Raw genomic sequence first — 55,292 nt, forward strand, 5'->3', positions numbered from 1 at the left:
ATTGTTCGACAGGCACACACGGCCGTCATCGAGGAAGCGCGTGAACGATGCCCAGCGCTTGAGCATGTAGTTCAGCGCCTTGGCCAGGTCACTCCCCTTCGATAGCTTGGCGAGTTGGGCTTCCATATAAGGTTTGAGATCGTCTATCAGCGGTTTGCTCAGCTCTTGGCGGACCGCTTTGCGCTCCTCTGGTGGCTTCCCATTGATGCCGCGCTCGATCTCGAACAGAGCATCGATGCGCTTGACCATCTCCAAGCCGATGGGAGAGATGACGACAGGCTTCTTGCCCTCGGCTTTGCGGCGCGCGGCGGCTTCGTAATCGGCAACAGCAAAGAATGGTCGGCGGGCGTGGACCCAACAGGCAGCTTCATAGATCGGGCCGGGCTGCCTCGCCGGCAGATAGAGCTTATTGTAACCGGCATAAGCGTCGGCCTGGAATAATCCGGTCCAGGTCTTCAAGTGCAGAAGGGGATGCTCTTCTGTTCGGTCCCTTGAGTAATAAAACATCGCTGCGGGTGGAGACGTCCCTCCGAACGGTTTATCGTCCCGCACATAGCCCCATATCCGGCCTGTGATCGTGTGTCCTCTGGCTTGAACAGGGATAGTCGTATCGTCGCCGTGAAGTCGCTCAGCTGCAAAGACATGGCGCTCAAGCGCACTGATCAATGGCTTTAGGGTCGCGCAGCATGCACCAACAGCGTCGGCGGCCGTTGAGATCGAGATATCAACGCCTTCGTTCCGGTACTGGTCGAGCTGCCGATTGAGTGGCTTATGCTGACCAAACTTCTCGACGAGGATCATGGCCAGCAGGCTGGGGCTGGCCCAGGCGCGCGGAATGGCGTGGAACGGCGCCGGCGCCTGGCTGATCTTCTCGCAGTCCCGACAGCTGAACTTCTCGCGCACGTATTGCAGGACGCGGAACTGACGGGGAATGACATCGAGGCTCTCGGTGATATCCTCGCCAAGCTTACGCAGGCGATCCCCACCGCAGCAGCCGCAAACCACAGGCGACGGTACCAGAACACGCTCGCGCGGCAGATGGTCGGGGAATGGCTTCTTGACCGGCTTCTTGCGCTCGAAGCCGGCAACGTTTGTCGTCTTGGCGGCCAGGGCCTGGGAGATCAATTCGTCCTCGGTAGCGGTGGCTTCGATCTCTTCGAACTCGAACTCTTTCTGGTCGAGGAGCCGGGACTGGCGCTCGGAACGCCAGCCGCGCAGTTCGTTCTGCAGTTTGAAGATGACCAGATTCTGGTGCGTAATGGTCGCCAGATCGTCAGCGTTTTGAGCCTTGGCCACGGCCAGTTCGGCGTTCTTGACGTCCAATGCCGCCCGCGCGTCCGCCAGCTGCGCCTGAAGTGCGGCAATGGATTCTGGGGCATGATCCGACGCGGTTTCCATACCGCATGGAATCATAAAACCCTTATTCTGTATAGGCTTTTTTGCAGATGGAGAGCCGTTTCTCGAGACCTTTAGCCCGCCGTCTCAGGCCGCCAGGTAATCTGCGGATTGCGCCAATCAATGCCTTCCAGCAGATAGCCGAGCTGACCGGCCGAGATGCTCACCGACCCGTCCCGAACGGCGGGCCAGATGAACTTGCCGCGTTCCAAACGCTTATAAAACAGACACGCGCCGACGCCGTCGTGCCAGATGATCTTGATCCGGTCACTGGCCCGGCCGCGGAAGACAAACAGGTGTCCGCGAAACGGATCCTGCTTGAGGACTTCCTGGACCATGAGCGCCAGGCGATTGAAGCCACAGCGCATATCGGTGTGCCCGGTAGCCAGCCATACGCGGACGTCGGAACGGATCGGTATCATCGAAGGGCCCTCAACGCCGCCGCCACTAGTTCGGCGGACGCACCGGAAGAAATGCGCACGCGCGCTCCGCAGGGCATATCCACCGAGATGTCAGCATCCGTACTTGCGGGAACCTCCTCGCTGACAGGTGACGATGACGTCACGATGGCTTCAACGAAGCCGACAGAGCCTGGCGCCTCCATCAGCTCCTTGCGCCAAGTGTAGATGCGGCTCGTTGAAACATCATATCGGCGGGCAACCTCTGACACGACAGCCCCGGGCCGAAACGCCTCGGCTAGGATCTCTGCCCGCAACCCGTCGGGCCAGGATCGGCGCCGCTCAGGCCCCGTCAGTATCATTGTTCGTGTCATTTAACCGCTCGGAGTGCTCTTCAGACCGCTCCTAAGAGCGCGCTTAGCTGCACTCTGTCAGATCAAGCCCAATCAAAACAAGGCGGTCCTCGGCGTAGGGTTACCAATGTACCAACGGACGTGCGTTTCAGTTTTGCCGCCTTGTCGCAACGCGGCGGCGCGACGGGATCGCATACCGATGGCTGGGGCATCAGCTTTTACGAACAAAAAGGCTGCCGCAGCCTCCATGATCCGAACCCCAGCGCGCACTCCGAGCTGGCGAAATTTATCCGCTCTTACCCGATCAAGAGCCTTATGGTCATAGCCCATGTGCGCAAGGCCAATCGCGGTCGGGTGGCGCTGGAAAACACCCATCCGTTTGGCCGCGAACTGTGGGGCAGCGCCTGGAGCTTTGCGCACAACGGCCAGCTCAAGGGCATAAAAACCCGCAAACTGACCCATTACGCGCCCATCGGCACCACCGACAGCGAACACGCCTTTTGCTGGCTGCTCGACCGCCTGCGCACCCTCTATCCGCAGCGGCCCTCCGATCACAAGCTCAGCCTGGCCATATCTGAACTGTTCGGGGATCTGCGCGAACTGGGCGTTTTCAATGCCCTGCTGAGCGACGGACGTTCACTCTATGCCAGTTGCTCGACCAAGCTGTGCTATGTCGAACGCCGCGCGCCCTTTGGCCAAGCCAGCCTGATCGACGAAGATCTTGAGGTCGACTTTGCTCAGGAAACGACGCCGAACGACCGCGTCATTATCCTGGCGTCAACGCCGCTGACCCGCAATGAGATCTGGACACATGTGGCGCCCAAGACCACTCTAGTCGCCCGCAGAGGCGCAATTGTGAAGTCTTTTGCCTAGCCGGGCTTTATACTTCCGGAGGCCCCTAAGGAAAAAACAAAAAAAGACCCTGACGCTTTGCGGCGTCAGGGTTTCTTTATTGTTTTTTCGTGGCGCACTCGGAGCGATTCGAACGCCCGACCCTCAGATTCGTAGTCTGATGCTCTATCCAGCTGAGCTACGAGTGCTTACCACATAAGTTCACCGCGTCGGCCCAACCTAGTGTCGGCAGTGCCTTGCAGCGAGGGGCGGACATTTAGTTGACCTGTTTCGATAAGGCAAGGCTTGATTGGCACTTTTCCACCGATTTGATGTTTTTTTGTTGATCATCCTGTCGCAACCTCGCCAAACCCCTATATAAAACCGGCCATTGCTGCCCTTCAGGAGTACCCGCCGTGATCCATACCCCCATGAAATCCCTGATTTTCACGGGGCTGGCTGTCCTTTTCACCTCCACCACGGCTTGCGCCACCCTTCCCACGCATGAAACCCCTCGCGTTCAGCCGATCGTCGTGGCCGCCGAACCGGAAGCGGCCCAGGCCGGCATGGATATCCTCAAACGTGGCGGCACCGCCGCTGACGCCGCCGTGGCGGTCCAGACCGTGCTGGGTCTTATGGAGCCGCAAAGCTCCGGCCTCGGCGGCGGCGCCTTCATGCTCTATTACGATGCCAAAACCGGCGAGATCACCGATTATAATGGCCGCGAGACCGCGCCGGCCGCCGCCACACCGGATCTCTTTATGGGCGCCGATGGCAAGCCGATAAGCTTTAGGGATGCGGTGCTTTCCGGCCGCGCCACCGGCGTGCCCGGCGCCATGCACCTGCTCGATCGCGCACAAAAAGACCATGGCAACCAGAGTTGGGACAGCCTTTTCAGCGCCGCCACCCAACTGGCCGATGATGGCTTCCGCGTGACGCCGCGCCTCGGCAACTATCTGCAAAACGTCGACTTCCCGCAAAAACACACGGCTGACTTCATCGCCTATCTCGGGGATGGTCAGGGCGGCTACCGCAAGACCGGCGATATCCTCAAGAATCCGGCCTATGCCGGCAGCTTGCGCGCTTTGGCGGCCCAGCGTGGCGACACCTTCCGCAAAGGGCCGATCGCCGAGGCCATCGTCGCCAAGACCCACGAAGCACCGCTGGCCGGTGGCATGACCTTGGCCGACCTGAGCGGCTATCAGGTCAAGGCCAGCACCACCGCGACTTACGCCACGGTTGGCGGCTATGCCGGCAAGCCGGTCTGCATCACCTACCGCATCTATATCGTCTGTTCGAACAACACGCCTTCGGGCGGCATCGCGCTGTTGCAGGGTCTGAAGATCGCCGAATCGCAGCCACTGGACCAGTGGGGCGTGCACGATCCGCGCGCCTGGCAGGTGCTGATCGAGACCGAGCGCCTGATGTACGCCGACCGCGACCAGTATGAGGCCGATACGCCCCTCTTCAACCGTCAGCAGGACGCCTATCTCGACCCTGCCTATCTGAAAGCCCGCTCGGGCCTTATCAAGATCGGCACCGCTAACGCAGCACCCAAGGCCGGCGTGCTGCCGATGCAGGTAGCGCCGGACAGGACGCTGGAGCCTGCCGGCACCAGTCATTTCGTCATCCGCGATTCGTACGGCAATGTGCTGACCATGACGACGACGGTGGAGAGCTATTTCGGCACCGGCCGCATGGTGGGCGGCTTCTTCCTCAACAATCAACTCACCGACTTCTCGTTTAGCCCGCAGACGGACGATGGCCTGCCGGTGGCCAACAGCGTGGCCGGGGGCAAGCACCCGCGCTCGTCCATGAGCCCGGTGATCGTGTTTGATCAAACCGGCAAGACGGTGATCGCGGCGGTCGGCTCGCCGGGCGGCTCGGCTATCCTGTCCTATAATCTCAAGGTGCTGATCGCCGTGCTCGATTGGAAGCTCTCGATGCAGGACGCCATCAACCTGCCCAATGTGGTGTCGCGCGGCAACAGCATCCGTGTCGAGCGTGCCCGCATGGAGCCTGCGGTCTGGGACGGCTTGACAGCGATGGGCTATACACTCACCGCCACCAATGGCGAAGAATCAGGCCTGAACGGTATCCTGCGCCAGCCGGACGGCACCTTTGACGGCGGCAGCGATCCACGCCGCGAAGGAGTTGTTATAAAGAGCCCTCAAGCAGCGAAGCGGTAGGGCAAAGAAAATGAATATCGTCATCCTGACCGGCGCCGGCATTTCAGCGGAATCGGGCGTGCCAACCTTCCGTGCTTCTGATGGGCTATGGTGCGGCCATCGCGTCGAAGCCGTGGCGACACCAGAGGGGTTCGAGGCCGATCCGGCCCTGGTGCAGGATTTCTATAACCAGCGCCGCCGCCAACTGGCAGAGGTTAGGCCCAATGCCGCCCATCATGCGCTGGCGCGGCTGGCCGCGGAATGGACGAAGGGCGACGTCTTGCTGGTGACGCAGAATGTCGATGACCTGCACGACCGCGCCTATGCCGAACACGGGCTGGATGGCGCGAACCTTATCCATATGCACGGTGAACTGCTCAAGGCCCGCCACGTAGATACCGGCGCGGTGCAGGACTGGCATACCGACATCCCGGTCGAATCGGCGTTGCGTCCACATATCGTCTGGTTCGGTGAAATGCCGCTGGCCATGCCGCGGATCGATCGCGCGCTTGCTGCCTGCGATCTGTTTCTCTCCATCGGCACGTCCGGCAATGTTTATCCGGCAGCCGGCTTCGTATCGGCCGCGCGCCAGGCCGGCGCCCATACGGTCGAGCTTAATCTCGAACCGTCACTGGGCCACAGCCTGTTTCAGGAAAAGATACTGGGCCCAGCCACGCAGGTGGTGCCAGATTATATAGGGCGGCTTCTGTCGCAATAATGGCGACAAACTTGACTTTCCTAGCGGCAGATATAGATTATCGCCAAGGAGACTCGTCATGATTTCTGACCGTATCAATGCTCGTCTGTCGGCCCCTTTGGCGAAATTTGTCGCGCGCATGGTCGGCGAAGACGGCCTCTACGAAACGCCCAGCGAATATATCCGCGATCTTATTCGCCGAGACATGGAAAAGCGGAACGACATCGAGATGCAGGCCAATCAGCTCGGTGAAGCCGTCTTGCAAGGCTATCGTGACATCAGTGCTGGCCGATATATCGACTCTATGGGTGACTTCAAAAGTGATATGGCGCTGTTTGAAAAGCGCGAAGCCGAAGGCTGGAAGTAGTGTCAGCCAAATATCGCCTGTCACGTCGTGCCTTGGCGGACCCGCGTCACATCTTCAACCATTCGACGGAAAGATGGGGAGAGGCACGCGCCAATCTCTATATTCAAGCTTTATACGAGACGTTTGGAAAAATCGCTGCCGCGCCTGACCTGGGTGTAAAACGGCAAAAACGCGCCTGGCCCTTCTTGATGATCGAGGCACAACAGCACTTTATCATTTATGACGTCACGCCGGATGCCGTACTCATCCTGACGATCCAGCATCAAAGACGTGACATTGAGCGCCTGATCCAAGCCATGCGTCCGGATTTACTGCAAGACATAGCTAAACTCAGCTCACACTAAGCGAGCGGCACCCCAGACTTTCAAAGCGCATCAAGAGGTCGGCCAGGGCCGTGATCGGCGCGGTGCCGAAATCGACCGACACCCCCGCCTCATCGACCCGCAGCGAATGGATGCAGGCGGAGAAGCGTGTATCGGGATCGAAGGTCGTCTCTTCCGGATCGAACCAGGTCTCGAACCACTCGCTGAAATCATCGCCTGACACGGCCTTATCGCCGGCCTTGATGGTGATATCGTCCCAAACCAGCCGGCTGATGACCATATCCATATCACCGAGCGTGACCTCAATCGTATCGAAGGTCACTTCTTCCTCGGATTGCAGTTCGAGCATCTCGCCGTCTGTGGCGTAATCAGCGCAATAATAGTTGCGATAAAAGCCACCCTCTTCCGGCACTTCCAGCTTAAGCTCGATCGCGCCTTTTTCGGACAAGGTCCGCTGCTTGTCGACAAAGGTGGCGAACTGTTCGAGATAACTATCCCGCGCCAGTTCCAGTAAATCCTCGAATTCCAAACTCTACTCCGTCAGATTTTTACGGTTTTAGGGGCAGGCGCACCTCGAAGGTCGTGCCTTCGGCGCCGCTGCTGACCAGCCGGACATCACCGCCATGCAGTTGCGCCAGTTCGCGCGCGATGGCAAGCCCAAGGCCCGAACCGCCGGGCGTGGTGCTGGAGGTAAAGGGCTGAAACAGCTTGTCGCGCAGCTTCTCCGGAATGCCGGGGCCATTGTCGTTAACGATCAAAAGCACCTCTTCCGAGGTCTTCACCGCCGTCAGGGTCAGGCGCCCGCGTGCCTTGCGGTTCGGCTGAAGCTCAATAGCCTGACGGGCGTTGCGCATCAGATTGACCAGCAGACGGTGCAGTTGTTCCGGATCGGCTTCGAGATTGAAGCCCTTGGCCACCTTCGAGATGAAGCGCACTGCTTCCGGCCCCTGCGTCGCCAGCCCAAGGCCGGCGTCTTCCGCGGCCGCCTCAGCCAGCGCTTTCAGCTTGACGATCTGGATCTGCGGCGTCTGCTCATCGGACTTGCCGTAGGTCAGCACGTTTTGCGCCAGCGCCACAGCGCGATCGAGCGCGCGCTCCAGACGCGGCAAGGCCTTGGCCACGATCGGGTCGGCCGAATTGGCCAGCCGGTCCGAGGCCATCTGCGCCGAGGTCAGCATGTTGCGCAGGTCGTGATTGATCTTGGACACCGCCTGGCCGAGCGCCGCCAGCCGTGCCCGCGAGCGCAGAGCCTGACGCACCTCTTCCTGCATCGAGGCCAGTTCGGCTTCAATATGGCCGATCTCGTTGAGCTGGCCGGAGGGCCGGGTGACCGTCACGTCTTCCGGATTGGTCTTGAAGCGCTGGATCGCCTGGGTCAGATTCTGGATAGGGCGGACGATAAAGACGGACAGGGCGACGAAGACCAGAAAGCCGGCGAGAAAGGAAATACTGAGTGACACACGCAGCATGCTGAGCAGGCTGGCCTTGAGATAGGCTTTAAGCGGATCGGCCTTGACCACGATCTCGATCACCTCGCCAGACCGCACGCGCGGCTTGGCGACAATGTGCAGCAGCCGATCGGGCTGGCCCATGAAGGTCTCCCACGGCGCCCACAGATAGGTAATGTCGTGCCATATGTTGGTGTGGGTCTGGCGCAGATCCATCACCTTTTCCGGCACCACCACATTCTGATCGAACAGCACATAATCGCGCACGCCCTCATTCTGGATGGCGAGATAGAGCACGCCGGCGCTCTTGCGCAGCTGCGACGACACCGGCCTGGACACAGCGTTCTTTTCCGAGGTGTCGACCGCCTGCGAGGTCAGTTCGGCCTGACGCACCCGATCGGTAAGCCAGCGCTCCTGATCGGAGGCGAGCGAGGGAATCAGAATCACGATTTCAACGATCATCACGAAGACGAAGGTCAGGATCAGCAATTGTCCGGACAGGCTGAGCAGGAAGTTGCGCGCCAGATTAAAGGCCATCATGCCGTATTTCAGCGAAAAAGCGGCCACTATAGAGAGGGCGTGCGCCAACCGTTCGGCATAGAAGCCCTCACGGCGTATCACCTTGAGAGTCTTTGCCCGCCTGTCGGATGCGTCTGATTTGCCCTGATCGAACACGTAAACCTTTGGCTTCACTACTGCTTCGTTGTATATATAGCAGAATTACGTCGCAACCGCTTCATTTTAGCCAAAGCGCCCTAAATATTATTGACAAGCGTCTCTGGCCGGACTATCCACGCGCCTCTTTACGCAATTCCGGCCCTCGAAGGGGCCCGCTACACCAATCGGAGCCCCCTATGGGAACGAAACGTACCTATCAGCCGAGCCGCCTTGTGCGCAAGCGCCGCCACGGCTACCGCACCCGCATGGCCACCAAGAACGGCCAAAAGATCGTTGCGCGCCGCCGCGCCAAGGGTCGCAAGCGCCTGACGGCCTAATCGCGTCAACGCACTGCTGAATTTTAAGAAGAGTCCTTAAGTTGCTTAAGGACTCTTCTTGTATTTCCGGCATAGGGCACCACATCAGCATCCAATGATTCCCCGCCTCAAAATCCGCGCAGAGTTTCTGGCCGCCGCCAAGGCCGCCTATCAGGCCCGCCCCGGCGTGGTCGTGCAGGCAAAGACGCGCGAGGACGATGCGATCAAGGTCGGCTTTACCGCCACCAAAAAGATCGGCAATGCCGTTGTGCGCAACCGGGCCAAGCGCCGCCTGCGCGAAGCCGCCGAGGTCATGATTCCCCAATTTGGCCGCCCCGGCCACGATTATGTGCTGATCGCCCGCGCCGATACGGTTTCGCGCGATTGGAATGCTTTACTTGACGATGTCAAAGCCGCCCTGATAAGGCTCGCTGCGAAGTCAGTGGCGCGCCCCAAGGCCCCCATAACCACAGACGTCATAAAGTCCGAAGATACTCCTCAGGAAACAAAGACCGTTCGATGAATAAAGATACCGACAACCGGAATATGATCTATTTCCTGATCGTCAGCATGGCTTTGCTGGCCTTCTATCAGTTCTTCGTCTTTGGCCCGCAACAGAAGAAGCGCGAGGCTGCACAAGTGGCCGCTGCCGCCGCCTCTTCCAGCGCCGCTATCGCCGCCGGTCTGCCGGTCGGGGGCGTCGTCGCGGTGCCGCTGACCCGCGAACAGGCCCTGACCCAGACGCCGCGCGTCGCTATCGATACGCCGTCGCTCAAGGGCAGCCTGTCCTTGAAAGGCGCCTTGATCGACGATCTCTATATGATCAAGTATGATCGCACCGTCGAAAAGAAGAACGATCCGGTCGAACTGCTGACCCCCGCCAACAGCAAGAGTGCTTATTACGTGGTGTCGGGCTATAATTTCCAGAACATCCCCAACGCGCCGACGATCGATACGGTGTGGACGGTGGCTTCCGGCACGACCTTGAGCGTCGGCAAGCCGGTCGTGCTGACCTATAACAACGGTGCCGGCCTGACATTCACGCGCACCCTGAGCATCGACGCCAACTACATGATCACCGAAGACAATGCGGTGGCCAACGCGACGCCGCAGGCCATCGCCTTCGCCCCCTATTCGATGGTCGTGCGCAACGGCATGCCCGAACACGCCGGCAAGGAAGCCGTGGTCCATGAAGGCGCCATCGCCACCTCCTCCAAGACCCTGGCCAGCCCGAAGATGGGCGACTACCGCACCGACTCCTTGAAGTACAAGGATATGGCCAAGCCGAAAGACGGCAAGAAGCTGGAGAAGAAGGATTCCATCGGTGGCTGGTACGGTATAACCGACAAGTACTGGATGGCGGCCGTTATCCCCAATCAGTCGCAAGCCGTGCAGTATACCGCACGCGCTGATCTGCTCGATGGCGTGCCTGTTTTCCGCAGCGGTTATGTCGATAACGCCGTCACCCTGGCGCCCGGCCAGACCTGGAAAGCGCAATCGCATGTCTTCGCCGGCGCCAAGCAGAACACCCAGCTCCAGGTCTACGAAGACACCCTGCATATCCCGCGTTTCCACTGGGCGGTTGACTGGGGTATGCTCAGCGTCCTGACCTACCCGATGTACTGGCTGCTCGACAAGCTCTACGCTCTGGTCGGTAACTTCGGTCTCGCCATCCTGTCGCTCACCGTCATCGTCAAGCTGGTCTTCTATCCGCTGGCTCACAAGTCCTATGAGTCGATGACCAAGATGAAGCAGGTGCAGGAGCGCCTGAAGCCGAAGCTCGACGCCATCAAGAAGCGTCACGAAGGCGATCCGCAAAAGACGCAGGAAGCGACCATGGCCCTCTATCAGGAGGAAAAGGTCAATCCGATGGCGGGGCTCGGCGGCTGTCTGCCCATGCTCCTGCAACTGCCGGTCTTCTGGGCGCTCTATAAGGTGCTGATGCTCGCCATCGAAATGCGCCACGCCCCCTTCTTCGGCTGGATTCAGGATCTGTCGGCACGCGACAGCACCACCCTCTTCAATCTGTTCGGTGCCCTGCCTTTCAATCCGGCCACCGTGCCCCTGATTGGCACCGTGCTCGATGGACCGCTGCATATCGGTATCATCGCCATCCTCTACGGCGCCTCGATGTGGCTCAGCCAGCAAATGACGCCGATGACCGGCGTTGACCCGATGCAAAAGAAGATGATGAGCTTTATGCCCATCATGCTGACCTTCTTCATGACGCAGGTTGCTGTCGGCCTGATAATCTACTGGATCTGGTCGAACATCCTGACCATCCTGCAACAATACTCCATCATGCACCGCCTCAAGGTCGAAAACCCGATCGATACCGGCATCAAGAAGGTGCGCGACATGATGGATAAGGGAAAGAAGGCGGCGTGACCGACTCTGTAAAGACCGAAGCCGAACTGCAGGCCGAAGCGATCGAAACCGCGCGGGTGCTGTTTGCCCGCCCGGTGTCCTTCGTTATGGGCGCGGTGTCGGTCGATCAGTTGCCGTCTGACGAATTGCCGGAAGTGGCCTTCGCCGGCCGCTCCAATGTCGGCAAGTCGTCGCTGATCAACGCGCTGGTGAGCCATAAGCACCTGGCGCGCGCCTCCAATGAGCCCGGCCGTACCCGCGAGCTGAACTTTTTCCGCCTCAACGACGCCATGCACATGGTCGATCTGCCCGGCTATGGCTGGGCGCGCGCGTCCAAGGTGGCGGTCAAAAAGTTCCAGAATCTGGGCCGCGATTACCTGCGCGGCCGGCCTAACCTCAAGCGCGCCTATCTGCTGATCGATGCGCGCCACGGCCTGAAAGACGTCGATAACGAGCCAATGGACGCGCTCGACAAAGCCGCCGTCAGCTACCAGATCGTGTTGACCAAGGCCGATAAGATCAAGCCGGCCGAACTGGCGAAAGTGATCGCCGCCACGCAGGCCGGCATCAAGAAGCGCCCCGCCGCCCACCCGATCGTGCTGGCCACCTCGTCCGAGGTCGGCTTCGGCATCCCGGAATTACGCCTTGAAATCATGCAGACCTGCGGGATCACGCTGTAAGCCAAGCCCATCTCATGATATCGTACTCAGGTTATTATGAGGTGCGCTCATGGGTTTGGAAGCTGAAAGCGAACTGCGGGTCGGGAGCGACCACGCCCACGTCAAGGCGCTGCTCGAAAGCCGGGACCTGATCTTCCGCGGCGCCTTCCGCAAGACCCTGACCTTCGCCGACCTGAAAGACCCGCGCGTCGTCGATGACGCATTGTTATTCGAGCACGAAGACCTGTCCTATGCCCTCGCCCTGCCCGCCGGACAGGCGGCGAGATGGCTGAAAAAGCTCACCACAGCACCACCGACCCTGGCCGCCAAGTTCGGCATCGACAGCGATCACAGGGCGTTTGTCACAGGCCATGTCGATGACGCGGCGCTCAATGAAGCCTTGCTGGATGCCGTCACCACCGATCCCTTGCAGGCCGCCGTTTCCGTCATCATCGCCCGCGCGCCCGATGAACTGAGCGCTGCCCTGGCCGAGGTGACACAACGCCTGCCGCACGCACCGATCTGGGTCGTCTACCCCAAAGGCCCGAAATCGCCCCTGCCCGATTCCGCCGTCCGCACCCACATGCACGCGCTGAACCTTATCGACACCAAGAGCAGCGCCGTCTCGGATAGCCTGACCGCCACGCGCTTTTCCTTGCGTAAAGCGCGTTAAGCCGAAAAAATTCATGACAGCGACACACATATCCGCTAATGCGCAGAGGCTGTCTTTTGTCGCATTTCGAGCGAGAAAAGTGGCAGCCACTTTTCTCTGAAATGCTTAACTGATGATCATTCAAACTGAAATCGACTCCTCCGAAGAACGCGGCTGGGCCACGGCGAAACAACTCGCTGAAGCCCTGCCCTATATCCAGATCTACGACCGTGAGATCGTGACGATCAAGTACGGCGGCCATGCCATGGGCGAGGCCGAAACGGCGCGGATCTTCGCTTCGGATATCGTGCTGCTCAAACTGCTCGGCATCCATCCGGTGGTGGTGCATGGCGGCGGTCCGCAGATCTCGGCCATGCTCGGCCGCGCCGGAGTCAAATCGACCTTCATCGATGGCCTGCGCGTCACCGACGACGCCACCATGGAGATCGCCGAAATGGTGCTCTCCGGCGCCGTCAACAAGGAGATCGCCAACTGGATCACCCAGGCCGGTCGTGAGGCCGATGTGCGTGGCGTCGGACTGTCTGGTAAGGACGCCGGCCTGATCACGGTCGAAAAGGCCACCCGCATCAAGCGCGATCCGGATTCGATGATCGAACAGGTCGTCGATCTCGGCTTCGTGGGTGAGCCCAAGAATGTCGATGACAAGCTGCTGCGCACCCTGATCGACGATCCGAACCACGACTATGTGCCGGTCATCGCCCCGATCGGTGTGTCGGATGACGGCCATACCTTCAATATCAACGCCGATACCGTGGCGGGCGCCGTCGCCGGCAAGCTCAGCGCCAAGCGCATGTTGCTGCTGACCGATATCGCCGGCGTCATGGACGAGAACAAGAACCTGATCCGCCAGATGACCATTTCGGAAGCCAAGGGGCTGATCGAATCGGGCGTTGCCGTTGGCGGCATGATCCCCAAGCTGGAAACCGCCATCATGGCAGTAGAAGCCGGCGTCGAGGCCGTGGTTATTCTCGATGGCCGCCGTCCTCACGCCATGCTGGTCGAACTCTTCACCGAACACGGCGCCGGCACGCTTATTCAGGCCGATCCGATCTGAATAAGCGAAATCTATCGCTGATTTGGACTACCTTTTTATACCTCCCCGCTTGCCGGGGAGGGGGACCGCACGAAGCCGCAAAGCGGCGAGATGTGGTGGTGGGGTGTCTTGCTTTCCTGCTGCCGTAACCATCCCCTCACCCGGCCTTTCAGGCCACCCTCTCCCCTTATTGAAAGGGAGAGGGGGAAAGACGAAGCCTTGTGATTGCAGCCCTCGCCCACATCGACACCTGGATCTTCGATCTCGACCAGACGCTCTATCCGCATGAGGCGAACATCATGTCGCAGGTGGAAGAGAAGATGGCCGCCTACATGATCCGCGAAACCGGCCTGCCGCCCCTCGAAGCTGCCCGCCTGCGCGACCAGTATCTCCATGAACACGGCACCACCCTGGCGGGGCTCGTCGCCTATCACAATATCGATCCCTATAGCTTCCTCAACGAGGTGCATGACGTGTCGCTCGATACGCTGGCGCCCGATGAAGACCTCAACCGCCTGATCCACGACCTGCCCGGCCGCAAGCTGGTCTTCACCAATGGCGATGAACGCCACGCCATCCGCCTGCTGGCCCATATGGACATGGCGGACCTCTTCCACGGCGTCTTCCATCTCGAACACGCCAACTGGATTCCCAAGCCCGCCCTGGCCACCTTCGAGAAGATGATGGCGGTCCATGCGGTACACCCCGAAACCGCCGCCTTCTTCGAAGACAGCTCGAAAAACCTCAAGCCGGCGCAGGCCCTGGGCATGAAGACCATCCTTGTCGGCCCCACCGCCCTGACCAACGGTGACAGTCACGTCGATTTCCGCAGCCCGTCGCTGAAAGCCTTCCTCTCCGCCCTCACATAAAAGTTTCCCCAGGCGTCAGATACAGGCTTGACGACGGCCTATTTTTGAACGATGTTCATATTGAACGTAGTTCAAAAATGGAGAGACACATGACCAAGGCCCTTTTCCTTACCGCGTCCCTGCTGACAGCCGCCGCCGCCAACGGCGTTCATGCGCAGGACAGCCTCGCCAACGCCTCGCAGGCATCCGGCGAGTCGCTTGTATCCACCGCACGCCTGTCCGAAGCCGGCGTCAAGGTCGTGGCCGGCGCGGTCGCCCTGCCCTTCGTGGCCGCCGGTGCCGTCATCGAAGGTTCCGGCAGGGTGGTGCGCGATTCCGCAGGCGCCGTGTGGGACGAAGCCAATGGCCCGCTGGAGATTTCACCGGAAACCGTGGTGGCCCAGCCCGCGCCGCAGGTGCCTTATGATGCCGGCCGCCGCCGCGACAATACGGGGCAATGATGCGCCACCTTGCACTCGTGAACCTCGCGGCCTGCCTGATGGCGACGCCGGTCATGGCAGCACCGCAAGCGACCGATATCCCCAAGCCCGTGGCGGATTCCGGCCAAAGCGGCCGGGCACCCAAGGCGCACTATACGCCAGTGGAAGCCGCCAGTTTCGCCAAACAGATCGAGCGCGATCTGGCCAGCCGTCAGGCCCGTGTCGCGCTCGTCTTCCGCGCCGGCAAACCGCGTGATCATTTGCCCGACAATGTGCCCTATACCCATGGCGCCTTCTGGATCTATGGTGACATCAAGGGGCCGGATGGCAAGATCTACAAGGGCTACAGCTCGTACAACCTGTATCAGGGTGACGGCGTTTCAGCCCCGCTTGACCAGTCCTATCTGGCGCAGGATTTCCCGCTCGATTTCATCAGCGCCAATCAGGTCGATGATGTCGGCGTCATCATCCCGTCGCCGGAGATGCAGCGTCGTCTGCTGGCCCTGATCGCCTCGCCGACCTATGAGCGCCTGCATGTGCCCAGCTATTCGCTGGTGTCCAATCCGTTTTCCTCTGAGCACCAGAACTGCACCGAATTCCTGCTCGATGTCATCGCTTCGGCAGCTTGGGAAACCAACGACTACACGCAGATCAAGGCCGATCTTGGCGCCCATTTCAAACCCACGATTATTCGCGCCAACATCTTCGCGCGCACCTTCGGCCCCATGATCAACCCGCGTCTGCGCCTGGATGACCAGCCGGGCCGCATCGAAACCGTTACCTATGAAAGTATCCGCGCCTTCATGAGCGACAATCACCTGTTACAGACCGCCTATGTGATCCCGCGCCAGAATTAGCCCACGACATTTAGTCAATATTCAGACTGCAACTTTATACCTATTTCATCACATTGCAGCGAGTATGAAAATGGATGATCAGACCATAAAGCGATTGCTGACTTTAGCTTTCAAATGCAGCCCCGGCGACCTGTCTATTCTTGAAATAGCGCTGCAAAACCTTGATGGCCAGCGTCTGGTTACAAGCTTGGGTAGCCCAAATTTTTATTTCTGGTCCGCATGTGTCGAGAACGGTTTCATGGAACGTCTTGAAGACCTCATTTTACCCTTGGCGCAAGGAGAGATGCCTAGTCCTGCTTTCGCTATAACTCCTTCTGGTTTTGAGAGCATGGAAGAACTCTACGCCCTTATACGTCACCATTACGATCCACGCGATTATCATATGTCAAAGATATACAATGAGCTTGCATATCCTTTCGTAGAAAACTTTTACAAGGCCGTTGATGACGGAAACGGGCGTAATGAGGATGTTGAGACTCTGATCGCGCTTCTGCTCTACAGACTGATAAGCCGACGCTATCCAGCAAATTTGCACGATGATAAACTCATGTTTATTGCAGGACAAACACGGCAAATATTAAAAAACGGCGGGTCGCAGTGACTTCTATTTGACATTCCCGCGCACAACATTATTTGCAAACCCTTAGTCACTTGTATGGGAAACAAACCATGTCCGATCTCGCCGCCTTCAAAGATGATATCGAAGCCGCCTGGGAGGTTCGCGACACGCTCAATCCCGCCTATCACGGCCCCTACCGTGAAGCCGTCATGGGCGCCATCGAACTGATCGACAGCGGTCGTTTTCGCGTTGCCGAAAAGAAGGACGGTCAGTGGATCACGCACGACTGGCTGAAAAAAGCCGTCCTGCTGTCCTTCCGCCTCAATGGCAACGAACTGATGCATACCGGCCGCGGCCTGTTCGAGCAGGCACCGATCGGTCCTTTCTGGGACAAGGTGCCGAACAAGTTCGCCAAGTGGGGTGAAAAGGAATACACCGAAGCCGGCTTCCGCTCGGTGCCGGGCGCCATCGTCCGCGCCGGCGCCTTTATCGGCAAGAACGTCGTGCTGATGCCGTCCTTCGTCAATATCGGCGCCTATGTCGATGAAGGCACCATGGTTGACGCCTGGGCCACGGTCGGTTCCTGTGCGCAAATCGGCAAGAACGTGCACCTCTCAGGCGGCGTCGGCATCGGCGGCGTACTGGAACCCCTGCAGGCCAGCCCCACCATTATCGAGGACAACTGCTTCATCGGCGCGCGCTCGGAAGTGGTCGAGGGCTGCATCATCCGCGAGGGCTCGGTGCTCGGCATGGGCGTCTATATCGGCAAGTCCACCCGCATCGTCGATCGCGCCACCGGCGAGGTCTTCTACGGCGAAGTGCCGCCCTATTCGGTGGTCGTGGCCGGCTCGATGCCCTCAGCCAATGCGGCCCCCAACGCGCCCCACCTCTATTGCGCCGTCATCGTCAAGCGCGTCGATGCCCAGACGCGCTCCAAAACCGGTATCAATGAGCTTTTGAGAGACTAAGCTGTGGAAATTCCACGAGGAGCCTTGACCGAAGCGAAATAATCGGTCAAAGGCTCCTCTCCCGATTACGGTCCCTTCGTCTATCGGTTAGGACGTCAGGTTTTCATCCTGAAAAGAGCGGTTCGACTCCGCTAGGGACTGCCATCGGATCTCCCCTCACACAATCTGTTCTGCCGTCTTGCAGCGCGTGTCGAGCGATGCGCTTACGACCGCTAGGCCGAGTGCTCCCAGCACCAGCAGGCTTCCGCCCCATGGCACAGCCTTCAGGCCGAGGCTGGACGCCATGCCAATCTGCCCTATTAAAATGGATAGTTCGAATAGACCTGCTGCACTTTTTGGTCCTGAGCAATACTGATCGGAGTAACCAACTGACGCTTCATGATCAGATCAAGACAATCCGCCCCCAGCAATCCCTTCGTCCGGCATTGCGGATCGGACAAGGCCCGTCTCTTCAACAATTTTTTTGCCGGCCCCGTCAGCATGATCAACTCATCGACTCGTTGTCTTTTGCCGAGCTTAATCTTAGCGGCACTAAAGGCGTACTCAACGAGTTCGCTACAATAGATGGCGGAATTATCAAACGAAAAATAGGGATCATAGGGCCTGCCGTAGAGCCCGCGGGAAGCTGAAAAGACTTTGTCTGTCTGAGACTTCTGCAGTTTGGGCAATCGATAAACAGCGTAGCGGCCGAACCGCCCTCGCTTAATCCAGCTTTTTAGCGGCGTTTCTTTGACGGGGCCTACGGCTTCAATAACCATTGTGCCGTCGCCTGTCCGTTTGATAATCCCCATATGCGTATAGAGGCTAAGACTGGCCACGCCGATGGCTGTCGATTGACGGCTGCGGGAAGTCTGGAAGATCAGGTCACCGTCCTGTAACACCGGTGCAAAAGATAACCAGCGCCACATACACACCATCGCCAATAAAACGACGATGCAAGGCAGTATACGCTTGGCCAATCTATACTTCATAAAGCCCCCTGCACACAGGCTAGCACACTCCGGACAAAAGAAAACGCCTCTCCATGTTCGAAGAGGCGCTACTTAGCATTGTCGAGTTATGGTCCTAGGGGCTTGCCCCTAGTTGACCGTGGGCTTGCCGATCGCCAGTTCCTCGCCATCGAAGCCGACATGGATGACGTCGCCATCCGTGACCGTGCCGCTAAGGATCTGGCGGGCGATGCCGTCGACCAGCAGCTTCTGGATCACCCGCTTCAGGGGCCGCGCGCCATAGGCCGGATCATAGCCCTTGTCGGCCAGATAGGTCAGCGCCGCCTCATCGATGCTGAGCGTCATGTCGCGGTCCTTCATCAGCTTTTCCAGTCCCTTGAGCTGGATGCGGACGATGTCGTGCATGTGCACCTTGTCGAGGCGATGGAACAGGATCGTCTCGTCGATACGGTTGAGGAATTCCGGCCGGAAATGCCGGCGCACCACCTCCATCACCAGCGGCCGCACGGTCTCGACCGGCGTGGCATCATCGATATTGACCAGGATATCCGAGCCGAGATTCGACGTCATGACGATCAGGGTGTTGCGGAAATCGACCACACGCCCCTGCCCATCGGTCAGGCGGCCGTCATCCAGCACCTGCAACAGGATGTTGAACACGTCCGGATGCGCCTTCTCGACCTCATCGAACAGCACGACCTGATAGGGCCGGCGCCGCACAGCTTCGGTCAGAGCCCCGCCTTCGTCATAACCGACATAGCCCGGAGGCGCGCCGATCATGCGCGAAACGGAATGCTTCTCCATATATTCCGACATGTCGAGACGTGTAATCGCCGTCTCGTCATCGAACAGGAACTCCGCCAAGGCCTTGTTCAGCTCGGTCTTGCCAACGCCCGTAGGCCCCAGGAACAGGAACGAACCGATCGGACGGTTGGGATCTTTCAGACCCGCCCGCGCACGGCGCACGGCATCGGCCACGGCGGTCAGGGCTTCATCCTGACCCACCACACGTCCGCGCAGCACGTCTTCCATGCGCAACAGCTTGTCTCGCTCACCTTCCAGCATCTTGTCGACCGGAATACCTGTCCAGCGCGACACGACCTGCGCGATCTGGGCCGAATCGACCACTTCCGGCGTCAGCGGCGATTGCTCGCCCTGCGGCGCGTTTTCAGCGCGTTCCAGCGCCTTTTCGAGCGCCGGAATGATGCCGTACATGATCTCGGACGCCTTTTGCAGATCGCCGGCGCGCTGAGCATTGGCCAGGTCGATGCGGGCACGCTCCAGCGCTTCGCGGGAACGCGCGGCCGAGCCGACCTTGTCCTTTTCGGCCTTCCAGCGCGTGGTTAGGCTGAGCGACTTTTCTTCCAGATCTTCCAGTTCCTCGGACAGCTTTTCCAGGCGAGTCTTCGAGCCGGCATCGGTTTCCTTTTGCAGGGCTTCGCGCTCGATCTTCAACTGCACAATGCGGCGATCGAGTTCATCGAGTTCTTCCGGCTTGGAATCGACCGCCATGCGCACGCGTGACGCGGCCTCATCGATCAGATCAATGGCTTTATCCGGCAGGAAGCGGTCGGCGATATAGCGGTTGGAAAGCGTGGCGGCCGACACGATGGCGCTGTCCGAAATACGGACGCCATGGTGAACCTCGTACTTTTCCTTGAGGCCACGCAGGATCGAGATGGTATCCTCCACGGTCGGTTCGGTCACGAACACCGGCTGGAAACGCCGCGCCAGAGCCGCGTCCTTTTCAACGTGCTTGCGGTATTCATCGAGCGTGGTGGCGCCGACGCAGTGCAGTTCGCCACGCGCCAGAGCCGGCTTGAGCAGGTTAGACGCATCCATGGCGCCATCGCCCTTGCCGGCGCCGACAAGCGTGTGCATCTCATCGATGAACAGCACGATCTGGCCCTCGGCCTGCGTCACCTCGTTGAGCACGCCTTTGAGGCGTTCCTCGAACTCGCCACGATATTTCGCGCCGGCGATCAGTGACCCCATGTCGAGCGAATAGAGCTTCTTGTCCTTCAGGCTTTCCGGCACATCGCCATTGATGATGCGCTGCGCCAGACCTTCGACGATGGCGGTCTTACCGACGCCGGGTTCACCGATCAGGACGGGATTGTTCTTGGTGCGGCGCGCCAGAACCTGAATGGTGCGGCGAATTTCTTCGTCACGGCCAATGACCGGATCGATCTTGCCATCGAGCGCGGCCTGGGTCAGGTCGCGGGCATATTTCTTGAGCGCGTCAAAGCCGTTTTCGGCGGAGGCGCTATCGGCGGGCTTGCCTTTGCGGAAGGCGGCTTGCGCGGCCTTCAGCTTGCCGAGCGAAATACCGGCGGCTTTCAGGGCTTCGGCGCCTTCCTTGTTATCGACGGCGGCGATCAGCAGACGGTCGGCGGTGACGAAGCTGTCGCCCGCCTTGTTGGCATCGTTCTCGGCGTCGTTGAAAAGCTTGTTGGTTTCGTTGGCCATATAGAGTTGCGCGCCGCCAGTCACGGCGGGCAGCTTGCCAAGCGCCAGATCGACGGAGGCGGCGAAAGCATCGGCGCGGCCACCAGCCAGCGAGATCAGTTGGCTGGAAAGCGACTCCTTGTCCTCTGTCAGCGCCTTGAGCACATGGATCGGGCTGAAATACTGGTGATTGCGCGCCTGCGCGATACCTTGGGCGCTTTGGATAAGCTTTTGAGTCTTTTCGGAATATTTTTCGATATTCATGGTGTAGGGTTCCCCATTTCGGCGGATTGAATGTCCGGCCGCCCCTCACGAGGCAACGGCCTGATAGCACCGATATGGTGTGACCTTTGCATCACACAAGGGGGCGACTTCGAGAATAAAAGGAACTGGAAAAGGGGCTGGCGCGTCTGCGTCGAATTGCCTATAAAAGCCGTCATGAACGCCAAAATCTTCTATCCCGCCGCGGCCCTGATCGCCCTCCTGCTGATTGGCCTGAGCTTTGTCTGGCCACAGGGTCAAGGCGCACGCTCGCCGGCGCCCTTTGGCCATGCCGTTGAAAAGCCCGACTATTTCCGCATGGTGAAGGAACGCGACGCGCGCCAGAAGAAAAAGGCGGAAGATGAGGCCAGACGTCAGGCGGAAGCCGACGATGCCAGCGCCGCGGCGGCCGAAGCCTCCGCCTCCGCCGCCCCTTGAAACCCAAGGCTCTGATCTTTGGCTACGGTTTTATCGGCGACGCCTTCGCCAGATCCGCCCGCCATGCCGGTTATGCTATCTCCGCCACCGCGCGCACGGCTGAAAAGCGCGAAGATCTTGCCGCTTTGGGCGTTATCCCCGTCGATCCCGCCGATGCAGAACACCTGCAGAGGGCTTTTGCCGGGGCTGACGCCGTCCTGATCACGCCTGCGCCCGGCGATGACGGTTGCCCGGCCTTTGCCGCGCTCAAACCTTCTGCCGGTCAGCCAAAATGGATCGGCTATCTTTCCACCACCGGCGTCTATGGCGATCGCGGCGGTGGTTGGGTGTTCGAGGATTCAGCGCTTACCCCCACATCGGCCGAAGGTCGCCGGCGCGGGCTGGCCGAAAGCCAGTGGCTAAACGTCGGCGCGCAGGTCTTTCGTCTGCCGGGACTTTACGGCCCCGGCCGCAATGTGATCGAGCGCCTGATGGACGGCACGGCACGACGTATCCACAAGCCCGACCACGTCTTTTCCCGCCTCCATCATGATGATTGCGCTTCGGCCCTGCTGGCCAGTCTGGCGCGTCCGCGTGCCGGTGGCGTCTATAATCTCTGCGATGATGAGCCTGCGCCGGCCGATACGGTTCTGGCCTGGGCGGCAGAGCTTTGCGGCCTGCCATTGCCACCGGAAATCACCTTCGATGATCCCGGCCTTAGTCCGAACATGAAGCGGTTTTATCAGGACAATAAGCGCGTCTCCAATGCGCGTGCCAAGGCGGAACTTGGCTGGCAATTGCGTTACCCGACCTACCGCGAGGGCCTTGCGGATATCTATCGGTCTCTGCAACGTGACACAACACTGTAGTCTTTAGCGACTCGACGGAAGCGCACCATGACAGCCGCCAAAACCTTCCTGATCACCGGCGCGTCTTCCGGTATCGGCGCGCAGTTCGCAAAATCCTATGCGGCGCGCGGTCATCATCTTATCCTGGTCGCCCGCCGTCTTGAGCGACTGCAAGCCCTGGCCGCCGAGATCACCGCACAACAGGGCGTTACCGTGACCTGCCTCGATGCCGACCTGAGTGATCGCTCCCAGACCAACGCCCTGTTGGATCGCCTCAAGGCCCTCAATCTGCAGCCCGATGGCCTGATCAACAATGCCGGCTATTCGCTGGCCCACACCTTCGCCGCCACCACGGCGCAACAGCAGGTCGACTTCATCGAGGTTTGCGTCACCGCCCCGACGATTCTGGCGCACGGCCTGCTGCCGCACATGCTGGCGCAAGGTGCCGGCCGCATCATCAATGTGTCGTCCATGGTCGCCTTTTCACCCGGCGCCACCGGCCACACCCTCTATCCCGCTGCGAAAGCCTACATGCTGAAATTCTCGCGCTCGCTGGCCGCGGAGGCCGCCGCGAAAGGCGTGCATGTCACCGCCCTTTGCCCGGGCTCGACCGAATCCGAATTCCAGCATTCCAACGGCATGGACGCGGTGCTGAAAACCAACCCCGCACGCTTCGTCCAGACCGCCGAAGCCGTGGTCGAGGCCGCCATCCGCGCCAACGAAGCGGGCCGCGAGGTCATCGTCACCGGTCTGATCAACAAGATCGCCGTCGCCGCCATGACCCTGCTGCCCGACGGCCTGATCACCCCGCTGATCCGTTGGGGCGCCCAAAAGTACCAGATCAAAGAGTAAGATATGCCACAAAGCGCACCGGCCACAGAATCCGAAACCTACGACCTGATCATTATCGGCTCCGGCGCCGGTGGTGGCACCCTGGCCTATGCCCTGGCCAATACCGGCAAGAAAATCCTGATTCTGGAGCGCGGCCAGGAGCTGCCGGTCGAGCCGCAGAACTGGGATCCCAAGGCGGTCTTCATCGATCAGCGTTACCGCACCAAGGAGCAATGGCTCGACAAGAAGAACAAGCCGTTCACGCCCAACACCAACTATTGGGTCGGCGGCAACACCACCTTTTACGGCGCCGCCCTGATGCGCATGAAAAAGCGCGATTTCGAGGCCGTGCCGCATTCGGATGGCCTGTCGCCGGCCTGGCCGCTTTCCTACACCGACTATGCGCCGTGGTACGAAAAAGCCGAAAAGCTATGGCGCGTCCATGGTCAGCGCGGCATCGACATCAACGATCAGCCTGATGATCCGCCCTACCCCTATCCCGCCATCATGGATGATCCCGGTGTCGCCAAACTCAAAAAACATTTCGAGGGCATAGGCTGGCATCCGTCGCCCCTACCCCTCGGTATCGACCGCGACGAGGCGCATCCGCAAACCTCGCACTGTGTCCGCTGCACGACCTGCGGTGGCTACCCCTGTATGCTCAAGGCCAAATCCGACGCGCGCTCGATCATGCTCGATCCGATTCGCCATCTGCCAAACGTCACGATCCTTACCGGGCATAAGGTCACGCGCATTGAGACCGATGGCGCCGGCAAGACGGTCACCGGCGTCGTCACCCAGACCGACACCGGCACGCAAACCTTCCGCGGCAACCTCTACGCGCTGGCGGCGGGCGCGGCCAACAGCGCCGCCATCCTGCTGCAATCGCGCAGCGCCAACCATCCGGACGGACTGGCCAACCGCTCTGGCCTCGTCGGGCGCAACTATATGTTCCACACCACATCGGCGGTGATTTCGGTACTGGCCGACACGTTCGATTCCACCTTCCCGAAAACCTTTGCGGTCAATGACTTCTATTTCGGCGAGCCCGATTTCCCCTACCCCATGGGCCAGATCCAGTTGCTCGAATATATGTCGGGCCAGACCCTGGAAGGCCAGATCGCCGACATCATTCCGCCGGCGCTGCTGCCCAACTTCCTGATGGACGATATCGCCAAGCACATGGTGGCCTTCCTGGCCATGAGCGAGGACCTGCCGCGCGAAGAAAACCGCGTCACGGTCAGCGAAAGCGGCCAGATCAAACTGACCTACACGCCTAACAATCTGGCGGCCAATCTGCGCCTGACCCGCAAGCTCGAACACGGGCTCAAGGGCTTTTCGCTGCGCCAGCACACCCTATTCGAGCCGCATTTCGAAATCGATCAGTTGCTGCCGCTCTACGGCACGGCGCACCAGTGCGGCACCATCCGCTTTGGCCGCGATCCGGCCGCCAGCGTCCTCGATACCGACTGCAAGGCGCATGATCTCGACAATCTCTATGTCGTCGATTCATCGTTCTTCGTGTCGAGTTCGGCGGTCAACCCGACCCTGACCATCGTGGCCAACGCGCTTAGGGTCGGGGAGCATTTAGCCGGCAGGCTTCAGGGATGACACGGCGCAGCCCCCGTCTGCCCGCTTCGCCGATGCGACAAGCGCGGCGACACCCCACCACCAGCCGATGACATAGCTTAATCCGTATCCCGCCAAGGGGACCGGGAATTTGCCCGACAAGCAGGCGAGCAGCGACACCAGCCCATAGAGGCTGAGCGCCACGGCCGAGGTCCGCGCCTCACTGACGGGCCATAGCGCCAAGGGGCTTAGCACCGCCATGACGATGGCAGCCACCATAAGGACGGCTATCGCCGGCTGGTGCGCCCAAACCATGGACGTGATGCCTTCGACGTGGCCGATAGCCTGCAAGGGATCGGCCCGTGATAAACAGATGATCGCCGCCGCCAGACACCAAAGAGCGGCCGCCCATCCCTTCACGCCAAATTTCGATACACACAGAACAACAAAGGCCACACCAAAAGCCGCCAGTTGCGATGCATCCGGCTGGATAGCCAACAGGATGGACAATAAGGCCAAACCGATGAATGCGATAAGATGGCTATCCCTGCGGGTTGTGGCGATCACCACAGGCAGGATCAAGGCGGCGGCATTAAGCTGGATCGGCCCTATGCCAAGCCAGCGATGGACGCCGGCCTGGCCCGCACTGGCAAAACACGCCATGAGCAAAACAAGAGATATGGGGAGGATAACAAGCGAGGCTGGCTTGCCCCAGAGGGAAAATCTGCCCCAGCGCACCATCCCTAAGCCCGTCATTCCGGCGACAAACCAGGCCAGCAGATTGCGCAGCCACAAAGACGGAGGAAGATCGGATTGCGACATGCCCCAGGCGCCCGCCGCAACCGCCAGAAAGGCGGCGGTAGCAAAGACCAGCAGGACACGTCTACCTGCCTCAGTGGCTGACAGAGTCGTCATGTCACACGTAACTCAGCCACCATATTGACCAGCAGGTCGAGGTCCTCCGACCGTGACAGGCGGTGATCGCCGTCCTTGATCAGGTGCATATGGGCATCCGGCGTGGTGAAGGCTTCCAGCAGCCGCACGCCGTGCCGCCATGGCACCACATTATCCTTCATGCCGTGCAGGATACGCACCGGGCCGTCGAACGGTATCGGCCCGCCCAGCACCTCATGTTGCGCCGCCTCATCAAAAAACGCCTGCGACAACGGCACCGGACGGTCATAGCCCGGCATCATCCAGACGCCCGACACCTCAAGTTGGCGACGGTCTTCGGGTAAGAGGCCCGGCAGCATCAGCGCGGTGACGAAGTCGGCCGCCGGCGCCAGAAAACCGGCCGCCTTGAGGCGCTGCGGCCGCGCCTTGCTCAGCAGCGACAACATGTGCCCGCCCATCGACGAACCGACGCCCACAAGGGGGCCTTGCGTCAGATGATCGACCACCGCCAGCACATTATCAAACCACCTGCCGACCCGCGCCTCATTGAAAGCGCCGCCGGTCTCGCCATGGGCGAAATAGTCAAAACAGAGGAAATCCCAGCCGCGCGTTTGCGCTTCGTGGGTCAGGCGGGTGATCTTGGCGCCGGTCATATCCGATAGGAAACCACCCAGCCACAGCACGGTCGGGCCATCGCCGCGCACATGACGATACGCGATGCGGTCGCCACCGGGCACATCGAGAAAAGACGCAGTCTCTTGATTTGGCACAGTTTCCATGGTCATTGCACCATGCTACCTTTCCTAACTCCTTCGTACAAGTCAACATGTCGCCTTCCCCCTTCACCGCGTGCGTTTTGCAGGTCGTCCCCGAACTCGATACCGGCGGCGTCGAGCAAACCGTGGTCGATGTCAGCGAAGCGATCATCTCAGCCGGCGGGCGCTCGATCGTGGCGACCAAGGGCGGACGGCTGGAAAAGCGGCTGGAACGCGGCGGCGCTCAGGTCATCCACCTGCCGGTCCACAGCAAAAGTCCGCTGGTACAATGGCAAAACTATCAGTCCTTACGCAAGATCATCCGAACCGAGCACGTCAATATCGTCCATGTCCGTTCGCGCGCCCCCGCCATGGCCGCGATCGGCGCCGCCAGGGCCGAGGGCATCCGCAGCGTGGCCACCTACCACGGCATCTATAACGCGAAATCGGCCCTCAAGCGCTGGTACAACAGCCAGATGACGCGCGCCGACATGACCATCGCCAATTCCGACTTTACACGCGCCCATATCCTGCAAACCTATCCGGACGTGCCGACGGAGCGCATCATCAGCATCCCGCGCGGGGTCGATCTCAAGCGTTTCGATCCCGAAGCCTTCGATGTGCGCAAGATCATGGAACTGGAAGAGGCTTGGGGGCTGCCGGAAAAAGACGCGCGCATCCGCTTCCTGCTGGCGGCCCGCCTGACGCGCTGGAAAGGACAAGCCTTCATCATCGAGGCCGCGCATCTGTTGAAAACGCAAGGCACGGATAAATTCGTGATCCTGCTGGCCGGTGACGATCAGGGCCGCAGCGATTACACCCAAGGCCTGCAAGCCAGCATCGAGGCGTATGGCCTTGGCGATCACGTCCGGCTGGTGGGACACTGCGCCGACATGCCTTCAGCCTACAGCGCCTGCCATTTCGCGCTGGCGCCCTCGCTCGATCCGGAAGCCTTCGGCCGCACGGCGGTGGAGCCCCAGGCCATGCAGCGCCCGCCTTTAGCCGCCGCCCATGGTGCTACGGTCGAGACCGTTCTGCCCGGCGATACCGGCTGGCTGGTGACGCCCGGGAGTGCGCAAAAATGGGCCGATGCGCTGAAAGAGGCCATCGATATGCCGGAGAATGCGCGCTTCGCCATGGGCCAGCGCGGGCGCGAACATGTGAAGGCCTTGTTCGGTTTGCCGCTGATGTGCGAACGCACTCTTGATGTTTATCGCGCGCTGCTTATCTTAAGCGCACGGCAAATTCGCGGTTAAAAGCGCCATAGCTTTGTAAATTCCTGAAATTTTAACCGATGTGGCCTATTGGGGATTGCTAGTTAACGCCCCTTTCGGCATAATCCGCGCACTTTTAACAGACTCAAGGAGAACGACCTATTCGTCGCCCAATCCAAACCCCGCCTCCCAAAGACGGCCCCCGCATCAATCAGGACATCAAAGTCCCTCGCGTCCTGTTAATCGACGCCGCCGGCGAAAAACAAGGCATCATGCCGACTTCGTCCGCCCTGGAAGCCGCTGAAGAAGCTGGATTGGACCTCGTCGAAGTCTCTCCTACCGCTGACCCGCCTGTTTGCAAGATCCTCGATTACGGCAAGTACCGTTTCCAGGAGCAAAAGAAAAAGGCCGAGGCGCGCAAGAAGCAGAAGGTCGTTGAAATCAAGGAAATCAAGCTTCGCCCCAATATCGATATCCACGATTACGAGGTGAAGGCCAAGGCCATGACGCGCTTCTTTGAAGAAGGCGACAAGGTCAAGGTGACGCTCCGCTTCCGCGGCCGCGAAATGGCCCACCCCGAACTGGGCATGAAACTGCTCAACAAGGTGAAAGCCGATTTCGAGCCCACCACCAAGGTCGAATACGAACCGAGGATGGAAGGCAAGCAGATGATCATGATTTTGGCGCCCAAATAGGTCGCCAGCCTCACAAGAAGCCCCGCCCGCGCGGGGCTTTTTTGTTATTCAACGCACCGAAAGCTCGTCATGTCCCGTTTTCTTCACTTCGACCGTTCACTGGTCACCCCCGAACAGGAGCGCCCCGCGCCGGAACGGGTGATCGACGGCGACCCGGTTTTCACCACCTGGCTGCTGGAAACAACGCCGGACGAGAAAACCTATGCCGGTTACTGGGGCGCCACGCCCGGCACCTGGCGGGTCAGCTACGACGAGTGGGAATATTGCACGATCCTCGAAGGTCATGCGGTCGTCACGGAAAACGGCCAGGCGCCGGTCACACTGACAGCCGGTGACCACATCCTCTTCCGTGCCGGCTATCAGGGGCAGTGGCAGGTGATCGCGCCTGTGCTGAAAACCTTCGTGATCATTCTGCCGTAACGGCACGGCGCTTCATCAAGGCCGATGGCGAAAAGCCGGTAATCAGGGCCACGCCCGCAATGATCAGCGCACCACCGACAAGGCTGACCAGGCCGACATGCTCATGCAGGACCAGACTGCCCCACAGGGTGCCGAAGATCGGGACAAGAAACGTGACGGTCGTGGCCGAGGCCGCTCCCACCTCGTCGATCAGCTTGAAATAAAGAATATAGGCGATCCCGCTGCAGACGATGCCGAGCATGGCCACGCAGATCATCACCCACACATCCGGCATGGCGGCGGCGGGAAAAAACGGCGCGGCGGGCAATACCATAAGCGTGGCGGCCCACATGCTACCGTGGGCGTTCGAGAAGGCATCGACGCTTTTGGCCACCTTGGAATAGAGCGCGGCGATGGCGTAACAGGCGGCGGCGATCAGCCCTGCCCCAACACCGAGTAAAGCCAGCGGCGACAGGTGCGCGCCATCGAGCCCGACCAGAACCGCCACGCCAGACACGCCGAGCGCCAGGCCGATGATCGTTTTCACCGATAGCCGGTTGCGCATCCAGATGGCCCCGAAGATCGCGCCCCAGATCGGCGTGGTGGCGTTCAAAACCGACATCAGAGACGCCGGCAGGCTCTTGGCCGCCCAGGCAAACAGCAGGAACGGCACGGCCGTATTGAACAGGCCCAGAATGACGAAGTGCTTCCAGTCGGCCTTGATATCGAGCGTCTTCTTCCACAGCAGCGCCAGCCCGAGCAGGAAGACCGCCGCCAGCCCGACACGCAGCTCGATCAGCAGCACCGGCCCGAGCACCGGCGCCGCGATACGCATGAACAGGAACGATCCGCCCCAGATGGCGGCAAGCCCGAACAATTTCAACAGACTGGACAAGGGCATGGCGTAACTCCTGAGATCGATCGGCGATATGCCATGAGATAGCTCTGGCGTCCCTCCGTTTCTTGTTGTCACTATGAGTTTGTCAGGATCGTTACGGCGGTTGGCAGTTGCGTTGCCCTTAAGAAGATGGAGGCACACGAGAGAAGGAAGCGGGATGAACTTTCTCCTCCCCTGTAGCGACGCGTTCGGGGGAGGTGCCGAGCTTGTCGAGGCGGAGGGGGCAACCCCGTAGTTAGAAAGAGGCCCCCCTCCGTCAGCGACACCAGCCCTTCGGGCCTCGCGCTGCCACCTCCCCCGCTTTGCAGGGGAGGAAAAGTAAGATCACCTACTCCCAAAATTCCGGCTGTTCCGGGATGCGGTTGAAAGCGATCTTGGCCCCGACAAAGCCGTGCATCTTGGTGGGTGGGCCGATGGTCACCTTATCCTTACCAAACCTCTGATTGATACCATCGAGCGCCGACAACAGGTTCATATGGCGGCCATCTTCCTCACCTTCCGGCGTCCAGCCGAAAAGGTCCGGCTTCATGCCCGCTTCAAGGAGATGGAGACAGGTGACAACGATCTGCTTCACCCGCGGGCCTTTAAGTTTACGCGCGCATTGCGCCCACAGCTCATCGCAGGCCTGCAGCATACGGAAACTGTCCGAGGTGACGGCAAAGCGCGTCGCCGCCTCCAGCTTTTCGCCATCCGCGCCGCGCAGGTAGATATGTAAACCGCCGCACTTATAGCCCATGCGCCGCAGCCGCGAACCGCACTTGGCCGTCAACCGCCGTGCAACGCCGCGCGCGTGCTCCACCGGACGCAGCTCCTGCGCCAGAACATGGCCGTGGGTGATGCTGGCGCGGTGGGTTTCGATCTCGGGTGGATCGGTGCCATGGAGGGCATACCAGAAGTTTTCCCCCATGATGCCGCGCCACACCTGACGCATCCGCGACGGGCTCATATCCCACAGTTCCCGCACCGTCTCAACGCCCACCTTATTCAGCCGCATCTTCATCGAGCGTCCGATACCGGCGAACTCATCAATATCGAGATCAAGAAGCGCGCCGGGCAGTTGATCCTGCCGCAGCACGGTCAGGCCCAGCGGCTTTTTCATATCGGCCGCCGTCTTGGCCAGCAGGCGCGACGGCGCGATGCCGATGGAAGAGGTCAGGCACTCGCCGACATTCTCCAAGATGCGCCGCTGGATGCGGTGGCCGAGCGCGCGTGCCGGCGCTTCCAGACACTGCGGCCCCATCAGCCGGCACACGACCTCATCGATCGAACACACCTTTTCGACCGGAATGACGTGATCGATCTGCTCCAGGATCTTGTTGTGCAACTCGACATAACGATCCGGTCGGGCCTCCCGGACAATCAGGCCCGGAATCTTCTCCCTCGCCTCCTTGACCTGGGTGCCGGTTTTGACGCCAAGCGCCTTGGCCTGATAGCTGGCGGCGATGGCGCAGGTGTAATCCGACATCACTGGCACCACGATCACCGGCTTGCCGCGTATCGCCGGTTCGTCCTGCTGGGCGCAACTGGCGAAATACGAGTTCATATCGAGGTAGAGCCAGCGCAGTTCCGCACCGTCGCGCCAGCGTTCGTCAAGTTCTGTCGTGTCTGCATTCTGCGCCATATAAAGAACATAACAAGAACATTCTTGCCGAGTCAAGCCCTCAGGGCCATCACGCACTTGCGATAAAGAAACTGTCGCAATCGGTCGCAAATCAGTTATAAACCGCGCATGTCAAAAGCCGATACCTCTGTTGCGTCCACGGACGAGGCCCTGCTGTCCGAAGCGGAACCGGTAATCCCGCCCGAGGCCGACGATCCGCGTAACGAGCGCACCTTTTTTCGCGGCAAGCTGTTACGCAAAATCCGCCATTTCATGAACGAAAACGGCCCTCTGGCGGCCATGTTCGCCGTGGTGTTCGTCAACCTGGTCGGCTTCGGCATCGTCGTACCGCTGATGCCGTTCTTCGCGCAAAGCCTGCACGCCCAGGCCTGGCAGGTGACCCTGATGTTCACCACCTATTCGCTCGGTCAGTTCTTCGCCGAACCCTATTGCGGCCGCCTGAGCGATCGCATCGGTCGCAAGCCGATCCTGATCGTCACCACGGCGCTCAGCGTGCTCTTCTATGTGCTGCTGGCCTTTTCGCCCAATATCTGGGTCGCCATCCTGATACGCTTTTTCGGTGGCCTAAGCTCCGGTAATATCTCGACCATTCAGGGCTATGTCTCGGATGTCTCCCCGCCGGAAAAGCGCTCCGGCCGCATGAGCCTGATCGGCGGCGCCTTCTCGCTCGGCTTCGTCATCGGCCCGTTTATCGGCGGGATGCTGAGCCATGAAGGCGGCGGTGGCGGCAACGAATTTCGCCTGCCGCTGATCGGTGCGGCCGTGCTTTCGGGTATCGCGTGTCTGGGCGTTATGCTGTTCATTAGCGAAAGCCGCCAGCGCCGCAGCAAGGTCGAGGCCGCCCAGCCCAACATCCTGAAAACCGCTCAGGAAGCCTGGCGCAATCCGGTGATGGTGCGCCTCATCCTCGCCACGCTCTGTTATATGGCGGCCTTCGCGGGTCTGGAATCCACCTTCGGCCTGTGGGCGGAATCGCGCTTCCAATGGGGACCGAAAGAGATCGGCGCTATCTTCCTGTTCATCGGCCTCGCCGCCGCCATGATGCAGATGGTCTTCATGCGCCCCCTCACCCGCCGTTATGGCGAGAGCAAGGTTTTGGCCGGCGGGCTGTTCGTTTTCGGCCTCAGCTTCGCGCTTCAAGGCATCAACCACATCAACTGGCTGATTACCCCCATCGTCATGCTGGGCACGCTCGGTCAGGCGGTCATCTTCTCCTCCATCTGCGCCATCATAGCCATGTCGACCTCGCCCGATAAACAAGGCGCCATGCTCGGCCTCAACATGTCGACCGGCGCCATTGCCCGCATCACCGGCCCTATGCTGGCTGGCTACCTGTTTAGCTGGCTTGGCCCCGACGCCGCCCTGTGGATGGGTGCTGGCCTCACCCTTCCCGCCGCCCTGCTGGCCCTGCAGGTCGGCAAACAACAGAAGCGTCACGCCAATGGATAGATTTCAATCGGACTGGCAAAGCTTTCACCCGCGCACCCCGCCGGTCGGGCACCTGCTGCGCGAGGCAGAGGGCTGGAATGTCACGCGCTTTCACCTGCTACCCGATGGCCGCAAAACGGCGCACAACCGTGACGAACTGCACAGCCTGCTCAAGCGCTTCAATACTATCGCCACGGCCACGCTGGGCGAGGACGCCCCTTGCTATCTGATCGCGCTGCAATCACCCAATCAGGACGCCCGCCATCGCCAGCGCTTCGAGCGCCTGAAATCGCGCTACGACCTGACACCGGGCTGGGAGTTCCATCAGGCCAGCGACAACCTGACCTACACGGTGTGCAGCGGCGACGTGACGTGGCAGACCAACGGCTTCAACCGCATTCTGCTCCATATCTACCAGACCGACCTGTGGGACGTGATCTGGATGAACAAAGCCACCGGCGCGGTCTTCCGCCCCTATGACGCCGGCGCCGATATCTCGCAGCCGACGCCGAACGACCTGATCGCGCGCATCTCGTCCTTCTATGGCTGGATGCCGCAGAACGGCCTGGGCTTCATCCGCTTCAATCAGGCGCAGATGGCGACGGCGAAGTTTCAGGTCACCAAGCCTTGCGCCGAGGCCATCCAGAAGGTCATCGCGGCGCAGCAGAAATAACTCTATGTCCCGATCATCTCACGCCATCTTTCACTTAGCTTCGCATAATCCGGATCAGCAGGATAAGCCAGTTCATCCGGACTGATAACGAAAAACGCTTGTTTCGAGGCTGTCCAGATATGTCCGGCGGGTCGGAGCCATGAGGCGTCGTCCAGCGTACCGCCTTTGATATTGAAGGTCTCGGCACCTACGAACCGCCCATGAAACAATCGTGTTCCGCATTCCGGACAAAATTCACAGCGCTTGGTTTTACCACTGTCTGCGGTCACCATGAAAACAGCCGGTTCCCCAAAAACTTCGACATCGCTGGCACGCACCTTTACGGATTCACCAAACGCCGAAGAGGACTGTTTTTGACAATGCGTGCAGTGACATAGATAAAAGACCACCGGCGCGGCATTCAGACGATAGCGAATGTGTCCACATTGGCAGGCACCATGGACTGGGAATCGCGGCAACTTGACCAAGGGCATGATATATCTCCTGGATTGAGCAAGCCCTTGTACCGATTCAGCCCTTGCGCTTCCAACCCTTTTCCTGTAACACCCGCCGTTCTTATTGACCCGACAGGCTAAAGGCATGCCTAGGCGGGTCTTAATTTCCTATAGAGGGCGGCTTTAACCAAGCCGTACATGAAATGCCCAAGTTGAAGACCAAGTCGGGCGCTAAAAAGCGTTTCCGCATCACTGCCTCAGGCAAGGTAAAGGCCGGCGTTGCCGGTAAGCGTCACCGTTTGATCTCTCACAACGCCAAGTACATCCGTCAAAACCGGGGTACCGAAGTGATGTCCAAGCCGGACATCGTGAAGATCAAATCCTACATGCCTTACGCCTAAGAGGAGCAGACACATATGGCTCGTGTTAAAAGAGGCGTAACTTCCCACGCCCGTCACAAAAAAGTTCTGAAACTTGCCAAAGGCTTCTACGGCCGCCGCAAGAACACCATCCGCACCGCCAAGGCGGCCGTTGACCGTTCGGGTCAATACGCCTACCGCGACCGTCGCAACAAGAAGCGTTCGTTCCGCGCCCTGTGGATTCAACGCATCAATGCGGCTGCCCGCATCGAAGGCTACACCTACTCGCAGTTCATCCACGGCCTGAACGTTGCCGGCATCGACATGGACCGCAAGGTTCTGTCCGACATCGCCATGCACGACATGCCGGGCTTTAGCGCCATCGCCGCTAAGGTGCGCGCAGCCCTGGCTGCCTAAGGCTTTTCAAGCTGACGAAAAAGCCCCGCACCTTCACCGGTCGCGGGGCTTTTTTATTGTCCAAATTTCCGCTTTCCGCGCCTCGCAACATCGCCTAAACACTCGCCAAAGCTTCTCCACTCAAAGACACGCAAAATGACCGTTTACGCCGAACTCCAGAGCGAAATCGCCGCTGAAATCACCGCCGCCACCGATCTGGCCGCGCTCGACGCCGTGCGCGTATCGGCGCTAGGCAAGACCGGCCGCATTTCCGGCCTGCTCAAGACCCTGGGCGCCCTGCCGCCGGAAGAGCGCAAAACCACCGGTGCCGCCATCAACGCCGTGCGCGATGTCATTCAGTCGGCACTTGATGACCGCAAGGCGACGCTTGAAGCCGCTCATCTGGCCGAGCGTCTGGCCAGGGAACATATCGACCTCTCCCTGCCCTCCGCACCGCGCCCGAAAGGCGGCGTTCACCCCACGCTTCAGGTCATGGACGAGATGATCGCCATCTTCGCCGACATGGGCTTCGAGGTCGCCGAAGGGCCGGATATCGAGGACGACTTCCACAACTTCACCGCCCTGAACTTCCCCAAGAAGCATCCGGCGCGCGAAATGCACGACACCTTCTTCTTCAACCCCGATGAAAACGGCGTGCGCAAGCTGCTGCGCACCCATACCTCGCCGGTGCAGATCCGCTCGATGATATCCGGCAAGCCGCCGTTCCGCCTGATCGTGCCCGGCCGCGTCTTCCGCTGCGACTCAGATCAGACCCACACGCCGATGTTCCACCAGATCGAAGGTCTGGTGATCGACAAAACGGCGCATATGGGCCATCTGAAATGGGTGCTGGAAACCTTTATCTCGCACTTCTTCGAGACCAACGACGTTACCACCCAGTTCCGCCCGCACCACTTCCCGTTCACCGAACCCTCGGCCGAACTCGATGTGCGCTGCTCGTGGGAAAAGGGTGAACTTAAAGTCGGCTCCGGCGACTCGTGGCTCGAAGTGCTCGGCTGCGGCATGGTCCATCCGAACGTGCTGCGTGCCTGCGGTATCGATCCCGATGAATATCAAGGCTTCGCCTGGGGCATGGGCGTCGATCGTCTGGCCATGCTGAAATACGGCGTGCCCGATCTGCGCGACATGTTCGCCGCCGATACGCGCTGGCTTGGCCACTACGGCTTTAGTGGTTTTAGCGCCCCGAACTCGGCATCTGGCCTCAGCTAAGAAAGACCCGGAGGCTCAGCCTCCTGGACCTCGAAACAAAAGATAAGAACATGAAATTCTCGCTCTCCTGGCTTAAAGATCACCTCAAGACCGACGCCGATATCGACACGGTGGCCGCCGCCATGACCATGGCCGGCCTCGAAGTCGAGGACATCCACGATCCCGCCAAGGCGCTCAAGCCCTTTACCGTCGCCAAGGTGATCTCCGCCGCCCAGCACCCTAATGCGGACCGCCTGCAGGTGCTGCAGGTCGATACGGTTGACGGCCTCAAGGAAATCGTCTGCGGCGCCCCCAATGCCCGCGCCCGCCTGACCACCATCTACGCCCCGATCGGCGCCTATGTGCCCGGCCTGGGCGTCACCCTCGTTGAAAAGCCGGTGCGCGGCGTCGTCTCCAACGGCATGATGTGCTCCGGCGCCGAATTGCAGATCGACAGCGAATCCGACGGCATTCTGGAGCTCTCCGATGATCTGGCCGTCGGCACACCCGCAGCCCAGGTTTTCGGTGCCGAGCCCGTCATCGACTTTGAAGTCACCCCCAACCGCCCCGACTGGCTGGGCGTTCACGGCATCGCCCGCGATCTCGCCGCCACCGGCCTTGGCACCTTCACCGAAACGACGGTCACCCCGGTCAAGGGCAGCTTCCCCTCATCGATCACGGTCAAGATCGATGGCGACGCCTGCCGCCACTTCACCGGCCGCGTTATCCGCAGTGTGAAGAACGGCCCGTCGCCGAAGTGGCTGCAGGATAAGCTGAAATCTATCGGCCTCAAGCCGATCAGCGCGCTGGTCGATATCACCAACTATCTGTCGTTCGATCGCGCCCGTCCGCTGCACGTCTATGATGTCGCCAAGCTCGTCGGCACCACGCTGGAAGCCCGCCTTGGCCATCATAACGGCCCAAACGATGAGCAACTGATCGCGCTTGACGGCAAGACCTACGACATTGGTCCCGATATGTGCGTCATCGCCGATGCCGGGGGCCAGCGCCCCATCGGTCTTGGCGGCGTTATGGGCGGCGAAAGCACCGGTGTGTCGGACGACACGACTGAGGTCTTTCTGGAATGCGCCTGGTTCGAGCCGATCCGCATCGCCCAGACCGGCCGCACCTTAAGCCTTAATTCCGACGCGCAATACCGTTTCGCGCGCGGCGTCGATCCGCAATCCACCCGCCCCGGTCTCGAACTGGCGACGCAACTGATCCTCGATCTTTGCGGCGGTGAAGCCTCCGAGGTCGTGGAAACCGGTGCCGCCATCGAAGGCCGTCCCGATGTCACCTTCGATCCGGCCTATGTGGCGCAACTGACCGGCCTCGACGTGCCGACCGACAAGATCGAGCACATCCTGACCGCGCTCGGCTTTGGCGTCACCACCGGCGCAAGCTGGACCGTCAGGGTGCCGTCGTGGCGTCGTGACGTGGACGGCAAGGCCGATCTCGTCGAAGAAGTCGCCCGCATCTACGGCTTCAACCATATCCCCGCCACGCCCCTGCCTTCGGTTGGTTTGCGTCCGGGCGGCGTGTTAACCGCACAGCAGGCCAAGGCCCGCACCGCCCGTCGCGCCCTCGCCGCCTATGGCTATTCCGAAGCCGTCACCTGGTCGTTCATGCGTCAGGACTGGGCCAAACTGTTCGGCGGCGGTGATGACAAACTGGTGCTGGCCAACCCCATCGCCTCCGAACTGAACTGCATGCGCCCCTCGGCCTTGCCGAACCTGCTCGAAGCCGCCGGCCGCAATGCCGCGCGTGGTCATGCCGGCGCGCAACTGTTCGAAATCGGGCCGATCTATCTCGGTCTGGAGCCCAATGACCAGAAGCCGACCATCACCGTCCTGAAAGCGCCGGGCAAGGCGCGGAGCTGGCAAGCGGCTGGCGAAGACGCCCTGTTCGCGCTCAAGGGCGACCTGATGGCCCTGCTCGACGCCATGGGCGCGCCTGTCGCCTCGCTGCAACTGCTGCAGGGCTCCAACGCCGCACACTGGCACCCCGGCCGTTCGGCGCGTCTGCAACTTGGCCCCAAGCAGATCGTTGCCGAATTTGGCGAACTGCATCCGGCCGTGCTCAAGGCCATGGACCTGAGCGGCGCTTATGTCGGGTTTGAAATCCGCATCGATAACCTGCCGGCGCCTAAGTCTAAGTCCGGCAAATCGAAGGGCGCGCTTAGCCTGTCGAACCTGATGCCTTTGACCCGCGATTTCGCCTTCCTTGGCGATGAAAAGCTGGCCGCCGGCGATCTGGTCCGCGCCATCAAGGGTGCTGACAAGACCCTGATCGGCGAGGCGCAGGTCTTCGACGTCTATCGCGGCCAAGGCGTGCCCGAAGGTCAGAAATCGCTCGCCATCGAGGTGACCCTCACCCCGACCGACAAGACCCTGACCGAGCCTGAAATCGAAGCGATCAGCAGCAAAATCATCGCCGCCGCGCAAAAAGTCGGGGCCATCCTCCGCACCTAGAGCCTCATGCCGAAAAGCGGAGGCCACGTTACAGAGCCGACGAAGGCTCTAAGCCAATCAGAGACGCCATTTGCGCAAAATATGTTCACGCAAATGGCGTCTCACTTCACGATTATGTGCCGGCTAAGAACGGCCTTCTCGGACTTAGGGAGTCGTTAACACCTCGCCAACATAGCTAGTGGCTTAAGTAAACTGGCAATGGACCGGCACGTGGATTTTCATAACCCAAGCGATGAACGCATCCTGCCCAATATCGGCCGCTTCGCCACTTCCAACCTCGGCTTTATGGCCTGACATGCCTAACCGCTGTTAACCCGTTCTTTAAAAACGGCATTAAACTTTCGCGCGCATACTTATCCACATGAACGCGATCAGTACAGCATATCAGGGCATTGTTTCCGCCAGCAACCGCTTCGACAAGGCGGCCAGCAGCACGGTAAAAAATGCCAGTGACGGCAAGGACATCCTGACCGACCTGGTTGAACAGATCGATTCACGTACAGCCTTTGAAGCCAATATCAGCGTCTTCAAAGCCGCCGACGCCATGCTTGGCAAGCTGCTGGACATCAAGACCTAATGCACCCTGGCTAAATCTAAGACGATTTGGACATTTCCTGACCAAGTCCCCCACCCCTGAACTTAAAAAGCCCGCCGGAACTCCGACGGGCTTTCTTTATGTCTGCTATGGCGAAGCTTAGAAGTCGTCGTCTTCTTCCGGCTCGGACAACTTGCCGCCGCCCTTGCCGAAGACGTCTTCGAGCGACAGGTCGTTCTTCTTGGCATAGGGGCTGTCGTCTTCTTCCTCAAAGGCAGGCTGCACGGTGACGGCCGGCTTGAGCGACGGATCATCGAGCGGGATACCGAGCTTTTCAGCCTGCTTGCGCTTGGCGTCAGCGCCCTTCTTGACGGCGGCGTCCAGTTCGATCTGGCCGATCAGGCCAAGCGTCACAGGATCGACCGGCTTGATATTGGCCGAGTTCCAGTGGCCGCGCGAACGGACCTGCTCGATGGTCGACTTGGTGGTGCCGAGCAGCTTGGAGATTTGCGCATCGGTGATTTCCGGGTGGTTCTTGACGAACCACAAGATCGCGTCCGGGCGATCCTGACGACGCGACACCGGCGTGTAGCGCGGGGCCTTCTTGGTCGGCTTCAGCAGTTCGGCGTGGCGCGACACAAGAGCCTTCATGCGGTAGGTCGGGGTCGTCTCGGCCTTGGTCAGTTCTTCGCGGGTCAACTGGCCATTGGCGATCGGGTCGGCGCCGCGGATGTCGCGCGCCACTTCGCCGTCAGCGATGCCCTTCACTTCGAGCAGGTGCAGGCCGCAGAAATCGGCGATCTGGTCGAAACCGAGCGAGGTGTTGTCAACGAGCCAGACGGCGGTCGCCTTGGGCATCAGGATGTCGGACATGGTGTGTATCCTTGGTTGGATGGACGGCCGTAGCGACCCTCCAGAAATGGCTACGCCCGGCCTTTTCGGCCGGGCGCGTGTGTTGTGAGGATGGTATAGAGCGATTTCGAGCGGAAGGGAAGAGGCGAACTCAAGCGTTGACTGACACGACGCTTTATTCTTTCAGCTAGCCGCCCGGATGCAATCCCGGCGCTTCCTGACCCGTGCGGGCCACATATTCGCTATAGCCCCCATCGTAGCGATGCACGCCCTCTGGCGTCAGTTCCAGAACGCGATTCGAGAGCGCCGACAGGAAATGGCGGTCGTGCGAAACAAAGAGCATGGTGCCTTCGAAATCGGCAAGGGCTGCGACCAGCATTTCCTTGGTCGCCATATCAAGGTGGTTCGTCGGTTCGTCGAGCACCAGCAAATTCGGCGGATCGAACAGCATCTTGGCCATCACCAAACGCGCCTTCTCACCACCGGAGAGCACGCGGCAGGGCTTTTCGACATCGTCGCCGGAGAAGCCAAAGCACCCCGCCAATGTGCGCAGCGCCCCTTGGCCGGCCTGCGGGAACGAGCTGTCGAGCGACTCGAAAATCGTTTCTTCGCCATCGAGCAGGTCCATGGAGTGCTGGGCGAAATAGCCCATCCTGACGCTGGCACCGATGCTGACCGTTCCCTGATCGGGGGTCGTATCGCCGGCCACCAGTTTCAGCAGGGTGGATTTGCCGGCGCCGTTGGCACCCAGCACACACCAGCGCTCCTTGCGGCGCACCAGAAAATCCAGCCCGGAATAGATCGGTTGGCTGCCGTAGCCCTTATGGACATTGCGCAGGTTGAGCACGTCGTCACCCGAACGCGGCGGGCTGCGAAACTCGAAATGAACCGCCTGACGGCGCCGGGGGGCCTCGACGCGTTCGATCTTGTCGAGCTTCTTCACCCGGCTCTGGACCTGCGCCGCGTGCGATGCCCGCGCCTTAAAGCGCTCGATAAACTTGATTTCCTTGGCAAGCATGGCCTGCTGACGCTCGAATTGCGCCTGTCGCTGCTTCTCGGTGAGCGCCCGCTGCTGCTCGTAGAAATCAAGATCGCCCGAATAGGTGATGAGCGAGCCGCCGTCGATCTCGACGACCTTGCCAATGATGCGATTCATAAAGGCGCGATCGTGCGAAGTCATCAGCAGGGCGCCATCATAGTTTTTAAGGAAGGCCTCAAGCCAGATCAGGCTTTCGAGATCCAGGTGGTTGGAGGGTTCGTCGAGCAGCATGCCGTCGGGTCGCATCAGCAGGATGCGGGCCAGGGCCACGCGCATCTTCCAGCCGCCCGACAGAAGCCCGACATCGCCATCCATGCGCTCCTGCGAGAAGCTCAGTCCCGCCAAAACCTCGCGCGCCCGCGCCTCCAGCGCATAACCGTCCAGTTCCTGAAAGCGCTCCAACACGTCGCCATAGCGTTCCATGGTGGCGTCCAGGTCGTCGGCCTGATCCGGATCGACCATGGCCGCCTCCAGCTTCGCCATTTCGGTGGCGAGCGCGCTCACGGGCCCTACGCCATCCATCACCGCCGCGACCGCGCTCTGGCCCGACATCTCGCCGACATCCTGGCTGAAATAGCCGATCGTCATGCCGGCATCGATGCCGACCTGCCCGTCATCGGGCTGCTCCTGGCCGGTGATCATGCGGAAAAGCGTCGTCTTGCCGGCGCCGTTTGGCCCCACAAGTCCGACCTTCTCGCCCTTCTGAATCCCCATCGAGGCGTCGATGAACAGGATCTGGTGGCCATTCTGCTTGCTGATATTATCGAGACGGATCATGCGGTTCTACTACTGACAACAGGGATTTAGGCGCGACCGTCAGGCTTATGGCATCCTGGCTGCGACATTTGGCAGGGGTCTACAATGGCGCGGCCGGTTTGGGAAGGGCGCGCACGGATTTAAGAAGGCCCAGCCAAAGAGCAAGCCCCGTGGTTCAATACTCGCAATGCTGCTCTGTCCACCGCCCGCCGCTATCAAGACAAGCGTCATGCGGGTCGAACCATTTGCCGACACCCAGGACAGCCCCCACCACAATCACGACGGCCAGCCCCAGCCATATCATCCACTTTTTCATAAGATCACCAGTTTTGAACAATGTTCAATTCAATATCATGCCTGTAAGTCCAGCACAACCTTTCCTTTGTGATCCCCCTTATCCATCCACGCATGCGCGCCCGCGGCATCCGCGAAAGCAAAGCGCTCCTCAAGGATCGGCCTGATTAGCCCCTTCTCGATCAGCGGCCATACGCGCTCATGCACCTTGGCGGTGATCCGCGCCTTTTCATCGGCGGAACGGGGCCGTAGCATGGATCCGGTCACGATCGCCTGTTTCGCCATGATGCGGCGCAGGTCAATCTCCACGGTTGCTTCCTTGCCGAAGCCAACCTGAACGATGCGACCGCGCATATTGAGGCAGGCCAGGTTCTTGCCAAAAAAATCACCAGCCACGATATCCAGCACCACATCGGCGCCGCCAAAAGCCTTCACCGCCGCCACGAAATCTTCCGTATCGGTATCGATGACCAGATCGGCACCCAGGGATTTTGCAAAGGCGCATTTATCCGCGCCGCGCGCCGTGGCGATGACCCTGGCGCCACCAAGGTCCTTAAACATCGCCTTGGCCATCTGGATCGTCGTCGCGCCAATGCCGGAATTGCCGCCATGCACAAGTACGGTTTCGCCGGCCTGCAAGGCGCCATGTTCCATCAGGTTGGCGTAGACGGTCAGGATGTTTTCCGGCAGGGACGCCGCCTGCGCCAGATCGAGCCCTTTCGGGATCGGCAGCAGGTGGCGGATATCGACCGCCACGAACTCGGCATAGCCACCGCCATTGACGAGTGCGCAAACCGGATCACCCAGATTCCAGCCGATATCATCGAACATGATTTGCTCTGCCCCTTCGGGGCCGAAGAGAGCCGGGTGAATCAGCGCGTCACGCGGTCGACTGATGTCCGGCGGCATCCTTTCAATTATACCGGAGACCTCAAGTCCCAGGACCTCCGACGCCCCCGGTGGCGGCGGATAGACACCGCGCCGTTGCAGGATGTCCGGGCGGTTGACGCCGGCGAAGCTGGTCCGAATTAGCACATACCCAGGCGCGACTTCAGGACGCGGCTTGTCGTCAAGGTAAAGATCGGCAGCACTCTGGCCCGCGCCGCGTATCGAAATGACTTTCATGGCTGATTCGTTTTCCTTGATTTCTTCGCGTAAGAGGCGCTTCATCTTTGACCGGACGATGGCCCGGAACGTGAATGACTGTCTACACGGGATATATAGGATGGCGATCTTAGACGACAATGAGGCGCTGGCGCTGCGCAGTGGCGGTCCGTTGCACACCTTGGTTCACGAAGACCTTGATCCTTACAGTGTCGAGGACTTGCAGGTGCGTATACAGACCCTGGAGAGCGAGATCGTGCGGGTGCGCGAGATCATGGAGCGTAAAAAAAATCGCCGGTCGGCGGCCGACGCTTTATTCTCTTTTAAGGATACTTAACGATAACTCACCGTCATGGGTTCCGCACGAATGGCACAAGCGTTGCAGGGCCGGGTGAGACGTTTTCATGATGGCACGCGCACCGGATGGTGCAAAAGCGGGTCAGAACAGACTTCGCCGATATAGTTTTAGCATAAGGCTCCATAGTATGTCCGACAGCACGGCCCCCACCCTGAACGCACGCGTCTCCATTGTGCGCGATTTCGCTTCTTCCGATCTGTTCGACCGGACGTTCAAGGAGGGCATGGCGCTCGTCGAGGAAACCGCCGCCTATCTCGATGGTGATGGCCGCCGCGATTCCCGCCTGCTCAGCCGCGAAGACGCCCTGCTCTACGCCGGCGAAAGCATGCGCCTGACCACCCGCCTGATGCAGATCGCCTCGTGGCTCCTGGTGCAGCGCGCCGTCCGCGAAGGCGACATGGATGCCAATGACGCCTGCGACGACAAGTACCGCGTCGCCGCCCTGGCGCTCGAAGCCGGCGACAAGGCCCCAGCCCTGCCCGGCGGTCTGCTCAACCTGCTTGACCGTTCCAACCGCCTGTACGAGCGCATCTCCCACATGGACAAGCGCATGTTTATCGACGGCGAAGACGACGAGCCCAAGGTCAATCAGGTCATCAGCCAGATGGCCATGTTGCAAAACGCTTTTGGCGCTGAAAAGTTCTCCGGCCTCGAAGCGTAACCCAGGCGTTCCATTCTGAAGTTTGAGGCGTGCATTCCGGTGCACGCCTTTTTCATGCGCCCACCGTAACAAGGTTCGCAAAGCCTTGTTCAGCAAGGACGTCTCCCCGTTTAAGCGAGTCCTTTGGGACACAAAGTCGCTTGTGGCATGAGGTTTGAAACCCATAAGGCGAGCTGTATCACTTCGACACAGCGCCACACACGAACCAGGGGTTTGAAATCATGGCTACCGATATCGATCTGCATCTGGGTAAGCGTCTGCGTCGTCGCCGTCGCCTGCTCGGTTTGACGCAACAACAACTCGCCCTCGCTGTCGGCATCCGCTTCCAGCAGATCCAGAAGTACGAATGCGGCGCCAATCGCATCTCGGCCGCCCGCCTGTTCCAACTGGCCAAGGCGCTGGAAACCCCGATCAACTATTTCTACGACGGCCTGACCGACGAGAAGACCGAAGTCGCCGCCGTGAACAACGAAGGCATCGAGGTGTTTTCGCGCAAGGAAACGCTCGACCTGATCCAGGCCTATTACCGCCTGTCAGAGCGTCCGCGCCGTCGTCTGCTCGATCTGGCCAAGAGCCTGAACGGCGAAAACGAGCAAGCGGCTTAAGCCGAAATGCTTGGCATTTCAGCTTAAGCCTTGTTCGTAAGAGACACCTCGCAACGGCTCGGGCGCGCTTTGCCCTTGCCAAAATTCAATGCATGAATTTTGGAGACCGCCTTGTACCTCCCCGCTCGTCAGGCGGCCGGTGCCGGGGACCGCGAGCCGACTCGAACTAGGACACGCAACGAATGGCTCGTGGTGGTGGGGTTTCTGACTTTACCAAAGCACACCTGCTACAAACCTCTGGACCCGCATGGCCGCTCAGGCTATGCGGGTTTCATGTCTCAAAATGCCCCCGATTACGCCGCCCTCGAAGCCTTTGCGCTCGAACTGTCCGCCGCCGCCGCCAGCGCCGCCCTGCCCCTGTTCCGCCTGCGCGACTTGAGCGAAATCAACAAAGGCAATGCCAGCCGCGCCGATGTCGACTTTGATCCGGTCACCGAGGCCGACAAGGGCGCCGAACGCGCCATCCGCGCACTGATCAATGCTCGCTATCCCGAGCACGGCATTATCGGCGAGGAATACGGCAGTGAAAACACCGACGCCGACTACATCTGGGTGCTCGATCCGGTCGATGGCACCCGCGCCTTCATTTCCGGCCTGCCGCTCTGGACCACCTTGATCGGCCTGCGCTATCAGGGCCGCCCCGTGCTGGGCGTCATCGCCCAGCCGGTGCTCGAAGAGGTCTATATCGGCTCGCCGCTCGGTTCGCGCCTGATCACGCCAAAGGGCAGCACGCCGCTGGCCGTCCGCGCCTGCTCAGGCCTGGCCGACGCCGTGATCGGCACCACCGACCCGCATCTCTATACCGGCGCCGAGGTCGAAGCCTATGCGCGCTTACGTACCACAGCCAAGCTGGTGCGCTATGGCTGCGACGCCTACGCCTTCGCCATGGTGGCGGCGGGTACAATGGATATCGCGCTGGAAACGGGCCTCAAACCCTGGGACATCGAAGCCATTATTCCGGTCATCGAAAACGCCGGTGGCGTCGTCACCAACTGGCACGGCCAGCCGGTGGGGCCCGAAGCCGGACAGGTGCTGGCCGCCGGCTCGCAAGCCCTGATCGATGAGGCTCTGACGCATCTGCGCGTAGCGGCCGATTAGAGCATCACACTTTTCGGAAAGCGCTCTAAGCCAGTTTGTGATCATCCCGGGGCGCCGGATCATCCAAAAACGGTGCCTCTTCCGAAATCAGGCTCTCGGGTGAGATGCCTTCGGGCAGCTCGGAAGCCACCTCGGCGATGTCCGCCGCTGGCAGACCCACCGCTATGTTGTCCTGAACCAGCTTGCGCGCCTGGCCTTCCAGAATACGCGGTGCCACGAAATCCACCAGTTCGTCGAACGCCTCTATCGTCTGCTGACGGTAGGTGTCGGCCTCGATCAGCAGTTCATGCTCGGCCCCGACAATCTCGATATATTGCGCCTTGCCGAGTTTCTTGGCGAACAGCTTGGACGGCTGCTTGTTGATGACATGATCATCACCCGAACAGATAATAGTGATCGGAGTCTTGATCTTCTTGAGACCCTTGTCCTTATCCTTCAGCAGGGCCTCACCCAGCTTGAGCGCGAACTGCAGCCAGCCCCAGGTCGGCGATCCGACCGCCAGGTGCGGACAGGCGAACAGTTGTTCGCGCCACAGATCATAGCGTACCGGATCGTGCGTCAGGGCGTCTTCCTCGAAGGTGTTCATGAACGGATCATCGAACAGTTCGGGGATATAGTCGGTGCCGCGGCCATGATTGACCTGCCAGTTGGTCTGGAAATTGACCGACCACAGGCTGTGCTTGCCGGTTTTGACGCGCAGCATAGGGTTGGTGAAGCAAGCGCCGGCGATACGCGTCTCGCCCTTCACCAGGGTGGCGAGGTTGAGCGCCGCCCCCATCGAATGCCCCAGCATGACCCAGGGTTTCGGCGCACGCTCCTCAAAGGCATCGAGCAGGCGCTGGAAATCATCAAGGAATTCATCGGACGAGCGCGCATGGCATTTCAGGCGATCCGGCAACAGGCGCGCCGAAAGCCCCTGCCCGCGCCAGTCATGCGCCACCACGCAAAAATCGCGGCTCAAAAGGTCGCGGATGACCTCATAATATTTTTCGATCGGCTCGGAACGTCCCGGCGAGATAAACACCGTGCCGCGCGCCGGACGATTGGTGTGGTGCGACACATGCCAGAAGCCGAGTCGCAGGCGCAGGCCACCGGCGCCGCGGAACCATTCCCCCACGCCGCCTTCGGGCACACGCGATTCCGGCGTGAACATAAGCGGTGCGCTGGTCGAAAGGGCGGCTATACGGCTCACGTCGGTCTGGTCCCCATTATTGCGGCTTCCTGAATTTCAGAGTCATCCGGTCGCTTTCGCCGATTGATTCGTACAGGGTGCCATCGAATTCCGGATTAGGCGCCTGTCCGCGCGGCGCTGTCAATCGCTGTGGTGGCAAGGTCCACACTCCAAATGGATGATCCTTGTCATCTTTCGGATTGGCGTTGATCTCGCTGGCGGCCACGAACTGAAATCCGGCCTCGGCGGCGAGTTGGCGCACGAAGGGTTCCTGCACATAGCCATTGGTGGCGCCCGGGTCCTGCACATTGCCGATATCAGCGCGATGCTGCTCAACACCCAGTATACCACCGGGCCGCAACGCCGCATAGGCGTCGGTAAAGGCTTTTTCGGCTATGCCCTGCGCGATCCAGTCATGGATCACCAGCAGCATCAGCACACAATCGGCGCTGTCGGCCTCGATCAGGGCTGGGCTTTCCGGCCCGAAAGCGGTGTATTTCGGCGTGCCATAGAGTTTCTTGTTGCCGTCGAGATGGGCCTTGTACTTCTCCATCAGAGTGGTGGCGGCGGCTTCCGGCGCCTGGCTCTCGAACAGGGCGGCGACGTACTGGCCCTTGCCGTGTTCCAGTAAGGGTGCCAGAATCTCGGTCATATAGCCGGCGCCCGGCCACATATCGATGATCTTGTCGCGCGGCTTGACCTCGAAGAAATTCAGCGTTTCAAGCGGATGGCGGTATTTGTCGCGCGCCTTGTCGGTGCTGTTGCGCCAGTTGCCGGAGACCGCCCATTCGAGCGTGCCTTCCTGCTGGGCCAACTTCTGATCAATCACTTCCGACGGATCGGCATCCGGATCGATGGCGACATTATTGCCCGGTTTGCGCCCGCAAGCGGACAGCCCTGCGCCCAGTCCGAGCGCAAGCGTTGCGCCCAGTCCGAGCCGGGTAAAATTTCTGCGACTAATAAGGCTCAAACATCCGGTCCCAGCTTCTGGCAAATCACTCGTGGTGACCGCGCGGGCAGGTTAGGAGGTTCAATCTCAAAGGTCAAAGAGGAATTGGACTTTTTAGGCGCAACAGCGCCGGCGGGCACTTGCCCTTGTCACAATGAAGGCCTTGTGGACTTTACCCTTCGCCTTCGATTTCCTTCATGGCGCTCTGGATGTAGTTCGGCTCCCCCATCAGCTTGATCAGGCCAAGCTGGGTTTCGAGGAAGTCGATATGGTGCTCGGTGTCTTCCAGAATACGGCGCAGCAGTTCGCGGCTGACATAGTCCATGTGGTCATCGCAGTATTTAACGCCGGCCACCAGCGTGGCGTGACCACCGGTTTCCACCGCCAGATCAGAAGTCATGCACTCGGTGATGGTCTCACCGATCCGCAGCTTGTTGAGGTCTTGCAGATTGGGCAGGCCATCGAGAAACAGGATGCGCTTGATGAGCATATCAGCGTGCTTCATCTCTTCGATCGACTCTTTGTAGACGATGCGGCCGAGGTGATACATGCCCCAGTTTTCGATCATGCGCGCGTGCAGGAAGTACTGATTGACGGCGGTCAGCTCATTGGTGAGCACCTTGTTCAACAGCTTGATGATTTCGGGTTGACCCTTCATGGCGCGCTCCTGTGTGCGGTAGAGTGTAGCGCGCATCATAAAGGCCGCATTCGCGCATGTGAAGTATTTTTTTGAATGAAATCAAAAACTTGCTGCGAATGACAATAAGACATATTCGCAGATTTAACAGTCTGAAATGACTGACTATTCGGCCGCCATCGACATGGCGATTTGCGCGTCATCGATCATCTGGCGGATATCGCACACGCATTTGGCACACTGAGGGCGCGTGGCGCAGTGATCGAAAACGGCCTTGACGGTGCTGGCGCCAGACTCAATGGCGTTGCGGGCGTCGCGTTCACGGATAGCGTTACAATTACAGACGTACACGGGCAACTCGGCTGGATGACAATGCGAATACGTCTCAAATAGCATCCCGTTAATTCTATTGCAAGTCATTCGCACAATAAAAAAGCCCTCCGGTACAAACCGGAGGGCTTTTCAGATCGACCGCTAAAGCTTAGCGATTGTTGTTGTAGCCGCTCTGTGAGCTGCTTTCGCGCCAGGTGCCATTACGGTCCTTGTAGCCATAGGCCTGAAGCTGACCTTCGTGCCAACGCCCCCTGCTGTCTTTCCAGCCAAACGCGACCGGACGGCCTTCGCGCCAGGTGCCGGTGTTGTCACGCCAGCCCTGTACGCCTTGATTATAGGCCTGGCCATTGCTGTAAGGTTGCCCGTTATTTTGGCCGTTGTTATAACCGCCCTGGGTGCCTTGATTGTAGCCATAGCCCGGCGTGGTGCGGCGTTGATTGTCGTAATAGACGACATCGTACATCTTGGTGTTGGGACGGCTCTTATAATAGACGACGTTATAATCGTCCGGCGCATAGCCCGGCTGATAATAGCCGCTCTCGTAGGAGTAATACGCGCCGTTCAGGCAGCGGTCATTGCTCTTGCCGACCTGATTACCGATCACGCCGCCCAGCACCGCGCCAGCCACCGTGCCAAGGCCGCGTTCGTTCTTCGAAACCTGGCTGCCGAGCGCGCCGCCCGCCACCGCGCCGACAACGGTGCCGGTGGTGTTCGAACCTTTTTTGACATAGCAATAGCCGTCATATTCGGATGAATTCTGGTACTGGTTTTGAGCCTGCGCCGCGGTTGAGCCGACGGTCATACCCAGAATAAGCGCCGCCCCCGCCATTACTTTGGTTTTGGTGTGCGTCATGGGGGTAATCTCCTTCGTTATGCCTTGAGGGTCGCGCGTGCGCGCCTCAGTGAATTGGCAATATAATCCGCACCTTGAAGGGAACAATGCGGAACGCTGGCCCACAGGTAAGGACGCGATAAGCAAGTCTCCTTAGCGCTTCCTTGTGTTTGGCCTGTATTTGGCCTGTATTTGACTTGTGTTTGCTGGCCTCCGGCCTTGCCCTGACAGCACATTTCAGGCAAACCACCGACATGACCAAGACCCGCCTCTATCTCATCACCCCGCCCGCCATTCCCGACGTCGACGCCTTCGCGCGCGAACTCGAAGCCGCGCTTAAGGCCGGCAGCGTCGCCGCCCTGCAGATCCGCCTGAAAGACATCAGCGATTACGACCTTATCAACATCACCAAGGTGATCGCGCCGATCGCGCAAAACCTCGGCGTCGCCGTGCTGATGAATGACCGCGTGCAACTGGTGAAATCGCTCAAGCTCGACGGCGCCCATATCGGCCAGTCGGACATGCCGCTGAAGGAAGCCCGCGACCTGCTCGGCAAGGAGGCCATGATCGGCGTCACTTGCCATAACAGCCGCGACCTGGCCATGGACGCCGCCGAGGCTGGCGCGGATTACGTTGCCTTTGGCGCCTTCTACCCGACCACGACGAAAGAGGTCGAGCACATGGCGGATCTGGAAACGCTCAACATCTGGCAGGAAACGATCGAGATTCCGTGCGTCGCCATCGGCGGCATCACAGCGGAAAACGCCCGCGACGTCGCCGAGGCCGGTGCTGACTTCATCGCCGTGTCGGGTGCGGTGTGGAACCATCCGGAAGGCGCCGCCGCCGGCGTGAAAGCCCTTCTGACGGCCATCGCGGGCTAAATTACGACGATGTAACTTTGTTATTTCGTTGCATATGGCATAGTCGGCCCTCTTCTGCGGGGCCGGTTATGACAGTCAAAACGAAATATACTCTGGGCTTTGCCGTGCTGGGCCTTGCCTTCATCGCCACCATGGCCTTCGCGGCCGCGATGGTTCTGTGCTAGAGCGCTTTCCTAAAAGTGTGACGCACTTTTCGGATCAAAAAGCGCGTAAAAACAAAATTAGAGCGCCAACCTGATTTAAGCGGCGGGCTCCGCAACCGACCAGCCGATGGTCATTTCCTGCACCACGGGTGATGCCTTTTTCAAAACCGGATCGCCGGAATCCAGTGTGCGCTCGCCGATCAGCGAATCCGGCACAGGGTTGGTGTTGCCTTCGGCAAAGCCCATGCGCAGGCCGAACATGCAGCCGCCGGGGATTTCCGCCAGCCGGCCGCCCTTAAGATCGCTGACATAACCGCCGTAATCCCAGTCGAAACCGCCGACAGTGAAGCCCCGGCCATTGGCCAGTTCGATGTCACCCAGCTTGCTGCCAAGGTGCAGGCCTTCCGGCCCCTTCCAGGCGGTTGACGTGCCGCGGGCCATGACGAGCGACACCTGCGTCATCGCTTCATCGGCAAAAAACACTTCCAGCCGGTGCTTAGAGTCCTTGTCGAAGAGGATAAGCCCCTTCTCTTCTGTGCCTTCGGCGCCGGGGATCATGCCCAGAGTCGCATCCTTGCCGTAGGTCGCCATCAGGCTCTTGGCGGTATCGCCCTGCTTGACCGGGCCAGCGCAGGACAGGGTGTCGACAGCCATCGGCACTGCCGCCGCTGCCGAGGCAAATGCCGAAGACGCGGAGGCCTGCGGCGCCTCATCTGTCTTCTTCTGCGGCGAACAGGCAACCAAAAGTCCCGTTACCATAACAACGCTCGTAGTCTTGCGGATCATCAGGCTGCCTTAAAAGGGTTAAGGCCCGCATCTTAACGGCAAGATGCGGGCCTGACCAGTAGGGCTTTACACCCAGACCGGATGCGTGGCGCGCAGGGCCTTGGCCGCGGCGACCATGCGCTCCAGCGCCGGTCTGGTTTCGGCCCAGCCGCGCGTTTTGAGGCCACAGTCCGGATTGACCCAGATCTGCTCGGCCTTGAGACGCTGACCGGCCTTTTCCAGCAAGCGCTCCATCTCCGCTTCCTCCGGCACGCGCGGGCTATGGATGTCATAGACACCTGGCCCGATCTCGTTGGGATACTTGAAGTCGATAAAGGCCTCCAGTAGTTCCATGTTCGAGCGCGAGGTCTCGATGGAGATCACATCGGCATCCATAGCCGCGATAGCGCGGATGATGTCGTTGAAATCCGAATAGCACATATGGCTGTGGATCTGGGTTTCGTCGGCCACGCCGGCCGAAGACAGCTTGAAGCATTCCACCGCCCAGTCGAGATAGGCGTCCCATTTGGCCGGATCGATCGGCAGGCCCTCGCGGAACGCTGCCTCGTCGATCTGGATGATGCGGATGCCGGCGGCTTCAAGATCGAGCACCTCGTCACGGATCGCCAGTGCGATCTGGCGGCAGACGGCGCTGCGCGGCAGGTCATCGCGCACGAAGGCCCATTGCAGCATGGTCACCGGACCGGTCAGCATACCCTTCATCACCTTTGTGGTCAGGGATTGCGCATAGACCGCCCAATCGACCGTCATCGGTTTGGGACGCGACACGTCACCGAAGATCACCGGCGGACGGACGTAGCGCGAGCCGTAGGACTGCACCCAGCCGGATTGCGTGAAGGCATAGCCCTCAAGCTGCTCAGCGAAATACTGCACCATATCATTGCGCTCGAATTCGCCATGCACCAGCGCATCGAGGCCAATCTCTTCCTGCCAGGCGATCGCTTTGGCCGTCTCCGCCTTGAGGAAGGCGTCATAGTCGGCGTCGCTAAGTTGCCCCTTGCTGTGTTGCAGGCGGGCGCTGCGCACCTCGGCTGTTTGCGGGAAAGAACCGATGGTCGTGGTCGGATAGAGCGGCAGGTTCAGGCGCTTGCGCTGCTTGAGGATGCGCTCGGCAAACGGGCTCTGGCGCTCGCTCATCGGCGGTGTCAGACGAGCGATGCGATCGGCCACGCCCGCATTATGGATACGCGTCGAGACCTTGCGCGCCGCGATGGCTTGCGCCTTGGCCGCCAGTTCGGCGCTGACATCAAGGCCGGACAGCGCCGCCTTCAGCACGGAAAGCTCGTGCAGCTTTTGCGCCGCGAAGGCCAGCCAGGACTTCAGATCGGCATCCAGCTTGTCCTCTTGTTCCAAATCGATCGGCACATGCAGCAACGAACAGGACGGCGCCAGGATGACGTCGTTCAGTTGGCTGATGACCGGCGCCAGACGGGCCACGAGCGCGTTGAGATCGGTCTTCCAGATGTTGCGGCCATCGATGACGCCAAGCGATACCGTCTTGCCATCCGCCAGTTCCGGCAGGCGTTCCAGCAGATCGGGCCGCACGGTCAGGTCGACGTGGACGCCTGTCACCGGCAGGGAGAAGGCCAGATCGACATTGGCGTCATGCGCGTCGAAATAGGAGGTCAGCATGAGTTTCAGCCCCGGCACTTCGCGCGCCAGATGGGCATAGGCCTCGGTCAGGGCCAGAGCCACCTGCCCGTTCGGCGCATTGGCCAGCACCGGCTCATCGATCTGCACCCATTCAGCGCCGGCGTCACGCAAGCTTCGCAGCACCTCGGCATAGACCGGCAAGAGACGCGGCAGCAGGCTAAGCGTATTGAAACCGCCGATCGCCGCCTTGGCCTGCTTGAGGAAGGTCACCGGCCCGACCAGCACCGGACGGGTCTGGTGCCCCAGTCCCTTCGCTTCATTATAGTCGCTGAGCGGCTTGTTGTGCGCCAGTTCGAAGGGCTGGCTCGGCTTCAGTTCGCTGACCAGAACGTGATAATTGGTGTTGAACCACTTGGTCATTTCCAGCGCCGTGACGCTGCCCGTATGGTTATGACCGCAGGCCGACACCTCGCCGGCGCCACGCGCCATACGGAAATAGGTGTCGAGATCGCTGGCTCCCTTATAGGCTTCTGGGATCGCCCCCACCATAAAGGCGGTATCGAGCAGGTGGTCATAGAGTGAGAAATCGTTCGAGGGCAGGATATCGACCCCCAGTTCTTTCTGACGCAGCCAGTTTTGTGCGCGCAAGGTCCTGGCCGTTTCCAGCAATGACGCTTGGTCCGTCTTGCCGGACCAACAGGATTCGAGCGCGAACTTCAGTTCGCGCCGCAGGCCGATCCGCGGGTAACCGAGATTGGCAACGTGTAGAGTAGACATGGTTTGATCCCATAAAGGGAGCAAAGGTTCATTTGAACGCATGACAGCAGGCGGGCGAAAAGCCCGTCAGCCAGCGCCCCACTGGAAACCCCGCCCGTGGTTGATATGCGACCGGGGCAGGTCTCCTGGCTCACGTATCATCGCTCCGAACCGACCTTCCCAGGCTGTCACCCAGTGGCTATTGCGGTTCACAACTCCTCGCTCACAGTTGCGGGAACAGCGCCGGATTTCCCTGTGACGGGGCACCGGCTTCCCTCTTAGCTCCCGGCGCAAACAGGCACCGGCAGACCTCAGTCAGCGTCAAAGCTATACCGCTACGAAAGCCAAGTCAATAAAGATATAAAGATATCTTTATATGATTATGCCGATTGCACCACACATGCGAAGGAAGGCGTTGACCAGATCAATCCGTTCCTGTGTCTATAGATCAGACCGATCCTTCCGAAGAAGGTCACAATGCCCGCAAAAGCCGCTTAGCCCGCATATCCGGGAAGGCGGGCCATCCTCTATCCGACAGAGGGTTACAAGTGCGCCCTGGCCACGAAGTTTCCTGCCCCCTTGCCTTTCGCAGTCGTTGCGCGTAGTAACGCCGCCAACCTATTCTCCTCTTTGACAAGTCGTATTCCATGAAAATCAACGTTAACCAGATCAAGCCCGGCATGGTGCTCGAATATCAGAAGGGCCTCTGGTCCGTCGTTAAATCGCACCACGTAAAGCCCGGCAAGGGCGGCGCTTTCGCCCAGGTCGAACTGAAGAACCTGATCACCGGTACCAAGCTCAACGAACGTCTGCGCTCCGAAGAAACCGTCGAGCGCGTCACCCTTGAGCAAAAAGACCACCTCTATCTCTACACCGAAGGCGACATGCTGGTGTTCATGGATCAGGAAAACTACGAGCAGATCTCCCTGCACGAAGACTGGGTCGGCGAAGACCAGATCCAATACCTGCACGACGGCATGGTGGTCACCCTGGAATTCCACGACGAACGCCCGATCTCGATCACCCTGCCCGACACCGTCGTGCTCGAAGTGGTCGAAACTGAGCCCACCATCAAGGGCCAGACTGCCTCGTCGTCTTACAAGCCCGCTAAGGCCTCGAATGGCATGCGCGTCATGATCCCGCCGTTCATGGGCGTGGGCGAACGCATCGTCGTTTCGACCATCGACGGCGAGTACATGAAGCGCGCCGATTAATATCGCTGGCGATATTATTCGGCTTTTTTTTGCTTAGAGCCTCGCAAAGGCTCGGGCGGGCAGTCGCCCTAGCCTAGAAACGACAAGGATTTGTCGCTTCTAGGAGCGGGGGCAGCCAAATACATTGTAAATCCAGTTAAGAGGCCCTCCCCATGGTTGCCGTACTTCAATCCTCACTCATTCAGGTTATGGTCGGCGCGGTGCGCAAGGGCTGCAAGGGCGTCGCCCGTGATTTCGGCGAAGTGGCCGAACTGGTGGTTTCCAAAAAAGGTCCGGGCGATTTCGTCACCGCCGCCGACAAGCGCGTCGAAGCCGCGCTGAAGGAAGAACTGCTGCGCGTCCGTCCCGGCTACGGCTTCCTCGGTGAAGAATCGGGCGAGGTCATCGGCTCCGACAAGACCCACCGCTGGATCGTAGACCCCATCGACGGCACCACCAACTTCATGCACGGCATCCCGCACTTCGCCTGTACCGTGGCGCTGGAGCGTGATGGCGAGATCGTCGCCGGCGTGACCTTCAATCCGGTCACCAACGATCTCTACTGGGCCGAAAAAGGCAAGGGCGCCT

General features: G+C 60.0%; 61 protein-coding genes, 2 tRNA genes and 1 riboswitch (1 of these 64 running past the window's edge). Of the genes, 38 read left to right on the forward strand and 25 right to left on the reverse strand.

Annotation, left to right across the window (positions count from 1 at the left end):
- From tnpC to tnpA, 3 genes are all read right to left on the reverse strand, one after another.
- Positions 1–1,398 (reverse strand): IS66 family transposase (gene tnpC / locus B060_RS0105550; protein WP_018080772.1); only part of this gene is annotated, 1,398 nt, incomplete at its 3' end.
- A gap of 71 nt (positions 1,399–1,469) precedes the next feature.
- Positions 1,470–1,817 (reverse strand): IS66 family insertion sequence element accessory protein TnpB, encoded by a 348-nt coding sequence (gene tnpB / locus B060_RS0105555; RefSeq protein WP_018080773.1) that lies wholly within the window; start codon positions 1,815–1,817, stop codon positions 1,470–1,472.
- Entirely contained in the window at positions 1,814–2,167 is a 354-nt protein-coding gene (gene tnpA, locus B060_RS0105560; RefSeq protein WP_026172625.1) for an IS66-like element accessory protein TnpA, read from the reverse strand. Before tnpA ends, tnpB begins: the two co-directional genes overlap by 4 nt.
- A 54-nt stretch (positions 2,168–2,221) precedes the next feature.
- Here tnpA and B060_RS23905 point away from each other — a divergent pair, with 54 nt between their 5' ends.
- A complete protein-coding gene (locus B060_RS23905) occupies positions 2,222–3,019 on the forward strand; it encodes a class II glutamine amidotransferase (protein WP_081606798.1) in 798 nt (265 codons plus the stop codon).
- 90 nt (positions 3,020–3,109) lie between these two features.
- Here B060_RS23905 and B060_RS0105570 read toward each other — a convergent pair.
- Positions 3,110–3,186 (reverse strand) — tRNA-Arg (locus B060_RS0105570).
- 207 nt (positions 3,187–3,393) lie between these two features.
- Between B060_RS0105570 and B060_RS0105580 the strand changes: the two genes are divergently transcribed.
- The 4 genes from B060_RS0105580 to B060_RS0105595 are packed head-to-tail and all read left to right on the forward strand — an operon-like array spanning position 3,394 to position 6,553.
- Entirely contained in the window at positions 3,394–5,166 is a 1,773-nt protein-coding gene (locus B060_RS0105580; protein ID WP_236621595.1) for a gamma-glutamyltransferase family protein, read from the forward strand.
- Positions 5,167–5,176: 10 nt separating this feature from the next.
- Positions 5,177–5,863, forward strand: coding sequence for an NAD-dependent deacylase (locus B060_RS0105585; RefSeq protein ID WP_018080778.1), 687 nt, complete (start codon positions 5,177–5,179; stop codon positions 5,861–5,863).
- 58 nt (positions 5,864–5,921) lie between these two features.
- Complete coding sequence (locus B060_RS0105590) at positions 5,922–6,209, forward strand: ribbon-helix-helix domain-containing protein (protein ID WP_018080779.1); 288 nt, start codon at positions 5,922–5,924, stop codon at positions 6,207–6,209.
- Complete coding sequence (locus B060_RS0105595; protein WP_018080780.1) at positions 6,209–6,553, forward strand: type II toxin-antitoxin system RelE/ParE family toxin; 345 nt, start codon at positions 6,209–6,211, stop codon at positions 6,551–6,553. The genes B060_RS0105590 and B060_RS0105595 overlap by 1 nt, the downstream gene beginning before the upstream one ends.
- On the opposite strand, the gene B060_RS0105600 is transcribed toward B060_RS0105595, so the two are convergent.
- On the reverse strand, positions 6,540–7,061 hold the full coding sequence (locus tag B060_RS0105600) for a hypothetical protein (RefSeq protein WP_018080781.1): 522 nt from the start codon (positions 7,059–7,061) through the stop codon (positions 6,540–6,542). The two genes, B060_RS0105595 and B060_RS0105600, sit on opposite strands and share 14 nt — an antisense overlap.
- Positions 7,062–7,080: 19 nt before the next feature.
- The gene (locus B060_RS0105605) at positions 7,081–8,673 is read right to left on the reverse strand and encodes a sensor histidine kinase (protein WP_236621596.1); all 1,593 of its coding nucleotides are present in this window, start codon (positions 8,671–8,673) and stop codon (positions 7,081–7,083) included.
- A 161-nt stretch (positions 8,674–8,834) separates the two neighbouring features.
- Between B060_RS0105605 and rpmH the strand changes: the two genes are divergently transcribed.
- The 12 genes from rpmH to B060_RS0105665 all read left to right on the forward strand — a co-directional run bounded on the left by rpmH (position 8,835) and on the right by B060_RS0105665 (position 17,502).
- Complete coding sequence (gene rpmH, locus B060_RS0105610) at positions 8,835–8,975, forward strand: 50S ribosomal protein L34 (protein ID WP_018080783.1); 141 nt, start codon at positions 8,835–8,837, stop codon at positions 8,973–8,975.
- 94 nt (positions 8,976–9,069) lie between these two features.
- On the forward strand, positions 9,070–9,477 hold the full coding sequence (gene rnpA / locus B060_RS23910) for a ribonuclease P protein component (RefSeq protein ID WP_018080784.1): 408 nt from the start codon (positions 9,070–9,072) through the stop codon (positions 9,475–9,477).
- On the forward strand, positions 9,474–11,342 hold the full coding sequence (yidC, locus tag B060_RS0105620) for a membrane protein insertase YidC (protein WP_018080785.1): 1,869 nt from the start codon (positions 9,474–9,476) through the stop codon (positions 11,340–11,342). Before rnpA ends, yidC begins: the two co-directional genes overlap by 4 nt.
- On the forward strand, positions 11,339–12,001 hold the full coding sequence (gene yihA / locus B060_RS0105625) for a ribosome biogenesis GTP-binding protein YihA/YsxC (protein ID WP_018080786.1): 663 nt from the start codon (positions 11,339–11,341) through the stop codon (positions 11,999–12,001). The genes yidC and yihA overlap by 4 nt, the downstream gene beginning before the upstream one ends.
- A 49-nt stretch (positions 12,002–12,050) precedes the next feature.
- Positions 12,051–12,653 carry a hypothetical protein gene (locus B060_RS0105630; protein ID WP_018080787.1) on the forward strand — a complete coding sequence of 201 codons (603 nt, stop codon included), beginning with the start codon at positions 12,051–12,053 and terminating at the stop codon, positions 12,651–12,653.
- A 112-nt stretch (positions 12,654–12,765) separates the two neighbouring features.
- Complete coding sequence (gene argB, locus B060_RS0105635) at positions 12,766–13,707, forward strand: acetylglutamate kinase (RefSeq protein WP_018080788.1); 942 nt, start codon at positions 12,766–12,768, stop codon at positions 13,705–13,707.
- Between the two features lie 200 nt (positions 13,708–13,907).
- Complete coding sequence (locus B060_RS0105640) at positions 13,908–14,555, forward strand: pyrimidine 5'-nucleotidase (RefSeq protein WP_018080789.1); 648 nt, start codon at positions 13,908–13,910, stop codon at positions 14,553–14,555.
- Positions 14,556–14,644: 89 nt separating this feature from the next.
- Positions 14,645–14,995 (forward strand): hypothetical protein, encoded by a 351-nt coding sequence (locus B060_RS0105645; protein WP_018080790.1) that lies wholly within the window; start codon positions 14,645–14,647, stop codon positions 14,993–14,995.
- Positions 14,995–15,831, forward strand: a complete 837-nt coding sequence (locus B060_RS0105650) for a DUF2145 domain-containing protein (RefSeq protein ID WP_018080791.1) — start codon at positions 14,995–14,997, stop codon at positions 15,829–15,831. The genes B060_RS0105645 and B060_RS0105650 overlap by 1 nt, the downstream gene beginning before the upstream one ends.
- 70 nt (positions 15,832–15,901) lie before the next feature.
- The gene (locus B060_RS0105655) at positions 15,902–16,432 is read left to right on the forward strand and encodes a hypothetical protein (protein ID WP_155847698.1); all 531 of its coding nucleotides are present in this window, start codon (positions 15,902–15,904) and stop codon (positions 16,430–16,432) included.
- Between the two features lie 68 nt (positions 16,433–16,500).
- Positions 16,501–17,358 (forward strand): 2,3,4,5-tetrahydropyridine-2,6-dicarboxylate N-succinyltransferase, encoded by an 858-nt coding sequence (dapD, locus tag B060_RS0105660; RefSeq protein WP_018080793.1) that lies wholly within the window; start codon positions 16,501–16,503, stop codon positions 17,356–17,358.
- Positions 17,359–17,427: 69 nt separating this feature from the next.
- Positions 17,428–17,502: transfer RNA gene (locus B060_RS0105665), tRNA-Glu, on the forward strand.
- A gap of 12 nt (positions 17,503–17,514) precedes the next feature.
- Here the strand turns inward: B060_RS0105665 and B060_RS28195 are convergent.
- The 3 genes from B060_RS28195 to clpB form a co-directional block, all read right to left on the reverse strand.
- Complete coding sequence (locus tag B060_RS28195) at positions 17,515–17,643, reverse strand: hypothetical protein (protein ID WP_269078011.1); 129 nt, start codon at positions 17,641–17,643, stop codon at positions 17,515–17,517.
- 14 nt (positions 17,644–17,657) lie between these two features.
- Positions 17,658–18,317, reverse strand: a complete 660-nt coding sequence (locus B060_RS0105670; RefSeq protein ID WP_035423232.1) for a YiiX/YebB-like N1pC/P60 family cysteine hydrolase — start codon at positions 18,315–18,317, stop codon at positions 17,658–17,660.
- A gap of 120 nt (positions 18,318–18,437) precedes the next feature.
- Positions 18,438–21,020 (reverse strand): ATP-dependent chaperone ClpB, encoded by a 2,583-nt coding sequence (gene clpB, locus B060_RS0105675; RefSeq protein WP_018080795.1) that lies wholly within the window; start codon positions 21,018–21,020, stop codon positions 18,438–18,440.
- Between the two features lie 174 nt (positions 21,021–21,194).
- Between clpB and B060_RS0105680 the strand changes: the two genes are divergently transcribed.
- From B060_RS0105680 to B060_RS0105695, 4 genes are read left to right on the forward strand one after another with little or no spacing between them, the layout of a single operon-like run.
- Positions 21,195–21,455 carry a hypothetical protein gene (locus B060_RS0105680; RefSeq protein WP_018080796.1) on the forward strand — a complete coding sequence of 87 codons (261 nt, stop codon included), beginning with the start codon at positions 21,195–21,197 and terminating at the stop codon, positions 21,453–21,455.
- The gene (locus tag B060_RS0105685; protein WP_018080797.1) at positions 21,452–22,303 is read left to right on the forward strand and encodes an SDR family oxidoreductase; all 852 of its coding nucleotides are present in this window, start codon (positions 21,452–21,454) and stop codon (positions 22,301–22,303) included. The genes B060_RS0105680 and B060_RS0105685 overlap by 4 nt, the downstream gene beginning before the upstream one ends.
- A gap of 27 nt (positions 22,304–22,330) precedes the next feature.
- A complete protein-coding gene (locus B060_RS0105690; protein ID WP_018080798.1) occupies positions 22,331–23,134 on the forward strand; it encodes an SDR family NAD(P)-dependent oxidoreductase in 804 nt (267 codons plus the stop codon).
- 3 nt (positions 23,135–23,137) lie between these two features.
- Positions 23,138–24,724 (forward strand): GMC oxidoreductase, encoded by a 1,587-nt coding sequence (locus tag B060_RS0105695; protein WP_018080799.1) that lies wholly within the window; start codon positions 23,138–23,140, stop codon positions 24,722–24,724.
- Here B060_RS0105695 and B060_RS0105700 read toward each other — a convergent pair.
- Complete coding sequence (locus tag B060_RS0105700) at positions 24,701–25,597, reverse strand: hypothetical protein (protein WP_018080800.1); 897 nt, start codon at positions 25,595–25,597, stop codon at positions 24,701–24,703. The genes B060_RS0105695 and B060_RS0105700 overlap by 24 nt on opposite strands.
- Positions 25,594–26,361 carry an alpha/beta hydrolase gene (locus B060_RS0105705; RefSeq protein WP_018080801.1) on the reverse strand — a complete coding sequence of 256 codons (768 nt, stop codon included), beginning with the start codon at positions 26,359–26,361 and terminating at the stop codon, positions 25,594–25,596. Before B060_RS0105705 ends, B060_RS0105700 begins: the two co-directional genes overlap by 4 nt.
- A gap of 41 nt (positions 26,362–26,402) precedes the next feature.
- Between B060_RS0105705 and B060_RS0105710 the strand changes: the two genes are divergently transcribed.
- The 3 genes from B060_RS0105710 (at position 26,403) to B060_RS0105720 (ending at position 28,660) form a co-directional block, all read left to right on the forward strand.
- Positions 26,403–27,587: a glycosyltransferase family 4 protein gene (locus tag B060_RS0105710; RefSeq protein ID WP_026172628.1), complete on the forward strand. Its 1,185-nt coding sequence runs from the start codon at positions 26,403–26,405 to the stop codon at positions 27,585–27,587.
- Positions 27,588–27,718: 131 nt separating this feature from the next.
- Complete coding sequence (gene infC, locus B060_RS0105715) at positions 27,719–28,240, forward strand: translation initiation factor IF-3 (protein WP_026172629.1); 522 nt, start codon at positions 27,719–27,721, stop codon at positions 28,238–28,240.
- A 69-nt stretch (positions 28,241–28,309) separates the two neighbouring features.
- Positions 28,310–28,660: a cupin domain-containing protein gene (locus B060_RS0105720; RefSeq protein WP_018080804.1), complete on the forward strand. Its 351-nt coding sequence runs from the start codon at positions 28,310–28,312 to the stop codon at positions 28,658–28,660.
- Here B060_RS0105720 and B060_RS0105725 read toward each other — a convergent pair.
- Complete coding sequence (locus B060_RS0105725) at positions 28,647–29,540, reverse strand: DMT family transporter (protein WP_018080805.1); 894 nt, start codon at positions 29,538–29,540, stop codon at positions 28,647–28,649. The genes B060_RS0105720 and B060_RS0105725 overlap by 14 nt on opposite strands.
- Before the next feature lie 325 nt (positions 29,541–29,865).
- A complete protein-coding gene (locus B060_RS0105730) occupies positions 29,866–31,158 on the reverse strand; it encodes a Y-family DNA polymerase (protein ID WP_018080806.1) in 1,293 nt (430 codons plus the stop codon).
- 108 nt (positions 31,159–31,266) lie between these two features.
- On the opposite strand from B060_RS0105730, the gene B060_RS0105735 reads away from it, so the two are divergent.
- On the forward strand, positions 31,267–32,607 hold the full coding sequence (locus B060_RS0105735; protein ID WP_018080807.1) for an MFS transporter: 1,341 nt from the start codon (positions 31,267–31,269) through the stop codon (positions 32,605–32,607).
- The gene (locus tag B060_RS0105740) at positions 32,600–33,259 is read left to right on the forward strand and encodes a DUF3885 domain-containing protein (RefSeq protein ID WP_018080808.1); all 660 of its coding nucleotides are present in this window, start codon (positions 32,600–32,602) and stop codon (positions 33,257–33,259) included. Before B060_RS0105735 ends, B060_RS0105740 begins: the two co-directional genes overlap by 8 nt.
- A gap of 2 nt (positions 33,260–33,261) precedes the next feature.
- On the opposite strand, the gene B060_RS0105745 is transcribed toward B060_RS0105740, so the two are convergent.
- Positions 33,262–33,732, reverse strand: coding sequence for a GFA family protein (locus B060_RS0105745; protein WP_031220588.1), 471 nt, complete (start codon positions 33,730–33,732; stop codon positions 33,262–33,264).
- Between the two features lie 164 nt (positions 33,733–33,896).
- On the opposite strand from B060_RS0105745, the gene rpmI reads away from it, so the two are divergent.
- The 5 genes from rpmI (at position 33,897) to B060_RS0105775 (ending at position 38,705) form a co-directional block, all read left to right on the forward strand.
- The gene (rpmI, locus tag B060_RS0105750; protein ID WP_018080810.1) at positions 33,897–34,094 is read left to right on the forward strand and encodes a 50S ribosomal protein L35; all 198 of its coding nucleotides are present in this window, start codon (positions 33,897–33,899) and stop codon (positions 34,092–34,094) included.
- A gap of 15 nt (positions 34,095–34,109) precedes the next feature.
- Entirely contained in the window at positions 34,110–34,469 is a 360-nt protein-coding gene (rplT, locus tag B060_RS0105755) for a 50S ribosomal protein L20 (RefSeq protein WP_018080811.1), read from the forward strand.
- A gap of 135 nt (positions 34,470–34,604) precedes the next feature.
- Positions 34,605–35,678: a phenylalanine--tRNA ligase subunit alpha gene (gene pheS / locus B060_RS0105760; RefSeq protein ID WP_018080812.1), complete on the forward strand. Its 1,074-nt coding sequence runs from the start codon at positions 34,605–34,607 to the stop codon at positions 35,676–35,678.
- A gap of 50 nt (positions 35,679–35,728) precedes the next feature.
- Positions 35,729–38,128, forward strand: a complete 2,400-nt coding sequence (pheT, locus tag B060_RS0105765; protein ID WP_018080813.1) for a phenylalanine--tRNA ligase subunit beta — start codon at positions 35,729–35,731, stop codon at positions 38,126–38,128.
- A 361-nt stretch (positions 38,129–38,489) separates the two neighbouring features.
- Positions 38,490–38,705 carry a hypothetical protein gene (locus B060_RS0105775; protein WP_018080815.1) on the forward strand — a complete coding sequence of 72 codons (216 nt, stop codon included), beginning with the start codon at positions 38,490–38,492 and terminating at the stop codon, positions 38,703–38,705.
- Positions 38,706–38,822: 117 nt separating this feature from the next.
- Here the strand turns inward: B060_RS0105775 and B060_RS0105780 are convergent, their stop codons facing one another.
- The 4 genes from B060_RS0105780 to B060_RS0105795 form a co-directional block, all read right to left on the reverse strand.
- Positions 38,823–39,536 (reverse strand): DUF1013 domain-containing protein, encoded by a 714-nt coding sequence (locus B060_RS0105780; RefSeq protein WP_018080816.1) that lies wholly within the window; start codon positions 39,534–39,536, stop codon positions 38,823–38,825.
- A gap of 166 nt (positions 39,537–39,702) precedes the next feature.
- Entirely contained in the window at positions 39,703–41,331 is a 1,629-nt protein-coding gene (locus B060_RS0105785; RefSeq protein WP_018080817.1) for an ABC-F family ATP-binding cassette domain-containing protein, read from the reverse strand.
- 154 nt (positions 41,332–41,485) lie between these two features.
- A complete protein-coding gene (locus B060_RS27110; RefSeq protein WP_018080818.1) occupies positions 41,486–41,626 on the reverse strand; it encodes a hypothetical protein in 141 nt (46 codons plus the stop codon).
- Positions 41,627–41,661: 35 nt separating this feature from the next.
- Complete coding sequence (locus tag B060_RS0105795; protein WP_026172631.1) at positions 41,662–42,729, reverse strand: NAD(P)H-quinone oxidoreductase; 1,068 nt, start codon at positions 42,727–42,729, stop codon at positions 41,662–41,664.
- Between the two features lie 100 nt (positions 42,730–42,829).
- Here B060_RS0105795 and B060_RS0105800 point away from each other — a divergent pair, with 100 nt between their 5' ends.
- The 4 genes from B060_RS0105800 (at position 42,830) to hisN (ending at position 45,430) form a co-directional block, all read left to right on the forward strand.
- On the forward strand, positions 42,830–43,045 hold the full coding sequence (locus B060_RS0105800) for a DUF1192 domain-containing protein (protein ID WP_035423240.1): 216 nt from the start codon (positions 42,830–42,832) through the stop codon (positions 43,043–43,045).
- Positions 43,046–43,193: 148 nt separating this feature from the next.
- Positions 43,194–43,727, forward strand: coding sequence for a protease adaptor protein RcdA (rcdA, locus tag B060_RS0105805; RefSeq protein ID WP_018080821.1), 534 nt, complete (start codon positions 43,194–43,196; stop codon positions 43,725–43,727).
- Positions 43,728–43,948: 221 nt separating this feature from the next.
- A complete protein-coding gene (locus B060_RS0105810) occupies positions 43,949–44,332 on the forward strand; it encodes a helix-turn-helix domain-containing protein (RefSeq protein WP_018080822.1) in 384 nt (127 codons plus the stop codon).
- Positions 44,333–44,605: 273 nt separating this feature from the next.
- On the forward strand, positions 44,606–45,430 hold the full coding sequence (gene hisN / locus B060_RS0105815; RefSeq protein ID WP_018080823.1) for a histidinol-phosphatase: 825 nt from the start codon (positions 44,606–44,608) through the stop codon (positions 45,428–45,430).
- A 25-nt stretch (positions 45,431–45,455) separates the two neighbouring features.
- Here the strand turns inward: hisN and B060_RS23915 are convergent, their stop codons facing one another.
- The 5 genes from B060_RS23915 to B060_RS0105840 form a co-directional block, all read right to left on the reverse strand.
- Positions 45,456–46,622: an alpha/beta fold hydrolase gene (locus B060_RS23915; RefSeq protein WP_018080824.1), complete on the reverse strand. Its 1,167-nt coding sequence runs from the start codon at positions 46,620–46,622 to the stop codon at positions 45,456–45,458.
- A 16-nt stretch (positions 46,623–46,638) separates the two neighbouring features.
- Positions 46,639–47,571: a class I SAM-dependent methyltransferase gene (locus B060_RS0105825; protein ID WP_018080825.1), complete on the reverse strand. Its 933-nt coding sequence runs from the start codon at positions 47,569–47,571 to the stop codon at positions 46,639–46,641.
- Between the two features lie 151 nt (positions 47,572–47,722).
- Positions 47,723–48,208, reverse strand: coding sequence for a bacterioferritin (gene bfr / locus B060_RS0105830; protein WP_026172633.1), 486 nt, complete (start codon positions 48,206–48,208; stop codon positions 47,723–47,725).
- Positions 48,209–48,352: 144 nt separating this feature from the next.
- A complete protein-coding gene (locus B060_RS0105835; RefSeq protein ID WP_018080827.1) occupies positions 48,353–48,538 on the reverse strand; it encodes a (2Fe-2S)-binding protein in 186 nt (61 codons plus the stop codon).
- Positions 48,539–48,668: 130 nt separating this feature from the next.
- Positions 48,669–49,373 carry a glycine zipper 2TM domain-containing protein gene (locus B060_RS0105840; RefSeq protein WP_018080828.1) on the reverse strand — a complete coding sequence of 235 codons (705 nt, stop codon included), beginning with the start codon at positions 49,371–49,373 and terminating at the stop codon, positions 48,669–48,671.
- Positions 49,374–49,606: 233 nt separating this feature from the next.
- Between B060_RS0105840 and thiE the strand changes: the two genes are divergently transcribed.
- Positions 49,607–50,233, forward strand: a complete 627-nt coding sequence (gene thiE, locus B060_RS0105845) for a thiamine phosphate synthase (RefSeq protein ID WP_018080829.1) — start codon at positions 49,607–49,609, stop codon at positions 50,231–50,233.
- 239 nt (positions 50,234–50,472) lie between these two features.
- Here thiE and B060_RS0105855 read toward each other — a convergent pair whose 3' ends face one another.
- Entirely contained in the window at positions 50,473–51,162 is a 690-nt protein-coding gene (locus B060_RS0105855) for a hypothetical protein (protein ID WP_018080831.1), read from the reverse strand.
- 66 nt (positions 51,163–51,228) lie between these two features.
- Positions 51,229–53,532: a 5-methyltetrahydropteroyltriglutamate--homocysteine S-methyltransferase gene (gene metE, locus B060_RS0105860; RefSeq protein WP_018080832.1), complete on the reverse strand. Its 2,304-nt coding sequence runs from the start codon at positions 53,530–53,532 to the stop codon at positions 51,229–51,231.
- Between the two features lie 98 nt (positions 53,533–53,630).
- Positions 53,631–53,840: riboswitch (cobalamin riboswitch) on the reverse strand.
- A 318-nt stretch (positions 53,841–54,158) separates the two neighbouring features.
- Here metE and efp point away from each other — a divergent pair.
- Both efp and B060_RS0105870 read left to right on the forward strand, forming a co-directional pair.
- Positions 54,159–54,725 carry an elongation factor P gene (gene efp / locus B060_RS0105865; protein WP_018080833.1) on the forward strand — a complete coding sequence of 189 codons (567 nt, stop codon included), beginning with the start codon at positions 54,159–54,161 and terminating at the stop codon, positions 54,723–54,725.
- Between the two features lie 152 nt (positions 54,726–54,877).
- A protein-coding gene (locus B060_RS0105870) for an inositol monophosphatase family protein (RefSeq protein ID WP_018080834.1) crosses the window boundary here: on the forward strand, positions 54,878–55,292 show its 5' portion. 386 nt of this gene lie beyond the right edge of the window; only the first 415 of its 801 coding nucleotides appear in the window; the start codon lies at positions 54,878–54,880; its stop codon lies beyond the right edge, outside the window.

This window comes from Asticcacaulis benevestitus DSM 16100 = ATCC BAA-896, from assembly GCF_000376105.1.
Taxonomy (GTDB): domain Bacteria; phylum Pseudomonadota; class Alphaproteobacteria; order Caulobacterales; family Caulobacteraceae; genus Asticcacaulis; species Asticcacaulis benevestitus.

Bases quoted from the DNA above. Each gene is read 5' to 3' on its own strand.
- tnpB (WP_018080773.1), bottom strand. From the start codon at position 1,817: ATGATACCGATCCGTTCCGACGTCCGCGTATGGCTGGCTACCGGGCAC.
- tnpA (WP_026172625.1), bottom strand. From the start codon at position 2,167: ATGACACGAACAATGATACTGACGGGGCCTGAGCGGCGCCGATCCTGG.
- B060_RS0105585 (WP_018080778.1), top strand. From the start codon at position 5,177: ATGAATATCGTCATCCTGACCGGCGCCGGCATTTCAGCGGAATCGGGC.
- B060_RS0105590 (WP_018080779.1), top strand. From the start codon at position 5,922: ATGATTTCTGACCGTATCAATGCTCGTCTGTCGGCCCCTTTGGCGAAA.
- rpmH (WP_018080783.1), top strand. From the start codon at position 8,835: ATGGGAACGAAACGTACCTATCAGCCGAGCCGCCTTGTGCGCAAGCGC.
- rnpA (WP_018080784.1), top strand. From the start codon at position 9,070: ATGATTCCCCGCCTCAAAATCCGCGCAGAGTTTCTGGCCGCCGCCAAG.
- yidC (WP_018080785.1), top strand. From the start codon at position 9,474: ATGAATAAAGATACCGACAACCGGAATATGATCTATTTCCTGATCGTC.
- B060_RS0105630 (WP_018080787.1), top strand. From the start codon at position 12,051: ATGGGTTTGGAAGCTGAAAGCGAACTGCGGGTCGGGAGCGACCACGCC.
- argB (WP_018080788.1), top strand. From the start codon at position 12,766: ATGATCATTCAAACTGAAATCGACTCCTCCGAAGAACGCGGCTGGGCC.
- B060_RS0105645 (WP_018080790.1), top strand. From the start codon at position 14,645: ATGACCAAGGCCCTTTTCCTTACCGCGTCCCTGCTGACAGCCGCCGCC.
- B060_RS0105650 (WP_018080791.1), top strand. From the start codon at position 14,995: ATGCGCCACCTTGCACTCGTGAACCTCGCGGCCTGCCTGATGGCGACG.
- B060_RS0105655 (WP_155847698.1), top strand. From the start codon at position 15,902: ATGGATGATCAGACCATAAAGCGATTGCTGACTTTAGCTTTCAAATGC.
- dapD (WP_018080793.1), top strand. From the start codon at position 16,501: ATGTCCGATCTCGCCGCCTTCAAAGATGATATCGAAGCCGCCTGGGAG.
- B060_RS28195 (WP_269078011.1), bottom strand. From the start codon at position 17,643: ATGGCGTCCAGCCTCGGCCTGAAGGCTGTGCCATGGGGCGGAAGCCTG.
- clpB (WP_018080795.1), bottom strand. From the start codon at position 21,020: ATGAATATCGAAAAATATTCCGAAAAGACTCAAAAGCTTATCCAAAGC.
- B060_RS0105680 (WP_018080796.1), top strand. From the start codon at position 21,195: ATGAACGCCAAAATCTTCTATCCCGCCGCGGCCCTGATCGCCCTCCTG.
- B060_RS0105690 (WP_018080798.1), top strand. From the start codon at position 22,331: ATGACAGCCGCCAAAACCTTCCTGATCACCGGCGCGTCTTCCGGTATC.
- B060_RS0105695 (WP_018080799.1), top strand. From the start codon at position 23,138: ATGCCACAAAGCGCACCGGCCACAGAATCCGAAACCTACGACCTGATC.
- B060_RS0105700 (WP_018080800.1), bottom strand. From the start codon at position 25,597: ATGACGACTCTGTCAGCCACTGAGGCAGGTAGACGTGTCCTGCTGGTC.
- B060_RS0105705 (WP_018080801.1), bottom strand. From the start codon at position 26,361: ATGACCATGGAAACTGTGCCAAATCAAGAGACTGCGTCTTTTCTCGAT.
- B060_RS0105710 (WP_026172628.1), top strand. From the start codon at position 26,403: ATGTCGCCTTCCCCCTTCACCGCGTGCGTTTTGCAGGTCGTCCCCGAA.
- B060_RS0105720 (WP_018080804.1), top strand. From the start codon at position 28,310: ATGTCCCGTTTTCTTCACTTCGACCGTTCACTGGTCACCCCCGAACAG.
- B060_RS0105725 (WP_018080805.1), bottom strand. From the start codon at position 29,540: ATGCCCTTGTCCAGTCTGTTGAAATTGTTCGGGCTTGCCGCCATCTGG.
- B060_RS0105730 (WP_018080806.1), bottom strand. From the start codon at position 31,158: ATGGCGCAGAATGCAGACACGACAGAACTTGACGAACGCTGGCGCGAC.
- B060_RS0105735 (WP_018080807.1), top strand. From the start codon at position 31,267: ATGTCAAAAGCCGATACCTCTGTTGCGTCCACGGACGAGGCCCTGCTG.
- B060_RS0105740 (WP_018080808.1), top strand. From the start codon at position 32,600: ATGGATAGATTTCAATCGGACTGGCAAAGCTTTCACCCGCGCACCCCG.
- B060_RS0105745 (WP_031220588.1), bottom strand. From the start codon at position 33,732: ATGCCCTTGGTCAAGTTGCCGCGATTCCCAGTCCATGGTGCCTGCCAA.
- rpmI (WP_018080810.1), top strand. From the start codon at position 33,897: ATGCCCAAGTTGAAGACCAAGTCGGGCGCTAAAAAGCGTTTCCGCATC.
- rplT (WP_018080811.1), top strand. From the start codon at position 34,110: ATGGCTCGTGTTAAAAGAGGCGTAACTTCCCACGCCCGTCACAAAAAA.
- pheS (WP_018080812.1), top strand. From the start codon at position 34,605: ATGACCGTTTACGCCGAACTCCAGAGCGAAATCGCCGCTGAAATCACC.
- pheT (WP_018080813.1), top strand. From the start codon at position 35,729: ATGAAATTCTCGCTCTCCTGGCTTAAAGATCACCTCAAGACCGACGCC.
- B060_RS0105775 (WP_018080815.1), top strand. From the start codon at position 38,490: ATGAACGCGATCAGTACAGCATATCAGGGCATTGTTTCCGCCAGCAAC.
- B060_RS0105780 (WP_018080816.1), bottom strand. From the start codon at position 39,536: ATGTCCGACATCCTGATGCCCAAGGCGACCGCCGTCTGGCTCGTTGAC.
- B060_RS0105785 (WP_018080817.1), bottom strand. From the start codon at position 41,331: ATGATCCGTCTCGATAATATCAGCAAGCAGAATGGCCACCAGATCCTG.
- B060_RS27110 (WP_018080818.1), bottom strand. From the start codon at position 41,626: ATGAAAAAGTGGATGATATGGCTGGGGCTGGCCGTCGTGATTGTGGTG.
- B060_RS0105795 (WP_026172631.1), bottom strand. From the start codon at position 42,729: ATGAAAGTCATTTCGATACGCGGCGCGGGCCAGAGTGCTGCCGATCTT.
- B060_RS0105800 (WP_035423240.1), top strand. From the start codon at position 42,830: ATGGCGATCTTAGACGACAATGAGGCGCTGGCGCTGCGCAGTGGCGGT.
- rcdA (WP_018080821.1), top strand. From the start codon at position 43,194: ATGTCCGACAGCACGGCCCCCACCCTGAACGCACGCGTCTCCATTGTG.
- B060_RS0105810 (WP_018080822.1), top strand. From the start codon at position 43,949: ATGGCTACCGATATCGATCTGCATCTGGGTAAGCGTCTGCGTCGTCGC.
- hisN (WP_018080823.1), top strand. From the start codon at position 44,606: ATGTCTCAAAATGCCCCCGATTACGCCGCCCTCGAAGCCTTTGCGCTC.
- bfr (WP_026172633.1), bottom strand. From the start codon at position 48,208: ATGAAGGGTCAACCCGAAATCATCAAGCTGTTGAACAAGGTGCTCACC.
- B060_RS0105840 (WP_018080828.1), bottom strand. From the start codon at position 49,373: ATGACGCACACCAAAACCAAAGTAATGGCGGGGGCGGCGCTTATTCTG.
- thiE (WP_018080829.1), top strand. From the start codon at position 49,607: ATGACCAAGACCCGCCTCTATCTCATCACCCCGCCCGCCATTCCCGAC.
- B060_RS0105855 (WP_018080831.1), bottom strand. From the start codon at position 51,162: ATGATCCGCAAGACTACGAGCGTTGTTATGGTAACGGGACTTTTGGTT.
- metE (WP_018080832.1), bottom strand. From the start codon at position 53,532: ATGTCTACTCTACACGTTGCCAATCTCGGTTACCCGCGGATCGGCCTG.
- efp (WP_018080833.1), top strand. From the start codon at position 54,159: ATGAAAATCAACGTTAACCAGATCAAGCCCGGCATGGTGCTCGAATAT.